Annotated in this window: 59 protein-coding genes, 1 tRNA gene, 1 pseudogene and 1 CRISPR repeat array (2 of these 62 running past the window's edge); of the genes and pseudogenes, 25 read left to right on the forward strand and 36 right to left on the reverse strand. The window is 38.6% G+C overall.

Annotation, left to right across the window (positions count from 1 at the left end):
- From HCN_RS08765 to HCN_RS08815, 11 genes and pseudogenes are all read right to left on the reverse strand, one after another.
- Positions 1 to 764, reverse strand: partial view of a MiaB/RimO family radical SAM methylthiotransferase gene (locus HCN_RS08765; RefSeq protein ID WP_014667275.1) — the 5' portion only. Its footprint begins 520 nt before the window's first position; only the first 764 of its 1,284 coding nucleotides appear in the window; it begins with the start codon at positions 762 to 764; the stop codon falls past the left edge of the window.
- Between the two features lie 47 nt (positions 765 to 811).
- A complete protein-coding gene (locus HCN_RS08770; protein WP_014667276.1) occupies positions 812 to 2,449 on the reverse strand; it encodes a mechanosensitive ion channel domain-containing protein in 1,638 nt (545 codons plus the stop codon).
- Positions 2,446 to 3,492 (reverse strand): 3-dehydroquinate synthase, encoded by a 1,047-nt coding sequence (aroB, locus tag HCN_RS08775; RefSeq protein ID WP_002955670.1) that lies wholly within the window; start codon positions 3,490 to 3,492, stop codon positions 2,446 to 2,448. Before aroB ends, HCN_RS08770 begins: the two co-directional genes overlap by 4 nt.
- Positions 3,492 to 4,928 (reverse strand): COG3400 family protein, encoded by a 1,437-nt coding sequence (locus tag HCN_RS08780; protein ID WP_014667277.1) that lies wholly within the window; start codon positions 4,926 to 4,928, stop codon positions 3,492 to 3,494. The genes aroB and HCN_RS08780 overlap by 1 nt, the downstream gene beginning before the upstream one ends.
- Before the next feature lie 83 nt (positions 4,929 to 5,011).
- Positions 5,012 to 5,704 carry an MqnA/MqnD/SBP family protein gene (locus HCN_RS08785; RefSeq protein WP_002955672.1) on the reverse strand — a complete coding sequence of 231 codons (693 nt, stop codon included), beginning with the start codon at positions 5,702 to 5,704 and terminating at the stop codon, positions 5,012 to 5,014.
- A 10-nt stretch (positions 5,705 to 5,714) separates the two neighbouring features.
- Complete coding sequence (locus HCN_RS08790) at positions 5,715 to 5,972, reverse strand: HP0495 family protein (RefSeq protein WP_002955673.1); 258 nt, start codon at positions 5,970 to 5,972, stop codon at positions 5,715 to 5,717.
- A gap of 17 nt (positions 5,973 to 5,989) precedes the next feature.
- Entirely contained in the window at positions 5,990 to 6,394 is a 405-nt protein-coding gene (locus HCN_RS08795) for an acyl-CoA thioesterase (protein WP_002955674.1), read from the reverse strand.
- A gap of 140 nt (positions 6,395 to 6,534) precedes the next feature.
- Entirely contained in the window at positions 6,535 to 7,635 is a 1,101-nt protein-coding gene (locus HCN_RS08800; RefSeq protein ID WP_014667606.1) for a site-specific DNA-methyltransferase, read from the reverse strand.
- A complete protein-coding gene (locus HCN_RS08805) occupies positions 7,635 to 8,459 on the reverse strand; it encodes a hypothetical protein (RefSeq protein WP_014667278.1) in 825 nt (274 codons plus the stop codon). The genes HCN_RS08800 and HCN_RS08805 overlap by 1 nt, the downstream gene beginning before the upstream one ends.
- Before the next feature lie 22 nt (positions 8,460 to 8,481).
- A pseudogene (locus tag HCN_RS11340) lies at positions 8,482 to 9,507 on the reverse strand (IS1595 family transposase).
- Between the two features lie 61 nt (positions 9,508 to 9,568).
- On the reverse strand, positions 9,569 to 10,075 hold the full coding sequence (locus HCN_RS08815) for a CRISPR-associated DxTHG motif protein (RefSeq protein WP_014667281.1): 507 nt from the start codon (positions 10,073 to 10,075) through the stop codon (positions 9,569 to 9,571).
- A gap of 134 nt (positions 10,076 to 10,209) precedes the next feature.
- Between HCN_RS08815 and HCN_RS08820 the strand changes: the two genes are divergently transcribed.
- From HCN_RS08820 to HCN_RS08855, 8 genes are all read left to right on the forward strand, one after another.
- Positions 10,210 to 10,533 (forward strand): hypothetical protein, encoded by a 324-nt coding sequence (locus HCN_RS08820; RefSeq protein WP_002955680.1) that lies wholly within the window; start codon positions 10,210 to 10,212, stop codon positions 10,531 to 10,533.
- A gap of 149 nt (positions 10,534 to 10,682) precedes the next feature.
- Positions 10,683 to 11,348, forward strand: coding sequence for a CRISPR system precrRNA processing endoribonuclease RAMP protein Cas6 (gene cas6 / locus HCN_RS08825; RefSeq protein WP_014667282.1), 666 nt, complete (start codon positions 10,683 to 10,685; stop codon positions 11,346 to 11,348).
- Complete coding sequence (locus HCN_RS08830; RefSeq protein WP_014667283.1) at positions 11,348 to 11,626, forward strand: hypothetical protein; 279 nt, start codon at positions 11,348 to 11,350, stop codon at positions 11,624 to 11,626. Before cas6 ends, HCN_RS08830 begins: the two co-directional genes overlap by 1 nt.
- Positions 11,627 to 11,638: 12 nt before the next feature.
- Positions 11,639 to 12,742, forward strand: coding sequence for a Cas10/Cmr2 second palm domain-containing protein (locus tag HCN_RS08835; RefSeq protein ID WP_014667284.1), 1,104 nt, complete (start codon positions 11,639 to 11,641; stop codon positions 12,740 to 12,742).
- A 15-nt stretch (positions 12,743 to 12,757) separates the two neighbouring features.
- Positions 12,758 to 13,540, forward strand: coding sequence for an RAMP superfamily CRISPR-associated protein (locus HCN_RS08840; protein WP_014667285.1), 783 nt, complete (start codon positions 12,758 to 12,760; stop codon positions 13,538 to 13,540).
- A complete protein-coding gene (locus tag HCN_RS08845) occupies positions 13,521 to 13,955 on the forward strand; it encodes a TIGR04423 family type III CRISPR-associated protein (protein WP_014667286.1) in 435 nt (144 codons plus the stop codon). The genes HCN_RS08840 and HCN_RS08845 overlap by 20 nt, the downstream gene beginning before the upstream one ends.
- Positions 13,948 to 15,729, forward strand: coding sequence for a TIGR03986 family type III CRISPR-associated RAMP protein (locus HCN_RS08850; protein WP_014667287.1), 1,782 nt, complete (start codon positions 13,948 to 13,950; stop codon positions 15,727 to 15,729). The genes HCN_RS08845 and HCN_RS08850 overlap by 8 nt, the downstream gene beginning before the upstream one ends.
- 263 nt (positions 15,730 to 15,992) lie before the next feature.
- The gene (locus HCN_RS08855; RefSeq protein WP_014667607.1) at positions 15,993 to 17,012 is read left to right on the forward strand and encodes a glycosyltransferase family 4 protein; all 1,020 of its coding nucleotides are present in this window, start codon (positions 15,993 to 15,995) and stop codon (positions 17,010 to 17,012) included.
- On the opposite strand, the gene HCN_RS08860 is transcribed toward HCN_RS08855, so the two are convergent.
- Complete coding sequence (locus tag HCN_RS08860; RefSeq protein WP_014667288.1) at positions 17,007 to 17,609, reverse strand: recombinase family protein; 603 nt, start codon at positions 17,607 to 17,609, stop codon at positions 17,007 to 17,009. The genes HCN_RS08855 and HCN_RS08860 overlap by 6 nt on opposite strands.
- Before the next feature lie 27 nt (positions 17,610 to 17,636).
- A complete protein-coding gene (locus HCN_RS08865) occupies positions 17,637 to 18,263 on the reverse strand; it encodes an MraY family glycosyltransferase (RefSeq protein ID WP_014667608.1) in 627 nt (208 codons plus the stop codon).
- Positions 18,264 to 18,766: 503 nt separating this feature from the next.
- Positions 18,767 to 19,264: a CRISPR direct-repeat array (repeat unit 36 nt; unit sequence GTTTTAGTGGGACCCGATTTGTGAGGGGATTGCAAC).
- 243 nt (positions 19,265 to 19,507) lie between these two features.
- On the opposite strand from HCN_RS08865, the gene HCN_RS08875 reads away from it, so the two are divergent.
- Entirely contained in the window at positions 19,508 to 20,917 is a 1,410-nt protein-coding gene (locus HCN_RS08875) for a sodium-dependent transporter (protein WP_014667289.1), read from the forward strand.
- Between the two features lie 8 nt (positions 20,918 to 20,925).
- Here the strand turns inward: HCN_RS08875 and carA are convergent, their stop codons facing one another.
- The 4 genes from carA to HCN_RS12430 form a co-directional block, all read right to left on the reverse strand.
- Entirely contained in the window at positions 20,926 to 22,071 is a 1,146-nt protein-coding gene (gene carA, locus HCN_RS08880; RefSeq protein ID WP_002955693.1) for a glutamine-hydrolyzing carbamoyl-phosphate synthase small subunit, read from the reverse strand.
- A complete protein-coding gene (locus tag HCN_RS08885) occupies positions 22,068 to 22,619 on the reverse strand; it encodes a DUF507 family protein (protein ID WP_002955694.1) in 552 nt (183 codons plus the stop codon). The genes carA and HCN_RS08885 overlap by 4 nt, the downstream gene beginning before the upstream one ends.
- A gap of 63 nt (positions 22,620 to 22,682) precedes the next feature.
- On the reverse strand, positions 22,683 to 24,695 hold the full coding sequence (locus tag HCN_RS08890) for a transglycosylase domain-containing protein (protein ID WP_041309552.1): 2,013 nt from the start codon (positions 24,693 to 24,695) through the stop codon (positions 22,683 to 22,685).
- Between the two features lie 33 nt (positions 24,696 to 24,728).
- Positions 24,729 to 26,111, reverse strand: coding sequence for a methyl-accepting chemotaxis protein (locus HCN_RS12430; RefSeq protein WP_002955696.1), 1,383 nt, complete (start codon positions 26,109 to 26,111; stop codon positions 24,729 to 24,731).
- Positions 26,112 to 26,387: 276 nt separating this feature from the next.
- On the opposite strand from HCN_RS12430, the gene fur reads away from it, so the two are divergent.
- Both fur and HCN_RS08905 read left to right on the forward strand, forming a co-directional pair.
- Positions 26,388 to 26,843 (forward strand): ferric iron uptake transcriptional regulator, encoded by a 456-nt coding sequence (gene fur / locus HCN_RS08900; RefSeq protein ID WP_002955698.1) that lies wholly within the window; start codon positions 26,388 to 26,390, stop codon positions 26,841 to 26,843.
- Positions 26,844 to 26,952: 109 nt separating this feature from the next.
- Positions 26,953 to 27,028: transfer RNA gene (locus tag HCN_RS08905), tRNA-Lys, on the forward strand.
- A gap of 15 nt (positions 27,029 to 27,043) precedes the next feature.
- Here HCN_RS08905 and HCN_RS08910 read toward each other — a convergent pair.
- The 6 genes from HCN_RS08910 to HCN_RS11500 are packed head-to-tail and all read right to left on the reverse strand — an operon-like array spanning position 27,044 to position 31,577.
- Positions 27,044 to 27,721, reverse strand: a complete 678-nt coding sequence (locus HCN_RS08910; protein WP_014667291.1) for a hypothetical protein — start codon at positions 27,719 to 27,721, stop codon at positions 27,044 to 27,046.
- Between the two features lie 6 nt (positions 27,722 to 27,727).
- Positions 27,728 to 29,023 carry a hypothetical protein gene (locus HCN_RS08915; RefSeq protein WP_002955742.1) on the reverse strand — a complete coding sequence of 432 codons (1,296 nt, stop codon included), beginning with the start codon at positions 29,021 to 29,023 and terminating at the stop codon, positions 27,728 to 27,730.
- An 18-nt stretch (positions 29,024 to 29,041) separates the two neighbouring features.
- Positions 29,042 to 30,280, reverse strand: a complete 1,239-nt coding sequence (gene ilvA / locus HCN_RS08920) for a threonine ammonia-lyase (protein ID WP_014667292.1) — start codon at positions 30,278 to 30,280, stop codon at positions 29,042 to 29,044.
- A gap of 10 nt (positions 30,281 to 30,290) precedes the next feature.
- A complete protein-coding gene (locus HCN_RS08925; RefSeq protein WP_014667293.1) occupies positions 30,291 to 31,211 on the reverse strand; it encodes a DMT family transporter in 921 nt (306 codons plus the stop codon).
- Positions 31,212 to 31,271: 60 nt separating this feature from the next.
- Complete coding sequence (locus HCN_RS11495) at positions 31,272 to 31,409, reverse strand: hypothetical protein (RefSeq protein ID WP_158309892.1); 138 nt, start codon at positions 31,407 to 31,409, stop codon at positions 31,272 to 31,274.
- Between the two features lie 6 nt (positions 31,410 to 31,415).
- Positions 31,416 to 31,577 (reverse strand): hypothetical protein, encoded by a 162-nt coding sequence (locus HCN_RS11500; RefSeq protein WP_158309893.1) that lies wholly within the window; start codon positions 31,575 to 31,577, stop codon positions 31,416 to 31,418.
- A gap of 42 nt (positions 31,578 to 31,619) precedes the next feature.
- On the opposite strand from HCN_RS11500, the gene flgH reads away from it, so the two are divergent.
- Positions 31,620 to 32,333, forward strand: a complete 714-nt coding sequence (flgH, locus tag HCN_RS08930) for a flagellar basal body L-ring protein FlgH (RefSeq protein WP_172580141.1) — start codon at positions 31,620 to 31,622, stop codon at positions 32,331 to 32,333.
- Positions 32,334 to 32,431: 98 nt separating this feature from the next.
- Positions 32,432 to 33,130 carry a pseudaminic acid cytidylyltransferase gene (pseF, locus tag HCN_RS08935; RefSeq protein ID WP_014667295.1) on the forward strand — a complete coding sequence of 233 codons (699 nt, stop codon included), beginning with the start codon at positions 32,432 to 32,434 and terminating at the stop codon, positions 33,128 to 33,130.
- A gap of 53 nt (positions 33,131 to 33,183) precedes the next feature.
- Here pseF and HCN_RS08940 read toward each other — a convergent pair whose 3' ends face one another.
- Positions 33,184 to 33,666, reverse strand: coding sequence for a DUF4136 domain-containing protein (locus HCN_RS08940; protein ID WP_014667296.1), 483 nt, complete (start codon positions 33,664 to 33,666; stop codon positions 33,184 to 33,186).
- A gap of 140 nt (positions 33,667 to 33,806) precedes the next feature.
- Between HCN_RS08940 and HCN_RS08945 the strand changes: the two genes are divergently transcribed.
- Positions 33,807 to 34,013 carry a hypothetical protein gene (locus tag HCN_RS08945; protein ID WP_002955749.1) on the forward strand — a complete coding sequence of 69 codons (207 nt, stop codon included), beginning with the start codon at positions 33,807 to 33,809 and terminating at the stop codon, positions 34,011 to 34,013.
- A gap of 20 nt (positions 34,014 to 34,033) precedes the next feature.
- On the opposite strand, the gene miaA is transcribed toward HCN_RS08945, so the two are convergent.
- The 8 genes from miaA to HCN_RS08985 form a co-directional block, all read right to left on the reverse strand.
- Positions 34,034 to 35,035, reverse strand: coding sequence for a tRNA (adenosine(37)-N6)-dimethylallyltransferase MiaA (miaA, locus tag HCN_RS08950; RefSeq protein ID WP_014667609.1), 1,002 nt, complete (start codon positions 35,033 to 35,035; stop codon positions 34,034 to 34,036).
- A gap of 27 nt (positions 35,036 to 35,062) precedes the next feature.
- The gene (locus HCN_RS08955; protein WP_014667297.1) at positions 35,063 to 36,220 is read right to left on the reverse strand and encodes a pyridoxal-phosphate-dependent aminotransferase family protein; all 1,158 of its coding nucleotides are present in this window, start codon (positions 36,218 to 36,220) and stop codon (positions 35,063 to 35,065) included.
- 48 nt (positions 36,221 to 36,268) lie between these two features.
- A complete protein-coding gene (pseI, locus tag HCN_RS08960) occupies positions 36,269 to 37,288 on the reverse strand; it encodes a pseudaminic acid synthase (RefSeq protein WP_002955752.1) in 1,020 nt (339 codons plus the stop codon).
- The gene (gene pseH / locus HCN_RS08965) at positions 37,285 to 38,847 is read right to left on the reverse strand and encodes a UDP-4-amino-4,6-dideoxy-N-acetyl-beta-L-altrosamine N-acetyltransferase (RefSeq protein ID WP_002955753.1); all 1,563 of its coding nucleotides are present in this window, start codon (positions 38,845 to 38,847) and stop codon (positions 37,285 to 37,287) included. The genes pseI and pseH overlap by 4 nt, the downstream gene beginning before the upstream one ends.
- Before the next feature lie 172 nt (positions 38,848 to 39,019).
- The gene (locus HCN_RS08970) at positions 39,020 to 39,424 is read right to left on the reverse strand and encodes a hypothetical protein (protein WP_002955755.1); all 405 of its coding nucleotides are present in this window, start codon (positions 39,422 to 39,424) and stop codon (positions 39,020 to 39,022) included.
- Between the two features lie 9 nt (positions 39,425 to 39,433).
- Positions 39,434 to 40,126, reverse strand: a complete 693-nt coding sequence (locus tag HCN_RS08975; RefSeq protein ID WP_014667298.1) for a Bax inhibitor-1/YccA family protein — start codon at positions 40,124 to 40,126, stop codon at positions 39,434 to 39,436.
- A 127-nt stretch (positions 40,127 to 40,253) separates the two neighbouring features.
- Complete coding sequence (ccoG, locus tag HCN_RS08980) at positions 40,254 to 41,630, reverse strand: cytochrome c oxidase accessory protein CcoG (protein ID WP_014667610.1); 1,377 nt, start codon at positions 41,628 to 41,630, stop codon at positions 40,254 to 40,256.
- Positions 41,631 to 41,787: 157 nt separating this feature from the next.
- Positions 41,788 to 42,789: an alpha-1,2-fucosyltransferase gene (locus HCN_RS08985; protein WP_014667299.1), complete on the reverse strand. Its 1,002-nt coding sequence runs from the start codon at positions 42,787 to 42,789 to the stop codon at positions 41,788 to 41,790.
- 129 nt (positions 42,790 to 42,918) lie between these two features.
- Between HCN_RS08985 and HCN_RS08990 the strand changes: the two genes are divergently transcribed.
- Complete coding sequence (locus HCN_RS08990; protein ID WP_014667300.1) at positions 42,919 to 44,529, forward strand: ABC-F family ATP-binding cassette domain-containing protein; 1,611 nt, start codon at positions 42,919 to 42,921, stop codon at positions 44,527 to 44,529.
- Positions 44,530 to 44,531: 2 nt separating this feature from the next.
- A complete protein-coding gene (locus tag HCN_RS08995) occupies positions 44,532 to 45,251 on the forward strand; it encodes a hypothetical protein (protein WP_014667301.1) in 720 nt (239 codons plus the stop codon).
- A gap of 95 nt (positions 45,252 to 45,346) precedes the next feature.
- On the opposite strand, the gene HCN_RS11680 is transcribed toward HCN_RS08995, so the two are convergent.
- The 3 genes from HCN_RS11680 to HCN_RS09005 form a co-directional block, all read right to left on the reverse strand.
- Positions 45,347 to 45,508 carry a hypothetical protein gene (locus tag HCN_RS11680; RefSeq protein WP_002955762.1) on the reverse strand — a complete coding sequence of 54 codons (162 nt, stop codon included), beginning with the start codon at positions 45,506 to 45,508 and terminating at the stop codon, positions 45,347 to 45,349.
- A 228-nt stretch (positions 45,509 to 45,736) separates the two neighbouring features.
- Entirely contained in the window at positions 45,737 to 46,654 is a 918-nt protein-coding gene (locus HCN_RS09000) for a DNA cytosine methyltransferase (RefSeq protein ID WP_002955763.1), read from the reverse strand.
- Positions 46,654 to 47,634, reverse strand: a complete 981-nt coding sequence (locus HCN_RS09005; RefSeq protein ID WP_014667302.1) for a hypothetical protein — start codon at positions 47,632 to 47,634, stop codon at positions 46,654 to 46,656. Before HCN_RS09005 ends, HCN_RS09000 begins: the two co-directional genes overlap by 1 nt.
- Before the next feature lie 293 nt (positions 47,635 to 47,927).
- Between HCN_RS09005 and HCN_RS09010 the strand changes: the two genes are divergently transcribed.
- The 9 genes from HCN_RS09010 to HCN_RS09045 all read left to right on the forward strand — a co-directional run bounded on the left by HCN_RS09010 (position 47,928) and on the right by HCN_RS09045 (position 56,947).
- The gene (locus HCN_RS09010) at positions 47,928 to 48,557 is read left to right on the forward strand and encodes a class II aldolase and adducin N-terminal domain-containing protein (RefSeq protein WP_002955765.1); all 630 of its coding nucleotides are present in this window, start codon (positions 47,928 to 47,930) and stop codon (positions 48,555 to 48,557) included.
- Between the two features lie 8 nt (positions 48,558 to 48,565).
- Positions 48,566 to 49,933 (forward strand): M20/M25/M40 family metallo-hydrolase, encoded by a 1,368-nt coding sequence (locus tag HCN_RS09015; RefSeq protein WP_014667303.1) that lies wholly within the window; start codon positions 48,566 to 48,568, stop codon positions 49,931 to 49,933.
- Between the two features lie 2 nt (positions 49,934 to 49,935).
- Positions 49,936 to 50,982, forward strand: coding sequence for an N-acetyl-gamma-glutamyl-phosphate reductase (argC, locus tag HCN_RS09020; RefSeq protein ID WP_002955767.1), 1,047 nt, complete (start codon positions 49,936 to 49,938; stop codon positions 50,980 to 50,982).
- 6 nt (positions 50,983 to 50,988) lie between these two features.
- On the forward strand, positions 50,989 to 51,897 hold the full coding sequence (locus HCN_RS09025; RefSeq protein WP_014667304.1) for a metallophosphoesterase: 909 nt from the start codon (positions 50,989 to 50,991) through the stop codon (positions 51,895 to 51,897).
- 20 nt (positions 51,898 to 51,917) lie between these two features.
- Positions 51,918 to 52,847 (forward strand): chemotaxis protein CheV, encoded by a 930-nt coding sequence (locus HCN_RS09030; protein WP_041309678.1) that lies wholly within the window; start codon positions 51,918 to 51,920, stop codon positions 52,845 to 52,847.
- Between the two features lie 43 nt (positions 52,848 to 52,890).
- Positions 52,891 to 55,263 carry a hybrid sensor histidine kinase/response regulator gene (locus HCN_RS09035; RefSeq protein ID WP_002955772.1) on the forward strand — a complete coding sequence of 791 codons (2,373 nt, stop codon included), beginning with the start codon at positions 52,891 to 52,893 and terminating at the stop codon, positions 55,261 to 55,263.
- 2 nt (positions 55,264 to 55,265) lie between these two features.
- Positions 55,266 to 55,763 (forward strand): chemotaxis protein CheW, encoded by a 498-nt coding sequence (locus tag HCN_RS09040; protein ID WP_002955773.1) that lies wholly within the window; start codon positions 55,266 to 55,268, stop codon positions 55,761 to 55,763.
- A gap of 25 nt (positions 55,764 to 55,788) precedes the next feature.
- On the forward strand, positions 55,789 to 55,950 hold the full coding sequence (locus tag HCN_RS11685; RefSeq protein WP_014667306.1) for a hypothetical protein: 162 nt from the start codon (positions 55,789 to 55,791) through the stop codon (positions 55,948 to 55,950).
- A 187-nt stretch (positions 55,951 to 56,137) separates the two neighbouring features.
- Positions 56,138 to 56,947: an FkbM family methyltransferase gene (locus tag HCN_RS09045; RefSeq protein WP_231998073.1), complete on the forward strand. Its 810-nt coding sequence runs from the start codon at positions 56,138 to 56,140 to the stop codon at positions 56,945 to 56,947.
- Here the strand turns inward: HCN_RS09045 and HCN_RS09050 are convergent.
- Positions 56,944 to 57,671, reverse strand: the 3' portion of a protein-coding gene (locus HCN_RS09050) for a glycosyltransferase (protein WP_231998074.1). 31 nt of this gene lie beyond the right edge of the window; 728 of the gene's 759 nt are visible here — the last part of the coding sequence; its start codon lies beyond the right edge, outside the window; the stop codon is at positions 56,944 to 56,946. The two genes, HCN_RS09045 and HCN_RS09050, sit on opposite strands and share 4 nt — an antisense overlap.

The raw sequence follows: 57,671 nt of genomic DNA on the forward strand, positions 1-57,671 counted from the left end.
TCGCTTGTATGTTGCAAAGCAATATGCAAATGCTTCTCCATTATAGGCAGCTCTAGCACTTCTTTAAACTCACTATCAATTTGACTAGGCTCAAGGCTACCTATACGCAAACGCCTTAACACCCCTAAATTATAAATCTCTCTTATAAGCCCTGCTAGATTAGAATCTAAATCCCTACCATAGCTCCCCACATTTGTGCCTGTTAGCACCACTTCGCTAATGCCAGATTCAGCTAAAGTAAGAATCTGCTTTAAAATCTTATCTTTTGGGTATGATCTCGCCTTGCCCCTAACACTAGGGATAATACAATAGCTACACGCAAAATCACAGCCCTCTTGAATCTTCAAAAATGCTCTTGACTTCCCTGCAAACTCACTTACAATCGTGCTATCAATATGCTCCGGGCTATCTTCTTTATGAAAAAACCGCTCCTTATTTTGAAGCAATTCATCAATATTTTCCTTAAAACTATGGGCAAACACCCCATAAGCAAGATTGAGTGAAAAGACTTCCTGCCCCCTTGTGCCAACGCCACAGCCTGTGAAATACACCTTTTTATTTAAATCTCGCATTTTATGCAAATAGCCACGCACACCAGCATCTGCCCCATTTGTTACCGTGCAGGAATTGACAATCACAATATCCGCTTCACTCTCACATTCCACGCATTCAAACTGCCCTAAGTTACTTTTCATCACCTGCGTATCAAAGAGATTTGTGCGGCAGCCAAAGGTTTTAAAATATACTTTTTTTAATGCACTCATAACGCTCCTTTAATGTCTCCCTAGAATCTACATTTGCCGCTTAGAATCTACACATTCTCTTTAGAATCCGCCACCGCCCCACCAAGCAGGGCAAGATTCTCCACATTTGCTTCATCAATCTTTTTATCCTTATTGCCAATGCCATCATTTGCCGAAGTAACAACCTTGCTTGTGGGGTAAGCAATATGTATATCATCTTCTTTAAGAATCTGCTCCATCATTTCGCCCGAAATGGTGCTACGCAACGCTAAAGTCGCATAGGCGTTTGTTTGATACCACATAGAGATTCTAAGCCCATTTGGCTCAATCATACAATAGCTTCTTACTTCCAAGTTTGGATTTCTCAAAGAATACTTATCACGCATACGATGCACCTGCTGTCGCACCATTTCTGTATAGCCTTTAGCGTATTTTTTGCCCGTGTCTGTGGCGATTTTAAGGGCTTTTTTGTAATTGCTATCAAAAGTAATGGTAAAGTCTATCCCGTCCCACACGGTTTTTAGCCCTCCGTGCGTGTAGTTAGCAAACATTGTTGTAAAAATATAATTATTTGGGATAAAGATAATGCGTCCAGCACGGCGATTTTCCATATAGCTTGTAAGCGTTACATCTTCAAAAATAGTAATTCTAAGCATTGAAATATCAAGCACATCACCCACATAAACACTACCATCTTTACACACACGCACCCTATCACCTACATGCACACTTCCACCTAGGACAATTACAAACCACCCCAGCACACTCATAAATAAATCTTTCATAGCAATAGCCAAACCAGCCGAGGCAAAGCCCACAATCGCCACGAGATAGCTGACATTCTCCATATAAGCAAAGAGCAAAATAAGCACAATAATAGTGATATTTAAAAAGTTTATAACCTTACTTGCGGTGTAGATTCTATCGGTATCAAGGATATATTTGCGTAAAGTGAGCTTTAATAAAAAGGCTAAAAGTATCGTAATCAGCACGGCTATGCCAATATATATCGTCTTTAAAAATTGTGCTTTGATTTGATGTTTAAGCTTTAAAATTGTGCTTTGGGATTCTTGATTATACAAATCCATAGAAGTAGCTAGAATCCTTTGTGCACCCTCTAGCTCCTCTAGCATTGTTTGAATCCGCACAATCTTATCTGCCACCGCAACAGATTTATCCACAAAAGAGAGCTGATTTAAGATTCTATATTTTTCCCTTACAAGCTCTAGCAAAGATTCTAAACTCTCTTGGTTTGCCACAAGGGCGTTTTTCTGCTCATCAATTTGTTTGATAAAAGAATAGCCCGATAGGATTAAAAAAGGATTTGTAATTTGTGGAATCTCTTCCATATTTTTGGCTTCTAGCAGTGAGCCATAAGGGTGTTTAGCATATTCTTTGAGTAAGTCCTGCTGCCTTTGCAATGTCTCAAGGCGATGCGTTAAAGAACGCGGAGGATTTGTATAATGAGATTCTAGCTCCTTTTGAAGTGCGGTAATCTCATTTGTAATCTCATTATAATTTTCCAAGCTCACATAATGCTTTAGCCACACATTCTCACTGCTTTCAAACTTCGTATCAATAGCTTCTAGCTCTTTTTGTAATTGCGTGATTCCAAAATCCTGCTCTTGCTTTGGCGTTTTCTCCGCTAGTAGCACCGCACAACAGCACAACAGCCACAGCACAAATAACACAAAGACTTTTTTCATTTTTCAAACTCACTTAGAATCCTAAGCACTTTTTGCTTTGGCACATCTTCACACAAAGCCACATCGCCAAGCCCCTTTGGCAAAATAAACATAATCTTAGAATCCGCACTCTTTTTATCCAAATAAAATTTTTCATAAAAGCCCAACACATTGCCAATTTCAAAAAATGTCGGTAAATCATACCTTTCAAGCAGATTTTTTATCGCCTCCACCTCATTATCTTGTAAGAATCCTAGCTCATAAGCAAGTGCATTTGCCATACACATACCAATGCTAACCGCCTCGCCGTGCAAATACCGCTTATAATCCGTAAGATTTTCAATCGCGTGTCCAAAAGTATGCCCATAATTTAACGCAGCCCTAATGCCCTTCTCTTTTTCGTCACTGCTGACTACCTTTGCCTTAATGCTTACCGCTTGAGTGATAGCATATACAAGGCTTTGCGTATCTTGCAGATTCAAAGTGTGATTTTGCAAATACGCAAAAAACTCCTTATCAAAGCACACCGCCATTTTTATAATCTCTGCCACTCCAGCCCCAAACTCTCTTAAAGATAAAGTCTGTAAAAAATGTGGATCAATATACACTGCCTTTGGCTGATGAAAAAGCCCTATAAGATTCTTGCCAAACTCATTATTAATGCCCGTTTTACCACCCACAGACGCATCTACTTGAGAAAGCAAAGTCGTAGGAATCTGTATAAAGTCAATCCCCCTTTGGTAAATCCCGCTTACAAAGCCCACCATATCCCCTATGACACCACCGCCTAGGGCAATCATCAGCGATTTTCTATCAAGCCTATGAGAAAAGGCACATTCAAGGATATATTCCACACTTTGCATATTTTTATACTGCTCCCCATCAGGCACAATACACACATACACTTCTTTAGATTCAAGGCTTTGTAATACTTGAGAGAGATATAATCCCGCTACTTTGGGATTTGAGACTATCAGCACCTTGTGGGCGTGGGCGATTGTGGGGAGCTTGCCTATATGGATAGGATAGGTGGAATGTGGCGTTTGTATCTGCAATGTTGTCATTATGAGCCTTGTTTTTGGGGAAGTGGGATAAAAATTTGAGGATTTTTATTATTCATAGAGGCGATTTTATGCACATCTGTTGAAGTAAAGGCAAAAGTCTTTGTTTTGGCAATATTGCGTTCAAAAGGCACGAAACACAAATAAGGTGTAAAGCTATCTTGGATATAAGATATGGGATTTTTAGAATCTGTTTGTATAGTATTGAGCTTGCGTTCATAGATTCTAGAGAGTTCCTCATAGCTTTGCATAATCTCATTATGATATGAGCCATCTGTGTCATAGTCATACACATCAACTTCTAAATTTAACTGCTTTGATATATCAAACACCACAGAAGCGACATTTTCAGTATTTGCCATATTTTCACTTAACACTACAAAGCTTTTTTTACACTCATCTATATGCTCCCAGCCTGTCTTTAACACAGGGATAGAAAGCTCAAACAACGCCCTGCGGTTTCTGCGTAAAGCAAAAATATCTTGATTGATAATAACTAACCCAAAGCGTTTTTGTGAATCTTTAGCGATTTTCTCCCTAAAATTCGCATTTGTGTAATCCACCCACACTTCAACATTTTTAGATTCTAAAGCCTTAATTTTATCAAGCAAATCAAAATTGCTTGGCTTTAAGATATGTATAAAAAGCTTGTTGTTTTTAAGCTTCTCATTGAGAAAAAGGGCATTTTGTACATCATTATAGATTCTATGCTCGTTTGATAGCGACATATCCACATACAAAAATATATCACGCCCAAAAGGTGCGGGAAACTGCCCTATATCGCTTTTAATCTGCATATACACATCATTTAGTATTTTTGGATCACCCACAATCAGCAAACTATCATTTGGCCGAATCACCACAGAATGTGAGCTTAAAAGCAGCTCTCCGCGTCTATACACGCCCACTATACGCCATTTTCTCTGCTGGATTGAGTCTATATGCCGATAGGCAAAAATACTGCCAGAAGGCACACCCACTTCCATAATCTCCCCCTGCCCCAAGCCAAAGCTACGCGGGATAAGCGGGACATTTGGCAGTCGCTCAATAAATTTATTGGCAATAATCTGCCTTTGATTAAGCACAATAAGATTCTTATCATCTTTCATCGCTTGTGTGTACTTCTCTAACGCAAGGGAAGTAACAATGCGTGTCTTTTTATTTAACTCTCTTAAAATCTCATAAGTAGCTAGAATCTCACTCTCATCATCAAGCACAAGAAAAATATTATAAATCTCTTCATTATAAACTTGTGAAATCCTAAACGCAGAAGTATAGTCAAAAGTATGAAATTCAAATGAGCTTGGGATTTTCTCCGGGATAAAGCACATATCTTTTGAGATGACAATATAATAATCATTGCTAAAATATTTATCCAAAATACTATCAAGGAAAATCTTTGCTATATCACCTTGTGCGATGACGAGAGTTTTTTTCACACATACCCTTTTGCTTTGGAATCTTAAAATCTTACTTTGATTAAAGCCTAGCATTATAACCAAGAAGTGATAACCAAAGCTTTTTAAAAACGGCTTGGCTTTTTTATGCCTTTCAAGCGGAGTTTAGCATAGAAACGACTAAGGGCGAGTTTTTCCTTTTTGCCTATTTTGTAATGGATATGCTCCAAATATGCCAAAATGTCCTTTTTAGCAATACCAGATTCTATCGCCCTTTGCTGCAAAATATAGTGTGGAATCTTTATGCGTTTATTGACAAAGCTTTGAGCCATTGTTGTGTAAAACTTCGCATTTTTATTGAAACACAGCCGCCCGAAACTAAAGCCTAGATGATGAGCGTCCCACCACTTCTGCCCCAAATCTATATAGCTATTTTCATTATGGCTTAGCTTATAGGCTAATGCCCTATCGCCAATGAGAATTTCCCCCCTCACATCAAGCACTTTGGCTAACGCATTTGATGAAGCAGATTGATAGTCATCTTTTTGTTTTGGATTATGTATAGCTATTACGCTCCACACCGCACCCCTAGCGATAATCCCAGCATTTGTAGCCTTATTTAAACGCATAGATTCATACCCAGCAATAGATGAGATAAACCCCGCATCAATTCTTTTATATAAAAAATCCTTATTCAATCTCGCAGGATAGGACTTCCTAAGCCCCAAAAAAGTCTTAAAATAACAAGGCGTAGGGTATTTTTTAATAAATACATCAAAAGGCAAAAGATTAAGATAAGCAATCTTACCAAACCTCACGCTTACCCCCTTATAGCACCATTTTGACTTCTTGGCTTTTTTGTAACGCACTAAAAATCTCATTGCGTTCATTTTCACTTTGCACCACAAGCTCCACATACAAGCTCACATAATGTCCTTGTGCGGAGTTCTTGCCAAACTTTATCTCATATTCACGCGGCATAATCTCAAAAATAAGCTCCCGTAGCTTTTTCTCATCTTTCCCTATAATGCGATACTCCCACTTACACGGATAGGTAATATTTGGCTTTTGTAAATCAAGATTCATTCTTACTCCCCTTAAGCTTAAACAAGCACTTCACGCATTTGCTGTGGAATCTTGGCAATCTTCCCATTTTTCACATCAACAAAAGCAAGTGTAATCTCACCCTTAAACACAAGCTCATCACATTGCCTATTCTCTAAGGCATTGTAGATTCTATAAATATCTTGTTGCATTATCACAGAGGCATTTTTCATCTCTTTTAGCTCACTTCTTACCTCTAGCAAATCCCCAAGCCTCGCACTAGAGCAAAAATCCGCTTTTAAGCTTTTTAACACAAAGCCACTATCGCCTAAAAATGGCTTTAACCCTTGAGAAAAAAATAGCTCACTCCTTGCCCGCTCGCAATATTTTATATAATTTGTATGATAGACAATCTGCCCACAATCCGTATCTTCAAAGTAGATTCTTACCTGATAGTTCTGCATTCCCTATCCTTTATCATCTTAGCTTTTTTCAATCCGCATTTTAAACGCCATTTTTAAATATCTATATTACAAACGCTATTTTTTATTGGCTCTGTTGCAATAACTTATTGATTTAAAACATTTTTTAAAAAATAGCAAAATTAAGCAAAAAGCTTTAATTCACTAATTATATTTTCTTTTGAAATTTCTATGCTTCTATCTCCACTATCTATTCCAATAACTGAACGATTATGATTTAAACCAGCTAATAAAAAAGAGCCACTGCCACAAAAACAATCCATAATAATAGAATTTTCATTAGATGATTGTTTTACAATCAATTCAAGCATATCTAAATTTTTTTCAGTTGGGTATTTTGGATATTGTGGGTCTTTAAAATCGCTCCAAATATCTTGTATCTTTTTTCCTTTATGGTCTTTAGCATATTTTTTTATGCGTGGATTACCTGTTTTAGACCATTCGATTAAACCTTGCTTATCTAATGCTTCTAATTCAATAGGTGAGCTTCGCCAATGTCTGCCTCTAGGCGGTAACATACCATGCCATTCTTTGCCAGTATCGCCGTCAATAGTTTCACCGGGTGCGTGACAAGGGACGGTTGTATATCTTTCTCCGGCTTCATCTATTTTTGGAAATAGCTTTTCTAATTCATCCCCGGATAACTTTATAACTATATCGTTAAATATTTGTTTGCCACTATTTTTAGCATAAACATAAATTACATCTTTAATGTTGCCAAATGCCTTGCGTTTAAAGTTTTTAGGATTTGATTTTACTCGTGTAATTTCATTGATGAAGTTTTTTTGACCAAAAATCTCATCTAAAATAAGTTTAAAATAGTGTCCCATTTTAATGTCAATGTGTAGATATAGTGTTCCACAATCACTTAAAAGCTTATGGATTATATATAATCGCTCTTGCATAAATTTCAAATACTCATCGAGCTTAAAACTATCGCTATACGCTAATTCATCGCTCTTTGAATTAGATATTGAAGCAGTTCTTGTTTTAGAAAATGAAAAATCTTGACCTGTATTAAATGGCGGGTCGATATAGACCAAGTCAATTTTACCACTATGAGTTTTTAACAAGGCGGACATAGCCAAAAAATTGTCCTGATGATACAAACTTGCTTTATTGCTTGAATATGCTAAATTAAGTTTGTTTTTTTGACAATTATCTATTTTGTTTTCAAGTTCGGCAACAGAAAGTTTGCCGTCAAATACTAAAGATGCTGCCATTATAAAGTCGCTATAAAATCAATAAGTAGCAAAGCCGACATTATTAGCTTATCTGAATTATTAAGAAAATTTGCCATTTTATTATTAGTAGCGTTTCCGTTAGCAGTGTTTTGAATATATAAAACGCCATCTAAGATTGCAATAGGAAAAATTTGATAGTTGCTAGGTGCAAAAGCGTTAATGGATATAATGTTATTAGCGTCATTGAATTGAGCGTTTTGATGACCTCCAAAGTCAGTTAAAAATTTTGCTTCGCCTATTGCTACGCTTTGTCCTTTTTTGGCTATAAAATCAATGCCTTTCCCTTTTTGATAGCCAAAATAATCTTGAGCCACTTCTGCCATAACTTTGTCGCTGCCTATAAAAACAAGCAAAGTATCTGTGGTTAAAAAGTGATTAATATCATTTGTTTTTTCATATCTAAAATACTGAGAATTTACCCAATTTTTAAAATGCTGTCCCATTTGTCTATTAGCTTCAATAGGTCTAGTAATTTCTCTTAAGACATTTTGATACCCCATATTTGCGATTGTGGTTTCAATTCTATTTACTGTATTAGGATTTCGTTCTATTGCAGTTCTATCTCGTCTAAGATAAGCTACATAAGAGTCTTTAATAGGAAAAACTTCTTGTTCTAAAAGCAAGTTAAGCAATTCACCTCTAGCAAAATTAGGCGTAGGCAATAGCATAGAAGCTAAATTATTCATTACTTCGGGTGATAAATTTTGTCTAACATTAGAGATTACAGGGTAAATCGTATATAATCTATCTAAGTAGTCATAGTTATTAGCTAGATTTATACTTTCTCTTGTCCAGCTTGTCATTTTGTTTTCCTTTTGTCTAAGATTAGTTCGCTTGTGGCAGCGGCACAGCAGGTCTATTAGCTATATTGACTGACTTGCTAAGACACTCAGTATTAATTATGCGGTCTAACAATATTTGTTCTTTTCCACTTCTACTCTCTTTGGCAAAATTTACAAAATTGTTATAGACAAGGTAGTTATTGAGATACTTTGTAGATACGCCCTTAAAGCTGTGGATTAGCATATTCTTTAATCTGCTGTGGTAGCTGTTGATTGTTTGGATATTAAATGCTCCTATCTTATAATGATTTCTAGGTATGCTGATATGACTTAAATTCATATCTTTTGCTAATTTTAGATATGCTCTAAAACTATCGGTAACTAATATACTATCTTTTTGTATCTTATTAATTAAAACTTTTTCAATATCTTGTAATTTAGGCTTTCCGAGATTAGATATTTTAGATATTGATAATCCGTTTAGATTAACTCCACAGCTTATACAAACCTGCTCTTTTGATAATCCACGTCTAGTTGCAGGTTCGCCTCTATGCTTAGCTAAACGTGGTAAGTTAAAATTCTTATGATGGCCTTTAAAAGAGAGAGGTAGAAAGGTTTCGTCAGCTTCTACTACACCATCTAGTCTAACTTTATCTTGCATTTTCTGCAAAGCATCCAATATCTTATGTCGCCATGTAAAAGCAGTTCTAGTTGATATTCCGCAGATTTCAGCAGTTTTTCACAGAGAGTATTTTTCAATCATATAATGGATATATTGCTTCCAAACTTCCATATCTTTTTTAACTGCGTAGAATATAGTTTGGTTTCTTGTGCCAAATGTTTCACCACACTCTTTGCATATAAAACGCTGAAATCCGCTAACTTTACCATTCTTGCTAAATTCTATGGAACTACAATGCGGACAATGAGTTATCTCTCGCTTTATGGCTTCACTTTTACTAGGTTCGTCTTGAAATTTAATTGATTTTATGAATGTTTTCTTGTCTTTTTCAGAGAGTGAGCCAAAGAGCTGTCTAATTATCTCAATTTCATTAGATACTTTTTGCATTGAAACCCCCTATATTTCGTTATTTAATTAGGATATATTCTAACAAAATTTAACTCAATCTTCAATAAGTTATTGCAACAGAGCCAACAAAAAATATATACTCATATTCCTTGTTTGGCTTTATCTCTTTAGCATAGAGAATCTGTATATCTGCTTTCATATCAACACGCGCAAGTGTCGCACCAAAGGCAGCCATAAGCGGTTGATGACGCATTCCGTGGGTGATGTCTAGCAAAATCTTTTGGTGAGAATCTTTGCTTGTTTGGATAATCTCTAGCACCTTTTTTAGCACCAAATCTATATCATCATTGCTTTTTAACTCGTGGGCGTGGGATTCTAGCTTGTGTAAATACTCCAATCTATCATCAAAAACAAGTTTTTGTCGCTCAAGGGCTTCTTTTGTGGTGATAAATTCAAACTTGGCATTTGGGAAGTTACTTAACAGCACATCTGTGGAGTTGCTATACTCTTTATCTATGATGTTAAAGTCTTGGCTTGTATATTTGGCAAAGCTCTTTTGCCTATCTTTATTTATCCCAACCATACCTAAAATCATAATAATAAGCATTGCAATTCCTTTTTGTATGTGCTTGACTTGTAAATTGTAGAATGAAATCTTAACAAATCTTTATCACAAAGTATAAACATTAAAAAATCCTATATTAAAATCTCTGCCTTATGTTTTAGTTTTATAAGGATTCTATGAATATTATAAGCACTTTTATCTCTCTTGGGACTTTTGGTATTGTGGCGTATAGGTTCGGGAGAGATAATCACAAAATCAGTATTATTATCCATAGGGATAATTTGGAGCAAGAAATTCCCATTAAGATTTTAAGAAAGCAGGTTACGCGTTCAGAAATTTTAGGAATCTTAGGCACACTTGATAGGGAGAGTAATTTTTCAATCGCTTATACGGGGGAGAAAGCATTTTTTGATAATATGGTCGCCGTGCAGAGTGGGTGGAGGGCAAGAAAGATTCATATCTATATACAAGAGGGAGATAAGTTTAACTACGCATTATGATATATACAAAACTCAGCATTATTTTTAAACATAAGCCACCATATTTTATCGGCTTACAGCTTCGCGGAGCTTTGGGCTATGCGTTAAAACATATCGTATGTATTAACTAAAAGAGAATCTGTCATAACTGCTATGCCTCATCGCAATGTGTGTATTATGACTTTTATGAAAATAAAAACACTTATCACGCCTACCGCTTTGACTATGAGCTTGGCAAAGCGTATTATGACTTTAACTTTTATCTCTTTAATGAAGCCACACAATCGCTCCCGCTTATTATCTCTGCCTTTCACTTTATGCTAACAGAGCAGGGGCTAGGCAAGGAACGCCGTATTGTCAAAGATTTTGATTTATTTGTGAATGACATTAACTGCTATAAGGACAAGAGCCTATCTCTGCCTACTTCTTACACAAAGCATATAGATATACAAGATTTTCATCAAAATGTGATATTACATTTTCGCACACCGCTTAGAATGAAGCAAAACAATGTCTTTGTAAAAAGTCAAAACTTAACCTTACACGATATAGGCAATTCCATATATCAAAGGCAAGTGCGGATTTTGGGGCGTGAATATGAGAAATTCCCCCATCAAATAAGTGGCGAGATAGCAGAGAGAGACTTATTTTTTAAAGAGCTTACCCGCCTAAGCAATCGCCAAAAAACTACAATGAATCTAGGAGGCATAATGGGGCAAATCACTTTACAAGGTCTAAATAAAGAGACTTATGAGATTCTTAAAATTGGCGAGATTCTAGGCGTTGGGAAGCAATGCGTCTTTGGACTAGGCAAAATCACATTGGAGGTCATATAATGGGACAATATTTGTATGGAGCGAGCTTGCAGGGGCTGCAAGAATTTATTTTTAAAACAAATAAGCTAAGAGAGATTGTAGGGGCAAGTGAGATTATCAAAACTTTTGATGAGATAGATTTAAAAGCGGAGTTTCATCTTAGCACAGAGCCAGATGTTATTCTCAAGGCTGCGGGGAATCTGCGAGTGATTTTTGATAATGAATCTGATGTAAAAAAGGTCGTCAAATATCTACCAAAAAAGATTCTTCAAAGTGCCTATGGTGTGAATCTCTCCTAAAGTGTCGTTGTGATGAATGAGTATAAAAGTGCAAGTGCGAAGCTAGAGAAAAATCTAAAAATTGCAAGAAATAAAATCGCCCTGCCTTTAGATACTCATCTTAGCATTTGTGCGATAAATCCACGCACGGGCTTAAGTGCGATTCCAAGTAAGCTAGCGACAAATAAAAAAGAAATGTTTGATACAAGCGTAAACCAAAAACTTCAAGCCTTTAATGAAGCTGTAAATAAAAACAAAGCCCTAGCCCAAGACATCAATGCTATAAAAAATAAAAAGAATAAAATTGCTGTGATACACATTGATGGCAATGGGCTAGGTGGCATTGTAAGGGGATTAGAAAAAGATGAGATGAAGACATTTTCACAAAAGCTTGATAGTGCGACAAAGGAAGCCTACAAGCAAACCTTGGAATCTATCATAGATTCTAATCCCACATATCAAAATGCCTTGCGTGATATTATCCTAGGGGGCGATGATGTAACGCTTATTTGCAATGCTAATATCGCCTTAGACTTGAGTGAAAAATTTTTAGAAAACTTTGAATCTAACACACAAAATATACATAAGCAAAGCTCCTTAACTGCGTGTGCGGGTATTGCCTATTGTAATGAAAAATTTCCCTTTTTCTATGCGGTGAAACTAGCGGAAGATTTATGTGCTTATGCCAAAAAAGATGCTAAAGAGATAAATCCTAAGCTCCCGCCCTCTTGCCTTATGTTTCATAATATTCAAGGCTCGTATGTGGAGGGCTTCTCACAATTCCTTGATGAAGAGCTTAGTATCAATAGTGTGCGTTGCGATTTTGGACCTTATTATCTTAGGGATATTGAAAATAAGCCTAGCATTAAGGCTTTCAAATCTCTTATACAAGATTTTAAAAAGGATAATTCGCCTAAGGGGCGGCTGCGTGATTGGCTTAGCTCACTACAATTTAATAAAGAATACGCTAAGGCAGAGAGCATAAGAATAGCAGAGATTTTTAAAGACAAATGGAAAGGTGAGAATCTTGCTACACTCCATAGAGAGCTAAGCTTAGCCAATCTCATTCTTGTGATAGACAATGTAGAAAAAACGCCCATTTATGATATTTTACAAATTCTATCCGTGCAAGACTAAAAAAAGAGGGATAAAATGAGCCACAATATCACATTTTTAGACTATTGGCATTTAGGCAGTGGGCAAAGTGGCGGGGCAAAATATGATAGCTCTGTTATTAAGGATAGGCAGGGCTTCCCTTATGTGCCGGGTAAAACGCTTAAGGGCTTATTGCGTGAGTATGCGGAGGGAGAGTTTGCAAAAGTATGCTTCGGGGAGCAGGGGGAAACTCGCGGAATGTGCTACTTTAGCAATGCTTATATAGAATCTAGCACAAGGGCGGAGCTTTTAAAGCATAATCATCAATTTTTGCTTGTAGATTCTATATCCGCTACAAAGATAAATGATAAAGGTGTAGCTGAAAGTGGAAGTTTGCGAGAGATTGAAGCAGTTATTCCGCTAAGTCTTTATGGCAGTATTGAAAATGTCCCTAATGAGTTTGTGTCATTGATGAGTGCTACTCTTAAAAAGATTAAAAGAATGGGGCTTAATCGCACAAGGGGCAAGATTCTGCTTGTAGATATGTATTACAACAAAGCAAAGGGTAAAACATTCCCACATATAAAGATTGACAACTTCACCGGTGGCGGGATAGATGGCGCACTTTTCCAAGAAAAGGTAGATACCCTAGAATCTTTCAAGCTCAAAATTTGGCTAGAAAAAGGCATAGACAAAACCGCCCTAGAAGCCTTTGAACACGCCTTATGCGACATAGCCAACGGACTTTTAGCACTAGGTGGGGCAAGCTCAAAAGGACACGGCTACTTCCAAGGGAGTATTACAAAAAATGGAGAGAACTATGACACAAGCAGATTTTAAAGCATTCTACGCAAATTTAACAGAATCTTTTGAAGGCTATATCCAGCTATCAGATTCTAAAGACTTTATCATTTTAGATAATGAGCCTCTGCCACAATGGGAAGCCCTGCATAATGGCAAAAACTTCATTCACCAAATGTGCCTATACAGCCCCACCACACAGCGAAGCATTAATGCTACACAAATCAATAATGGCTTTAATGTGCTAGATAAGAATCTAGCAGACTTTGAAAAGAGTGCTAAGAGTGAAGTGGAGTTTCTCGTCAACGCACAAGCCCATAAACGCAACATCAGCCAAATCAAAATCACGCAAATATGGCAGGAAGTCGCAGATGAGCTTTGCTGTGATTTTAATGTGCTAATGCCTACTTTCACGCTCTTTAGCGGATTCACAAAAGGAGAAAATAATGATTGATATAACAGCACCTTATCGCTTTGTGCGAACATATAATAAGATTTTTTATCCATCGTGGGGGCAGAAGCAGGGCAAGGACATAAGCTTTGATATGCCCTACATAGATTCACAAAGTGGGCAAATCAATATTACCATTACGGCTAAAAGCCCCATTTTCGTAGGCAATGGCACGGGCAAACAACAAGATGATACAGGTAAAAATAAGAGCGATAAGACAGACAAACCCCAAGAGTTTTTTAACCACAACGGCACTTATTATATCCCCGGCTCATCTATCAGGGGTATGATACGCACCATCGCTACGATTCTAAGCTTTTCAAAAATGAGCTTAGATGATAAGACACTCTCTTGCAGGGACATTAACAATCCAGCCTATAAGAAAAAAGCAATTAAGCAAAATCAAACTTTTATAGGTTGGCTTTATGTCAAATCAAAAAAATGGTATATAGACGAGATTGGCACACTTACCAAAGAACACAAAATATCTTACGAGAAATTGGAGCAGTTATTTGGCAAATCACTCATTGCAAATCTCAAAAATAAACAAGCCCACGCAAAATACGAGCTACTTCAACATAAAAATCTACATCTAAAAGAAGGCACGATAATCCTTACAGGCTTTTTTGGTAAGAAAAAAAATGAGTTTATATTCCCGCACACCATTACCCAAACCCACAATCTCACAAACGAGCAAGTCAAAACTTTCCAAGAAGCCTACTACATCGGCACACCAAATGAAAGCAAGGATTGGACAAAAAGGTGGAAGCAAGAAATCAAGCAAGGCAAAAAAGTGCCTATCTTTTTTCAAAAAACACAAAATAATCAAATCCGCCATTTTGGACTTTCTATGCTCTATAAGCTCCCTTATGATAACTCCACACAAGCCCTCTACACAAGAAGCCTAGCAGAATATAACAAAAGCTACCTTGACTGCGTGGATAGAATCTTTGGCTTTGTGAGAGATGATACACAAAGCCACGAAAATAAAGCCCTAAAAGGACGCATTAGCTTTTCACATTTTAAAGCCCAAGGCAGCCCAAAGTCCTTTGCTAAACAATCTCTCATTCTCTCCACACCTCGACTGACATTCTATCCCTACTACATAGACCAAACCCCAGACACACTCTTTAAAACCTATGATGACCAAGATTCAAAGCTAAGCGGCTTTAAATTCTATGTCCCAAGGCACAATATTATGGATCACAAGGGCAATGGCAATAGCAACATACTTTCACACATTATCCCCCTAGATAAAGGCACGACTTTCACAGGCACACTCCGATATTTTAATCTCAAAAAAGAAGAGTTAGGCTTGCTACTCCTTGCCCTTACATTCCTACAAGATAAGTATTATTATAAAATCGGCGGGGCAAAGCCCTATGGCTTTGGCGACTGCCATATCAAACTCCACACAAGCCTAAATACACAAGAGTATATAAACGCCTATATTGACTTTGTGAAAAGAGAATTTGGCGATGATCCTATCAATTCTCAAAGTGCTAAAGACCTTTTAGAAGTTTCTCAACAAATGCCGAGCGATGAATATTTAGACTATATGGAGCTACAAGAATTTACAAAATTAAAAAGTGAAAATCAAAGCAAATTTGGCAAACGCCATAGTCATAATGGAGGCAACAACCCCCATCGCAATCATCATCACAACTCTCCTAACCCCAAAGCTCCAAAACCTTACAATGAGTCAAGAGAGCATAAAAACAAAGATGACGCATTTAAAAACACTATAAGAATTTCACAAAAAGGGCAAAAACACTAAATCTTAAAAAACAAACCTTGCAATATGCTCCCCCACCATAGAATCTAGCCTTTTTCTAGCCCATCTTTAAAACTTTTTGACTAGGTTCTACTTTTTATTTCTCCTAACATAACCATACAACATTGTTACAGTCCCAGGGCAAAATTTTATAAAAAATACCCTAATTCCTAGCAGTAGAAATTCAGCAAAGCTTATGTATAATCCGCGACTTTGTTGTATAAAATTTATCTAAAGATAGAATGTGGGGAGATATGGAGACAGGTATGCTTCTTTGGGCTTTGAGTAGCTTTTTTATAAGCTTTGTGTTGTGCGTTGGGATTATCGTCAGTTCTAGGCGATTTGGCGTTTTTATAGATAGTGGCACTTCGCATAAACCTCAAAGATTCCACACTCAAGCCACGCCTCGTGCTGGTGGGATTGGAATCTTTAGTGCCTTTGCTTTGCTTATATTGTATGCATATTTTACCCAAATAAGCTTAGGCATAAACACACAAACGCTGATTATCCTGCTTGGCAGTGGCATTATCTTTGCAAGTGGGTTGATAGAAGACTTTAGTGGGAATCTTTCTCCAAAAATGCGTCTCATTATGCAGTGTGTGGCGGCATTTGGCGTGTGTGCGTGGATTGATGTGTATTTGAAAGATTTATCGCTTGGTTTCACTCTGCCCTACCTTATCGGTCTATTTTTTACCACATTTGCACTTGTAGGGGTGAGTAATGCGATTAATATTATTGATGGGTTTAATGGCTTAGCAAGTGGAGTGTGTTTGCTTATTTTAGCTGGGATTATGTATGTAGCCTATGATGTGAAAGATGTAGAGATTTTTTATTGTGCTTTGGTGCTGTTTTTTGGAATCTTGGGATTTTTTGTGTGTAACTTTCCTTTAGGTAAGATATTTTTAGGTGATGGCGGGGCGTATTTTTTAGGTTTTATCTTAGGTATGCTTTTAGTCTTACTCACACAAAGACATACTGAATCTGTAAGTGCCTTTTTTGGATTAAGCATTATGATATATCCTGTATGGGAAGTGGTGTTTTCTATATGGAGACGCAAAAGGCTAAGGCGTAATGCCACAAGCCCAGATGATTTGCACCTCCACACGCTCATTTTCAAAATCTCACGCCACAATGTCGGCACTTCAAGCGTGATACTAGCCCTCCACATACCTATAGTGATTTTTAGCATTTATTTTCACGCACATACGCTTGTGCTGATTTGCGGTATTATGGGCTTTGTAGGGCTGTATATGCTCTGCTATTTTGTCCTATCAAAACGCCTATAACAACCCTAATCGCTTCAAAAAACAAGCTAGAGTTTTGCGATTGACATTGAATCTCTTAGCAATACGCACCATTGGTATGCGGTTTTGATACATTTTGATAATGCTGTCTTTATTTTCATAAAGCTTCAAAGACTGCAGTGGTGCTATCCCTCTTGGTCTGCCAAGCTTCCCGCCTTCACTCTTAATCCTAGATAATGCTTCCTTTGTGCGTTGGCTAATAAGATGTCGCTCAATCTCCGCACTCAAGCTAAAAGCAAAGGCTAGCACTTTTGAATTGAGATTATCCCCTAGCTCGTAGTTTTCCTTGATAGAATAAATCGTAATGCCCCGCTCCATACATTGATGAAGCACACTCATAATCTGCAAAATGCTCCTGCCAAGTCGCGATATTTCAGCGATGATTAAACAATCCCCTTTCTGTGCTTTTTTAAGCAAGATTCCTAGCTGTCTATAATCAGGGCTAATAGCCCCACTCATCGTTTCTGCAATGACGCGATATGTGTGGATATTGCGTTGCTCACACCATTTTTGTATCTCAAAATATTGATTTTTCACACTCTGCTTGTGGCTTGACACCCTTAAATAAATATAGTGCATAGACTCTCCTTTTTTATTAAAGGAGCATTACATACCAAAACGGATTAATCTTGCATAAAAATAGCCATAAAGCAGGGCAAAAATCCCACAAAATGCCAAAAGCAGCCAAGTGTGCTGATAAAAACATACGCTCAACATCACAAAGGGCACATTGTAGGCAAGGAGAATAAGTGAAGTATTTTTATTAGAATGTGTAATGCGTTTAAAAACGAGCATATGCAAATGCACCTTATCTGGCTTTGTAGCGGACATTTTGCGTTTAAATCGCTTTCTCCATATAGAAAACACCACTTCCCATACAGGATATATCATAATGCTTAATCCAAAAAAGGCACTTACAGATTCAGTATGTCTTTGTGTGAGTAAGACTAAAAGCATACCTAAGATAAAACCTAAAAAATACGCCCCGCCATCACCTAAAAATATCTTACCTAAAGGAAAGTTACACACAAAAAATCCCAAGATTCCAAAAAACAGCACCAAAGCACAATAAAAAATCTCTACATCTTTCACATCATAGGCTACATACATAATCCCAGCTAAAATAAGCAAACACACTCCACTTGCTAAGCCATTAAACCCATCAATAATATTAATCGCATTACTCACCCCTACAAGTGCAAATGTGGTAAAAAATAGACCTAAAAAAATCATCACATCTATACAAGCCCATACAATACAAAGCCATTATGCTAATTTTGCCTAGCCACCTAGCTTAAGATCTCTTAAAACCTTTAGACTGCCCCTCTTAACACATCTCATCTTTTAAAGCTTACGATTTTAGAATCTTGCCATACTTTTAAAACCTTGTCATACTGAGACTTTTGCCGAAGTATCTATATTCTAAAATTCTTATAAAACCCTCATATACGAATCCACCAAACCCAAAAACTCTCATTTATAATTTTTATTAGATATTATAAAAATGTGTAAAAGAATAAAGCCTAAAATAAAATTCTCTATAAAATACCAAGATGATTTACTCTATTTTAACACCTTTTACCTATCATTAAGGCATTAAAAGCCCTTGTGGCATTCCCTAGTTAGGCGTTTTTTGACATTTTGGTATGACTTGTTTAGATAGAGTTGCGTGTTTTAGGATATTTCAAGCTTTGAAAACGCTCAAAGCACACACTAGAGCCGACTTGGAAAAGTCAGTTTTAGTGGGACCCGATTTGTGAGGGGATTGCAACATCCAGCTATATCTTCAGCACTACAAGATGGTTTTAGTGGGACCCGATTTGTGAGGGGATTGCAACATCCAGCTATATCTTCAGCACTACAAGATGGTTTTAGTGGGACCCGATTTGTGAGGGGATTGCAACATCCAGCTATATCTTCAGCACTACAAGATGGTTTTAGTGGGACCCGATTTGTGAGGGGATTGCAACAGAGAAGAAACAGCAAGCTAATTAATCAAAGTTTTAGTGGGACCCGATTTGTGAGGGGATTGCAACTGATTTTGGCAAGTAATGATTATTTGGTAGGTTTTAGTGGGACCCGATTTGTGAGGGGATTGCAACTAACCTTTGCTTCTGTCCTTGCTATACTTGGTTTTAGTGGGACCCGATTTGTGAGGGGATTGCAACTAACCTTTGCTTCTGTCCTTGCTATACTTGGTTTTAGTGGGACCCGATTTGTGAGGGGATTGCAACTACACGCTCACAGCCCATAAGCTAGATTCAGTTTTAGTGGGACCCGATTTAAGGGGATTTGTATCACTCTAATGCTTTTACTTGTTGTATCAAAGTTTGTCTATCTTATGTCATTACTAGGGCTTTGCCAAAGTATATAATCCACACAAACAAAAATCCTGTTATTTTTCTACAAAGTCTTGTAAGATTCTTAAATTTAGCTAGAATGCTGTGTTAAAAAATGACATATTTAAAAGGAAATAGATGAATAACTTCAGTAAGATTGGCTTTGTTTTGGCGACTTTGGGTAGCTCCATAGGCTTGGGACATATTTGGCGGTTTCCCTATATGGCGGGGGAAAATGGCGGTGGAGCGTTTGTTATCTTTTATCTTATCTTAGCCATTCTCATTGGTGCGTCTATGCTGATGGCGGAAATGCTCCTTGGCAATAAGGCCAGAAGCAATCCTTTGGATAATTTTACTATCCTTAATAATCTTAATAAACTTCCACCAAACACGCCCACACAAGAGCATAATACCACAGATTCTAAATCTAGCTCATCACTTATGTGGCTTGGCTTTTCTACCATTGCCGCACCGCTTATTCTTAGCTTTTATGCGGTTGTTATGGGCTGGATTATGTATTATCTCTTTTATGTGAGCTTTCATCTGCCAACTAACATTAATGAAGCTGATGTGATATTTAATGAGATTACCTCGCGTTCCCTTTTGTGGCAAAGTGTGTGCTTTTTTGGGGTTATTGCGATTACGGGTATTATCGTGGGCTTTGGGGTGAAACGCGGGATTGAAAGTCTCAATCTTATCCTTATGCCGCTTTTGTTTATTATTTTTGTTGGGCTTTTAGTCTATGCGATGAATCTACCGGAATTTAGCAAGGCGTGGGCGTTTATGTTTCACTTTGAGCCAAGCAATATCACCACAAAAACGATTATAGAATCTCTAGGGCAAGTCTTTTTCTCACTCTCACTTGGTGTGGGGACGATTGCTGTGTATGCGGCAAGTGCGAAGCAGAATGAAAATCTATTTCAAAGCTCTGTATGGGTGGTGGTAAGCGGGATTGTCGTCTCACTCGTTGCTGGGCTTATGATTTTTACCTTTATCTATCATTTTAAAGGTGTGCCAAGCGATGGTGTTGGGCTGTTGTTTAAGTCCCTGCCTTTAGCGTTTAATGCATTAGGTGGCAGTGGAGCTGTTATCAGTATGTTCTTTTTTATCGCGGTGCTGTTTGCTGGGATTACTTCAACGGTGTCTATGCTTGAACCCGGCGTGAGTATCCTGCGTGATAAATGTCATTTTTCACAAATCAAAGCAACTTTTATCCTAAGCCTAGCGATTTTAGTGCTTGGCTTTTTGGTCATTCTTTGGGCAAATGCGGAAATGGAGCTACCCTTAATCTTTGGGCAACCACTCTTTGGTGTGCTAGATTCTATCACTTCTTCATTTTTAATGCCTGTGGGTATGCTTATTATTTTAACCTTTGTGGGCTGGAAGATAAGAGCAAATCACTTACGGACTTGGACGCCTTATCTGCCACAATGGCTTTTTGTAGGGTGGCTGTGGATACTTCGCATTATCGCACCTGCGATTATTCTTATTGTCTTGGCTTCAAAGTATTTTGATATTGTGGGCTTTATTAATAGCTTACTCGCTTAGAATCTCTCTCAACTTTGTGGCTTCAGACAGAGAGTTGCAAAATCTTGGAATAAGATTCTTGCTTCCTTTGGACCCGGACTTGCCTCTGGGTGATGCTGAACGGAGAAAATAGGCTTATTCTTATACCGCACACCCTCAATGGTATTATCAAATAAATTCCTATGCGTGATTGTAGCGATTTCACTGATAGATTCTGGCACACAATAGTTGTGATTTTGAGCGGTGATTTCTACTGCTCCACTTTGAAGATTCTTAATAGGGTGATTGCCGCCGTGATGTCCAAACTTTAGCTTATGCGTAGGATAGCCGTGTGCAATAGATAAAAGCTGATGTCCAAGGCAGATACCAAAAATGGGGATATTTGCTTCTATGAGTAACTTTATCTGCTCCACTTCATTGCATAGCACAAGTGGATCGCCCGGACCATTAGATAAAAACACACCTTGAATCTCGTCCTTTTGAAAACGAGCTACAATCTCATCTGCCTTAAAAGTATGAGGCATTACCTCTACTTCCAAGCCCACAGATGTAAGCTCGTTTAAAATATTAGCTTTTGCACCAAAATCAATGGCGATGACCTTTGCCTTAGGCTCTTTTGGTTTGACATAAGCAAAACTCGCAAAATCAAATACAGAATCCGTGTGCGTATAGGGCGTTTTGGTAGAAACCTGCTCTATAAAATTAATTTGACTTATATTTGGAACGGATTCTAGGGCTTCACGCAACTCATCAATCTGACTCATTTGCGTGGAAGCTATCATATTCATCGCCCCTTGTTTTGTAAGAAGCTTGATAAGCCCACGCGTATCAACATTGCAAATCCCCATAATATTGCGTGATTTTAAAAAATCCGCTAAACTCCCTTGAGCACGGAAGTTTGAGACATAATCATTATATGAAGATACAATCATACCAACACACGATGCACTTTTAGATTCATTATCATATTCATTCACGCCTACAATGCCTATCTCTGGCATACTAAAGATAACAAACTGCCCCGCATAGCTTGGATCGGTGATGATCTCTTGATAGCCTGTCATTGAAGTGTTAAACACCACTTCGCCTACAAATGTGCCCTCTGCCCCAAAACTCTTTGCCTTGAGACTTAAGCCATTAGCAAAATATAAGCTCACATCTTTTAGCTCACTCATAAAAGCCCTTTCTTACGCAACTCTTCTTCATAGAGTTTGCTAAAGACAATCTCATATTCTTCCGTGCCATAGGTAAGCTTTCGCTTGTATTTTTTAAGCCTTTCAAATACGGCATCTTCAGCCTTATCATAGATTCTGGAATAGTCATTGATGGCTTTAAAAATGATATTTTTTATAATGGTTTCTGATACGCTAAATGCAATTAAGCCCTTAGATTCTAAAGTGGATAGAATCTTATGCGAGACATCACTGCACCTATCCTCCCACGAAAGATAGAAGTTTCTCTCTTTTGCCACTTGACGCTTACACATTCTAAAAAGCTCACGCTCGTCCATATGAAAATCTTCAATCTCATCACTTCGCTCTTCTAGAATCTCACGCACCTTTTCATCAATGGCGAGTTCTTTTTGGATATTCTCCTGCAAGCATTCAAGGGCTACTTGAGCGATATTGGCAATAGGTGCTAAAGGTTTAATATGGGGAGAATTGCCTAAGTCAATACTGATTTTATTTGCGATATAAGGAGCGTGCTGTAATTTTAATCTCATATAGAATCCTTTGTAATTTTTAAAGTATTGTAGCTAGTTTTAGGTAAAAAATGGATTTAATCCCTAAAACAAAAGCTCTTCTTCAATATCAACCGCCATTGGCTTTTTACTTGGTAATGGAGAGTTTTCAGTATAGTAAAAATCCCCATAATCAAGGGTTTTTAGCTTTACCCCTTCTGGCACTTTAAACTTCCTTGAAATGCCCGGATCAAATGTCAGCACTTTAGAGAAAAAGTAAGCAAAAGCTGGAGGAGAGACAATACCACCAGATTCTGTTGGACCAATAGGCGTATTATCATCGCGTCCATACCACACAATAGCTTGAACATCGGGGGTAAATCCACAAAACCACCCATCAATATTACGATTTGAAGTGCCGGTTTTCCCAGCAACTTCAATGCCTTTGATTCTCGCTCTAAAGCCTGTGCCACGATTAACTACATCACGCAAAATGTCAATAGTCAAAAATGCTTGCTGTGCGGTAGTGATATGGCGAGATTGCGTAGGAGAGCTATAAATACTCTCTCCGCTTTTATTAATCACAGATTCTATAAGCGTGGGCTTTAAAATCGTGCCATAGTTTGAAAACATTGAATACTGCTCCGCCACTTCAACCAAAGATAGCTCAAAGCTCCCAAGCACAATAGACATATTTTCAGGCAGATCGTCAAAACCATCGCGTTTTAAGGCTTGATAGAGTTTGCCAAAGCCAAGATTTTGATCCACAAGATTAATCGTAGCGAGATTGCTTGAAGTCCGCAAAGCATCTTTAAGCGTCATAAATCCATTAAACTTACTTGAATAATTGCTCGGTCGCCACTCTTCAGATTCTGTCTCTTTTGTCCCTTCAGCCGCTGCTTCAGCCGCACCTTTTGTAGCAAATTTACGCGGCACATCAGGGATAAAGGTCGCTGGAGAATCCCCCTTATCAAAAGCCGCTTGATAGATAAAAGGCTTTACAGAGCTACCAATTTGCCTTTTGGCTTGTGTGGCACGATTAAACTTTTGCTTAGCATAATTCACCCCGCCAACCATCGCCAAAATATCACCCGTGTGCGTGTCTGTAACCACCATTGCACCATTAAGCGTATCGTTTTCGTCCATTGTTTCATCATTGTAAATTTTAGGATATCGCTCTCTCAAGCGTTTATTGATCTCTTCATACCCATACGCAACTGCTTCTTGTGCGGCTAACTGATAATCCAAATCAACTTTAAGCTTAATATAATATCCGCCCGTTTTTAAATCCTCAATATGCCCCAACTCACGCAACACCTCATCAACAACATAAGGAGCGACATTTTGCGTGAGCGTTTCATTATACACATCTGGCACTTCATTTATGGCGTTGTCGTGTTCTTCTTTTGAAATCCAACCAATGTCATATAATCTATCAATAATATCATTCGCCCTTGACATAGAATAATCTTTATTTTTTGTGGGATCATAAAAGCTTGGGGCTTTTGGTAGCCCCACAAGCATACAAATCTCTTTTAAACTTAGTTCGTGCAAAGTCTTGTGAAAATACCCCAAAGCCGCCGTTTTAATGCCGTGATAGCCGTGCCCAAATGAAATGCGATTGAGATAAAGCTCCAAAATTTTCTCTTTACTCAAATGTCGCTCAATATGAATGGCAAGCATTGCTTCTGTGAGTTTTCTCTTAAGCGTTTTTTCCGGACTTAAAGCGATATTTTTAATAAGCTGCTGGGTGAGTGTGCTTCCCCCCTCAACATAACGCATACTTTTAATGTTTTTTAGCATAGCACGAGAAATCGCATCGGGATTAATGCCGATATGCTCAAAAAATAATGTATCCTCCACTGCAAGAAGAGATTCTATAACACGAGGGGGAATCTCATCAAATGTAGCATAGAATCTAAAATTTTCATCAGTGAAAATATTAGCAATCAACCTATCTTTGCGATCAACAATCTGTGAAGCAAGGGCAAAGCGGTATTCCTTAATCTTACTTACTTCAGTTTCCACCTCATAAAAAAGCTTGATAAGATACACACCTATACCCACTCCCAATACAATAGATACGACAAAAACCCCAACTCTAACTCTACGCCACATCAACTTCTACACTCTCTAGGAATCTTAAAAATCTTAAGCCTCTTGTGCTTGTGGCTCAACAGAAGATTCTGTGCCTGACAAAGCAGCACGATGGCGTTCAGCTTGTATCATTTCACTCTCCAAGCGTTTTATATCGCCTAGCACTTCTTCGCGTTTCTCATTATACATATCCACAATAGCTTTCATCACGCCATCGGAGCTTTGCTCCATCGCTAGAATCTTAGTATCAATAAGCTTTTTAGGGCAAGATTGTTTCTCATCAGCAAAGGTTTGTGCTAATGTAATCGCCTCTGTATGCACCCCCATATGGAAAGCATCAAGAGCCTTGTAACCTTGCGTATTGGCAAATACAGCCTTGCCTTCGCCTTCAAAATACCATTTACCCAAGCGGCAATTGTGGTGATCCACACAATTAAAGCTATCTGCCAAGCCAAAGATATAAGAGTAAAGATTATTTTTAAATACAATGTGATCAAGCTTCGCTAAAACGCAGAATATTCTGTTACTTAGATTAAATGTGCTGTGTTTTGTGATAAGACTATCAAGTTTTAGGTTATTCACAATGCCGTGAAGTTTCATTATCCCTTCTCTTACATTGCTTGTAGCTTCATTTGTCTCTTCTGTGCTTGTTTGAATATCATTTGCCTCTTGTTGCATTGATTTAACCACAACGGCAATTTCTTTTGTTGCTTTTTGTGTCTTTTCGGCAAGTTTTCTTACTTCATCAGCAACAACCGCAAAGCCTCTTCCGTACTCCCCAGCACGAGCCGCTTCAATAGCGGCATTGAGTGCTAAAAGGTTTGTTTGCTCGGCAATGTCATCAATAAGCGAGATAACACTTGTAATCTCATTACTTCTTTGTGTGAGAGAATCTACAAGCCCAGAAGCCACTTGCATTTTTTCATACAATATCTCAATTTGATCTAGTGCTTGTGTGCTCATACCCAAGCCATCTTCAGCAGATTCAACTGCCTTGATAGAATATTCAGCCACACCATTTGATTCTGTAAGGACATTTTGCAATGAAGTTTGTGTTTCGGTTACACCTGTTTTTAAGCTTTTTGTATAGACTTCAAAAAGATTAGTGCCTGTGGTATTGTTTGTAAGATGATCAAGTGGAACGATAGAATAATACACCACATCTTCTACGCGTGTGCTTACTACGCTATAATCGTGGCGGACACAGCTAACACTACTCACACTTTCATTGAGTTGTGGAATGAGACACTCCATACGCTCCAATTTCTTAGCGACATCATTTTGATAGATGATCTCACCCCCCTTAAGTCCAATAATAGCCTCCACTTGAGAAAATCCAACGAGTGTCTCATAAACCTCAAGCTTCTTTGTAAGATGTGCAATATGTGCATCTTTCTCCATTATTTGTCGCTGTAATGCCTTGCTAGAACCAAACATTCAATGCTCCTTTGCTTGTTTTTTAATAAAATCGGCAAGTATTGTGCCATTTTTCACATAAATTTAATATCAAATTCTTATAAGTATGGATTCAAAATCCCATTCGCTTATCATTTTGTTAAAAAATGCACATTTTGAAACAAAACATACACCCAATCAAATTTAATGAGAAGATTTCTCATTTGCATTTTTACGCATTTTATTGCTATAATGCCAAGCAAAGTAAGAATCTCATCAAACAATATCTTGAGACAAAACCAATCAAGGAGTAATGATATGAATGCCAATCACCGCGTAGAGACATTAGATTCTATCCTTGAGCGACTGCGAAGCTCTATTAAAAAAAATGGCTTGAAAAACTCTAAGCAACGCGAAGAAATCATCTCTGTTTTATATAAAAGCGGCACACACCTAAGCCCAGAAGAAATTACAAACATTATCAAAACAACGGATAAAAATGCAAGTATCTCATCTGTGTATAGAATCTTAAGCTTTCTTGAAAAGGAAAATTTTATTACCGCACTTGAAGCAGATAAAAGTGGCAGACGCTATGAAATAGCCGCAAAGGAGCATCACGACCATATCATTTGCCTTACTTGTGGGGATATTGTGGAGTTTGTTGATGATGAGATTGAACGCTTGCAGCTTGACATTGCCAAACAATTTGGTGCAAAGCTCATTAGCCACGATATGCGACTTTTTGTTAAATGCTCAAAATGTCAGGGGCTGTGAGCCTAGATTCAAACCAAATTCAAAGCTCTGTTTCAAAACTTTAATCAAAAACTAAAATTCATTTTTGTATAATCCCCACTTCCAAAAATTTGGAAGCACTTTTTTATAAGGACGCGTAGCTCAGCTGGTAGAGCAACTGACTCTTAATCAGTGGGTCCAGAGTTCGATCCTCTGCGCGTCCACCATCCTTTCACATTGCTTTAGCACTCCTTAACAATTCCACTTTTTGGCATAACACAAAGACTTTTGGTATATTTGCCCTTTTGTAGTGTGATTTTAAATGGCTGTTGCAAAGGCGTTGGAATCTTGCCGCAATATGGCACACCTAGCCTGTCAAAGTAGATTCTCCCTCCGCCATTTTCCCTGCAAAACCTATCAGATTCTAAAAACATCTGCTCTATTCCAAAATACTCACCCAAACGCACCTCTGCTTGTGCATTATTCTTACATTCCTGTGCGGTATTTGTATTATTATACGCACTCAAGCATTTTCTATCCATATTTTTTAAAATCATATCTCCCGCCATTGGACGACTATCAAAGTTTGTGTTTGTAGCGTGTCGTGGTGTATCCGCATATATGCTATAACTGAAAGTTGTGTAGATTCTGCCTAGATGAAATTGTATCTGCCACATCGCATTGTGATATTGCTGCATTAATGCTAAGGCGTTGCTAGAAGGATAGAATCTTAGCAAATCTCTAGCAGATTCAAGCTGTATCAAAACAACATCATCACTCAAAGCGGCAAGTTGCGTGGCTCTAATATGCGTAGCAAGGCTTTTATATGCACTCTCAAGGCTATGATTTGCCTTGATAGAAGGGAATGAAAAGAGCACAAGCATAAGCGAGAGAGCGATAAGAAATTCAAAAAGCTTCATTGTAGCCTATGGTGTTTTGGGATTTTTAGCTTTATCTATCTGCTTATTTTTATGAGCTTGTGTTGTGCTTAAAGGTTTGCCAGAAGAAGTTGGCACAACCACAAAGCTTGCCACCTTTTTACCCAAATATACAATATCAATCTCATCTACATAGCTTTCATTCAAATCAGTAATAGGCAGCAAATAGGGGTTTTTTTCGCTTTTTATACCATAAAATCGCAATGCCAACTCTAGCCTAGAATCACTCACTTTGATAGATTCTATTCCACGAGATTGAAGCACATTTGCCACATCTTTGCTTATGTAATATGAACTTGCAAAGTGATTTTGCACACCAAAAAGATACAGCACCTTGTTGCCATACAACACCAAACTTTGCATACATAATAATGCAAAAATCACCACAAATCGCCGCACATACACTGCCCTAAAATTTGGCAAACGCACTCTCATATCAGCAAAAAAGTGTCGTATCGCCACAGGCAATGCCACCACACTCATAGGAAATAAGCTCTCCAAATCCACATCTTGCCGCAATGAGAGCAACATCACAAAAAACATAGAAGTCGCGCCAATATCTACAAGGATATTGTTTTGCTTTTTTAACGCATTGACAATCGTGTAAAAATAATACACCAAAAGCAAGGGTGAAAAATACAATGCCATTTTGCCAAGATTCTGCAGAAAATAATTGCGTGGCGAGCCTGAAACATCAAACCCAAATATATACATATTTAATGCAAAAAATACAAGCGTGATAAACATACCAAGCGTATTTTTATTCCTTAATGTATAAAAAAACAAAGCAAAAAATAAAACCGCAAAACTGCCATCTAAAAATACCGCTACAAACATCATCACATAAGGCATTCTCTTAAAACGCATTTGATAATAACAGCACAAAAGCGATACAAAGATGATAAACCCACTCTTTAACACAAGCAAAGCACTCAACATTACCCCGGGCAATAAAGCATACACCAGCACTACAATCAAGCTATCGCGTGGCTTTTTAAGATAAAGTCTTGAGATTCTATACATTAAAAACATATTACCTATATGTAAAAGTATCAAAGGCAAACGCAAAACATAGTCATTCCACCCAAAAGTATCAAGGAAAAACCGCACCACCACAAAAAGTAAATCCTGTGAGTAAAACACCCCTGCAGCTTCCCTATGATGGATACTCAAATCCCCACAAGCAAACAGCAACATTCCAACATTAATTCCTAGAATCAAGCAAAACAGCACATTTGTGCGGAGATTTGAAGTCCTGTATATATCCCACATATCTTTTAGCATAGTCTATCTAAATGCCTTTTAGTTAATCTCATTAAAAAAATATCCATAGTTTTTAAGGCTTTGGCGGATTTGCTCCTTATGCTCTTGCCCCTTTGTTTCTAACGCCATTGTTACCAACGCATCGCCATATTTGAGTATTACTGAAGTCCTATCGTATTCAATCTGCACGATATTTGCCCCAACCTTGCTTAAAATATCCGTTAGCCCCTGCAAACTCCCGGGCTTATCAACCAGCACGACTTCAAGCTTCATCTTGCGATTTGATTTGAGTAAGCCCTTTTCAATAATCACATTGAGCATTGTAATATCAATATTCCCTCCACTTAGCAGCAAAGCAATTTTGTCACTTTGACTAAAACTAAATTTCTTATGTAACACACTCGCTACACTAGCTGCCCCAGCCCCCTCCACGACAAGCTTTTGCTTTTCAAGCAAAAATAAAATCGCATTAGCAATCTCTTCATCATCTACACTTACTATCTCATCTACGCATTGCTGTAATAACGCAAAATTATCCGCATTCACATCACGCACAGCTATCCCATCGGCAATACTCCGCACAGATTCTACTTTTTCAATTTTCCCACTGACAAATGACCTTTTCATCGCGTCCGCTCCACTTGCCACTACGCCAATAACTCGCACGCTAGGCTTTAGTGTCTTTATCACACTGCCAATACCCCCAAGAAGCCCACCTCCGCCAATAGGCACAACCACTACATCTATGTCATTTTTTTCTTCTATTATCTCAAGCCCTATACTTCCTTGCCCAGCAATGACAAGCTCATCGGCAAAAGGGTGGATAAACACCAAATCCCGCTCTTTTGCTATCTGCAATGCCCTTTCAAACGCCTCATCATAGTTATCCCCACAAAGCACCACTTCCGCCCCCAACGCCTTAGTCGCACTCACTTTCAATAATGGTGTAGCCTCAGGCATTACAATCACAGATTGAATCCCAAAATGCCTAGCACTATATGCCACACCTTGAGCGTGATTCCCAGCACTTGCGGCAATCACACCTTGAATCTGCCCTGCCTTATAAGATTCTGCCTTGCTAGATTCCACTAATGAAGCGATTTTATTAAACGCCCCGCGAATCTTAAACGCTCCTGTAAGCTGAAGATTCTCTTTTTTGAGATAAATCTCACCGACAGAGAGCTGTGAAAGCACAGGTGCATAACTTAGCGGAGTATGAGCTATCACGCCCTGTAATCTCTGCCTTGCTTCTAAAACCTTATCATAAATGTGTCGCATTGCTATCCCCTTATTTTTTAGTATTTTTAGCGTGTAGTAACTTTTTCATATCCGCAAGCAATGGAGGCAGCCCAACACCAATGCCAGAGAGTATAATAAGCATTATGCCAAAGCTTGTAGCAAGATTTGGTAAATTATCCCCTAGCAACACACCAAGAATCACGCTAAAAACCAAACGCATATAATCAATAGGTGCGACAATACCAGCAGGAGCGGACATATACGCCTTTGTGAGATAATGCTGCCCTAGTGTCCCAAACAGCCCAAGTAGAATAATATGTAGCCAATCTATCCCTTGTGGCATAGCCCAAGATTCAGCAAAAAGTGGGATTTGAGCCACACTTACAATAAGTGTAATGACACTCATCGCCACGCCTGTGGCAAATACCGGCACCCACGAGCTAAAATAATCCTTTAATGCCCTAAGATTCAAAAATGCCACCGCCATAAATAACGCACTTGAAATACCAAAAATAACATTTTCTAGCCCCATTGCATTAAAATTTGGATTGCAAATCAGCAAGATTCCACAAAAGCCTATAATCGTAGAAAGCACCACGCCTAAATGAAACCTTTCTTTCAAAAACAAGAAAGATAGCACTACCACATATAAGGGCATACTTTGACTAAACGCTGTGGCATTGCCAAGCGAAATAGTCGCAATATTATAAAAAAGTGCCACAAAGCTCAAACCCCCAGCGATTGAGCGGGAGAGCAAAAACACATAGCCGCCCTTTTTATGGCTAGGCTTTTTCATAGGTTTGCTAAAACACAGCGGCAGCAAAAACAACACCATTAAAAATGAGCGGAAAAATGCCACTTCCATAGATGGTAGTGTGAGAGATAGAATCTTAGCCTCCGCACCCATTAACGCAAAAAGCAAAGATGAAAACAGCATAGCCAAAATACCCTGTGTGAGATTTGCACTCATATAATCGCTCTCCTTTAAATGTGGCATTATAGCAGTTTAGATTCTTAAAAGCCTAGAATCTCAAATAGATTCTACCACCTTATCATACTCAACACAGCAAGTATCTCTATTTTTTAGAATCTTTGAGTGCTTCTTATTTTTTTCTTTAAGGGGGAGGGGGTTTGAATTTGCGTAAAATGGGTTTGACTTCGTCTGCATGCGAAATCACCCCTCCCCCTTAAAAATCCCCCACCCGATGACGCTTTCAAGGTTATGCTTCGCACTTACATTGATTTTATGTGTGGCAAAGTCGTGCTTTGCCACTACTTGAGTTTCTACAAATGCAGATTCTATTTTTAGGAATACCCTTTGCTTAAAATACCGCAAAGACACTACAAAGGATTGTAAATGCTTACACGAAGTTTAGGAATGTCGCTCCTTGGAATCTTAATACTTTCCATCGCCCTTTTTTCAAATAAAGCCTTAGCCTTTGAGCCTAGCATTGACTTTAACGCCCCAGATTGGGTAGAAGAGCGAGAATCTGCGGATAATGATGTCCCAGAATTGCCCCGTGCTGGAAGCCTTTTTGGCAGTGGGGATAGACCGCTATTTTCTGATAGACGTGCGATGAAGCCAGATGATCTTATTACGATTGTGATTAATGAAAATGCTAACGCCAACTTCACTACAAACAAAAACTACAATGGCGCAAGTGGCGGGAATGTAACACCCCCAGCCATTGAATACACAGGCAATAACGAAGAGCAAAAGCAAATAGTCCAAGAGCTTAACGACCAAGCCGCCTACAATCTCACAAAGGCAAATAACACTTCAAACTTCCAAGGTGGAGGCACACAAACGCGTAATGAAGCCCTAAATGCCACACTCACAGCAAGAATCATCAAAGTTTTAGATAATAATACCTACTTTATCCACGGCAGACGCGAAGTGCTAGTTGATGGCGAAAAGCAGATTCTAGAATTAAGCGGTGTGGTGCGATCATTTGACATAAGCAAAGATAATGTCGTGCAAAGCAAACACATCGCTAATGCCAAAATCGCCTACACATCAGCAGGACCCATTAGCGATACCAATCGCAAAAAGCCCATTAGCGATGGCATAGAATCGCTCTATCCATTTTGAGTAAGGCATTCTAAGCGGAGCGAAGCCCTGTTAGAATCTAAGCTTTAAAATCTTATCCCTTTTTCACAAGGGCAATAAAAAAAGCAAAGGTAACCAAAGTGAGAAAAATCGCCCTTGTCCCCGCACGAGGCGGGAGTAAAAGAATCCCAAATAAAAATATCAAAGATTTTTGTGGCAAACCTATCATCGCCTACCCCATAGCCACTGCATTAGAATCTAAGCTTTTTGATGAAGTCATTGTCAGCACAGATTCTCACATTATCGCCCAAACCGCCCTTGATTATGGAGCAAAAGTCCCCTTTATGCGTCCAACGCATTTAAGCGATGACTTCACACCAACTGCTGATGTGGCAAATCACGCCATAGATATGCTAAATCTTAGCCAAGATGACCTGCTTTGTGTCATCTACCCTACCGCTCCATTGCTAAGTGCTAAGAGTCTGAATCTAGGCTATCTTGCCTTACAAGATTCTGCCTATCTTTTTAGCTTCTCTGCTGTGGCGTATGACTACACGCCATATCGTAGCTTTTGCTTTAAAAATGGCGAGATTGCTATGCTTTTTCCCGCTCATTATGCTAAACGCTCCCAAGACTTAGAGCAAGTCTATCACGATGCGGGGCAGTTCTACTTTGGCAGAGTGGGGGCGTGGCAGGAAGCCCTGCCTATCTTTGCCCCGCATTCTTATGCTATTATCCTAAAAAACTACCAAGTCCAAGACATTGACACGCCAGATGATTGGCAAATGGCGGAGATAAAGTATAAGTTGCAGGAAAGTTTAAATGATAAAAGAGTTTAGAATCTAATCAATTTACTTAATAAAACATCAAAAACCAAATAAAATTATAAACTTTAAAAATCTTTAAGACATCGTTCTATGGCTTGACGCACATCATCAGCTTCAGTATCCCCCTGCCCCTCTGCACTACAAGTAAAAACTAAATCGTGTGTTTTTGAATCTAACATTTGAATAGTAACGCTCAAAGTATATCCTCCTAGCCCTCCCAATACATTTCGCTTATCACCCTGCCCATACTGAACAAGAAGTGTCGGTTTGTCATTAGGACTACTTAAAATAACAAAGCCTTTTTTCATTAAGATTCCAGAAATCACATCTGCAGGTTTTATACTTTTTGAACTAGAAGCACCAAAACCTCCACCTGTGCCATACCCCATATAAACAGCTCCACTTCCTGAAGTCAATGTTTGTGTTTGTCCCACAATGGCATACCTATACATACTTGTATCTTGCAATTTATTTACCTGTGTTGGCTTTAAAATCGCACAGCCATTTATAATAAAAACCAAGAGTCCAGTAATAAATACTTTTTTCATTTTTTCCCCTTGTTTTGAAAATTAAAAATGCAACTATACGATATATTTTCTTAATTTTTATATATAAACGATTTATTGTCATAGTTAGCTTTAAAGAGAGTTTTAACTTAAATGCCAAAAATATTAAAAGGCAAAGCATAATGAAATACACTCAAAGAGACAAAGCTAGAATCTTGCGTATCACGACACGCACATTGCAGCGGTGGAGAACGACAAAGCCAGAATTATATGCGATTATAGAAGCAGGATTTAAAATGCGTGAGAATCTCGCTCAACAGGAGCTATATCACAAGGAGATTTTAGAGCTTATTAAGTCCATAGACCCAAACTCCACGCATTCAGCCTAAAGCTTACACTTTCAGCAAAGCTAAAGCCTTTTATAAATCTCTTGTTGTAAATCTTGTTTTGGTAAAAGTGTGATTGTGGGGAATTGTGTGCGGTTAAAGGTAGCTTGGCGTTTGGCTAATTGACAAGTATGAAAAAACAGCTCTTGTTTTAGAGATTCAAGGCTTGTAAGTTTGCCTTGTAAAAATGCTAAACATTCCTTTGGACCGATAGCGTTTAAAGGCGGTATGCCCTCCCCATAAGATTCTACAATCTCTTTTATCTCTTCCACAATGCCTTGCTCTATCATCTTTTGACTTCGCTTTAAAATATCAGCCCTCAATTCATCTCTTGGCTTATCTAGGGCAAAAATCTCTAAAGGCAGGGGAAAAGGCGTAGGCTTATGCGTGGCAAAATACTCGCTAGGCTTTAATTGCGTGGCTTTGTAGAGGCTTAGGGCTTTGTGGATTCTGTATGTATCTTGCGGGGCGATTTTTTGAGCGTAATCCATATCAATGGAACATAAAAAGGCATAGCACTCCTGCAAACTTCCTAGAGATTCTATCCACTTTTCATAGCATTGCAAGTCTGGCATAGGGCTTAAGCCTTCTATAATGCTTTTTAGAAAAAAGCTACTGCCCCCAACGATAAGCAAGGGCGTATCGGGCTTAAGATGAAGCACACATTCGCATAAAAGTGTAAAAAAAAGCATAGCATTGCTTTTTTCACTTGGGCTTAAAATATCTAACGCGTGGTAACGCACCTGCGTTTTTTCCAAAGGCGTGGGCTTGGCGGAAGCTATATCAAAGCCTTTATAAATCCCTAAAGAATCAAGGCTAAAAATCTCACAGCCCTTTTGCAAGGCTATCTCGTGAGCAAGGGCAGTTTTACCACTCCCACTTGAGCCAAGGATAGCGATGATTTTAGGCTTAGAATCTAAGGCTTTATTTGTAAGAGCCTGCAAAGCCTTACTAAAGCGTGAATGCAAAGATTCTGTATTTTGCATAGAATCTTTGGTGATAGAATCGTGCGTATTTTGTGGCACTTTTTAAATCTCTTATTTTTGTAAGGGCTAGGCTTTTAACGCATAATAAGATTTTAAAAATACCTTATTTGCTTCACCTGTAAAGTCCCGTAATCCAAGTCTCTGCAAGGCAAGTTCAAAGGCATTGACTACCCACAAACTTTGGGATAGCGGGATAAGCCCCATTTGATTAATCCGCACAATGCTTGTCTTTAGCCTATCCTGCCCCCCTGCGACATTAAGATTAAACTCTGTCTTTAGCACTTTGCGTAAATTCGCCGCATTTGTCTCATCATAAATGGTATTCATCGCTAGGGCTGGGGATTTGGGGTAGATTTTTAGCCCGATAGATTCTAGGGCTTTTTGCGTTGATAGGCTTCTAGCCTTTGTATCTTTATAGATTTGCTCCATTCCTTTACTTTGTCCGCCATTTTGCGATTCATTTTGGGACACAAGCTCAAAATACTTCGCAAGTCCGGTGATAATTGTCGTTGGAGCAGTCCAAGCGGTGGTGTTTTTGACTTGATTTTTTAGCTCGGTTTTGAGATTAAAATAAAAGCCCACATCGCGTTCTTCAATCTTTTGTATCGCTTGAGATGATAGCCCAATAATGCTTAAGCCCGGTGGCAGCATAAACGCCTTTTGTGAGCCGCCAATAAGGGCGTCAATATGACTTGTATCAATGGCTTCAACGCCCATTGCCGTAATGGCATCAACCACCACAATAATATTTGGATTATACTCCTTAATCGCCTTAGTTATGGCTTCTGCTGGGTGTCGCAACCCCCCTGCAGATTCACACATCTGCATACAAAAGCAGTCAATATCCTTATCATTTTGCAAAATCTCAAGCACAGATTCCACACTCGCTGGGGTATCCCACTCATTTATAATCTCTGTATATGGAATCTTATGAGCCTTGGCGATTTTGCCAAAGCGTTCGCCAAACTTCCCGCTATTGACACTTAGCATTTTTTTAGCACTAAAAGTCAGCACACAAGCTTCCATAGCCCCACTGCCGCTACTTGCAAGCATTAAAACTTCTTTCATTCCTAAAAGCTCTAAAAGCCCCTCCCTAGCTTTAGCAAAAATGCTTTCAAACTCTGGGGTTCTGTGGTGGAGTGTAGGCTCACTCATCGCCTGACGCAAAGATTCTGGCACGGGGGTAGGACCGGGCGTAAAAAGTAATGGAGTAGATGGCAACATAGGCTTCCTTTTAACTTTGGATTTGAAATGGTGATTATACCCTTAAAGTTATAATTTATGCTTTATGAGTGGTGTGGCAGCTTTGTAATCACGCTCTGCCTTTGTGTTTAGAATCTGTGAAAAATACCGCGGGTGCATTCCGCCATTGGGACGCAAGATCGCAATATTTTCCTTTGTGAAACGCTCCCCCTTAGCAATATCTTTTGTAACCCAAATGCTTCTAGCAAAGATTCTGCGTTTTTTAAGCCTGTTTTTATCAATGCTCGGTTGCTTTTTGCCAAGGGCTAGGGCAGTGTTGCGGACTTGCCTTGCCATCGCACCAAACTCATCTTTATCCATACTAAAGGCACTATCCACGCCTCCTAAGGACTTATCAAGGATAAAATGCTTCTCAATCATACACGCCCCAAGGCTCGTAGCGATAATGGGGCAGAGACTGCCAAGCGTATGATCTGAAAGTCCAACTTTAATATTGTATTTTTTATATCTTTGCTTTAAGCCTAGCATTGCTTTGATATTTGCAGATTCCAAAGGTGCTGGATACTCACTCACACAATGCAAAAGCGTAATATCCTTGCTCCCATATTTATGGCAAAGTGCAAGGGCAGATTCAATCTCTTTGTGCGTGGCAATGCCGGTGGAAAAAATAATAGGCTTTTTAGTCTTAGCAATCGCAGCAATCAGCTCATAGTGCATAATCTCAAAGCTTGCAACCTTATACATAGGGCATTGCAAAGATTCTAAAAGCTTCACGCCCTCCACAGAAAAAGGTGAGCTAAATACGATTAGTCCTAAACTTCGTGCAAGTGAAAAAAGCTCTTTATGCCATTCCCACGGCGTTTGGGCTTTTTTATACAAATCATACAGATAGGTATTATCCCACAATGTCCCGCCGCTAATGGCAAAGGGCGGATTCTTAGAATCTAGCGTTAGGCAGGAGGGCGTGTAGGTTTGTAGCTTCACACCATCAGCTCCACTTTTAGCAATGGCATAAATAGAATCTTTAGCAATTTGCAAGTCTTGCTGATGATTAGCACTTAGCTCGGCGATGATAAGTGGGGGCTTCATACACGCTCCTTATACATTAAGATGACATTGTGATATATGCTTTGTGAATCTTTTATCTCGCGTATAAAATCGTGCAAAATCCCCTCTTTTGTATAGCCCATTTTTTCATAAAATGCTATGGCTTGGGTATTGTGCTGTAATACTTCAAGGTGCAAGGTGTGTAAACCTAGCTCATTAAAAGCATAAGATTCTAAAAACTTTAGAATCTTAGCCCCCTTGCGTGAAATGCTAGAATCTACATTTTTATAGATTCCAATAAAGGCGTGGCGATGGGTGAGATTTATCCTTGTGAGTGAGCCTACGCCGATATACTCATCATTTTCCTGCAAGAGCCAATATCGCTTTGTATTATCATTTGCAAGGTTTGCTAGAAACGCGGTGTGAGATTCTGGGCTAATAAAAGTGGCATACATCCATTTAGCGATGTCTGGGTGATTTCGCATTTGCAAGATGGCTTGAGATTGCGTAGGATTAAGCTTTGGAAAAGGCAGGGCTTGAATCTTAGCTGTTTCATTTTGAGCTGTGCTGTGGGGGGTGGCTAGGTTTTGAATTAAGCTTAAAAGGGCAGATTCTAGCTTTGAGCCAAGATTTAGATTTTGAAGATTTTGCTTTAGAATCTTAGGGGGATTCTCCTGCCAAGAGAAAAGCGTTTCAAGGGCAGATGGCAAATCTTTTGCGTGATAAATCACGCCTTTTTTCTGCCATTGCTCTATATGAAAGGCTTGATTTTGTGCAGTTTGTAAAATGACACTAGGGATTTTAAGCCTTAATAATTCAAGCATACTGCCACCCCCTGCACTTAAGGCATAATCGCAAGTTAGGGCTAAGTGTAAAAACTCGCTAGGTGTGAGATTGTGATACATACTAATGAAATTTTCAAGGGGCTTTGGAATGGCGATTTTATGGGGATAGCCACCGCCTAGCACGAGATGAAAATGACACTGCCCCACAGGCACACTCATAAGTAAATCAGCGAGTAAATCAATAAATCTTTGGGAGAGATTACTCAAATCTACACCGCCAAAATTCACGAAGATTTGCTTATTTTGATTGTGGGCTGTGGGCTTGGAATCTTGTGCAGATTCTAATGGTTTAGATTCTATATGTTGGGGCAAAATCATATATTCTTCCCCACACCACAAGTGAGAATACCCCTTAAAATACGACTTAGAATCTGGCGTGGGATTGAGAATATAGCAATCCTTTGGATAGACATCACGCAGGGTATCATCAAGGCAGATGAGTGCCTTGCTGTGCTGAATTAAACGATGATAGAACCACTCTTGTGCCTCATAGCTATCCACAATGGCAAGTTCAAGCATTTCAGGCTGGGTGGATAGCCACTCATAGTTTTTACACTCAAGCTCAATATGTGAAAGTGTGGAATCTAGCAGAGTATTTAGAGATGGCGGGGTGTAATCGCCGCGATTATGCAAAGTAATGGCGTGGATATAAGGGAGCTTTGTCAATTTTACAAATATGGCGATGAGTTTTAAAGAGCGGTAGAAATGCCCTAGCCCATAGCCCTCCCCACTCTCGCAAAAAATATCAATACGCATTTTATACCTTTTAGTTTTTACAATGGATTTTACGGAGTGGGTAGCAAAGTTAATTCCATAATTCATTCCAAAATTATATAGGGCTAGAATCTAGCTAGATTCTAAGGCGTGGAGCTGACTTTAAGATTTTGGTATTGATGAATTTGTGTGGCTTGTGGGGATTGAGCGTATTTTATAGGGCAGAGTTGCAGTAGGCTTGGAAATATTGTTTTTCAATGTCATAAAGCTCATAGCGAATCTGCTTAAAAGTGTGAGTGTCGCCTAGATGTGGAGCAAGTTTGGCATATTCCTCCAAAACACGAGCGGATTCTTGAGTGCGTTTAAAATTAGCCATAACAAGGGCGTTGAGATTTTCTCTTAACAGCTCATCTTTGCTACTTTGTTTTGCTACATCGCCTTGAATATCTCTATAATCAAGTAAGTTTAGTGAAGCAGAAGATTTAAGTTTATGTCGCAGTGTTTTGCATAAGGAAGAGAGTGTTTTATCATTATGAAAGTAGCGGAGCGTATCCTCTATGACGCGGATACCCTCCCTTAAGCGATTGAGATTAGCATCTATAACTCTGCCAATCTCCATTTATTCCCCTTAATCTCTGTTTGATAAACCGATAAGGGCAAGTAGATTCATAAAAATATTATAGAAATCAAGATACAAGCTAATTGCCGCATCTACGGGACTTGTGTAAAGCCCACGGATAATATTTTGTGTATCATACGCCACATACATACTAAAGAGAATAACCGCCGCACTTGAAATCAACACTTGAAACATAGAGCTTCCAAGAAACAGATTCACAAGCGAGCAAACAAATACAACAATCAAAGTGATAAAAAGCATTTTGCCCATACTTGCCAAGTCTTTGCGTGTCCTAATACCAAAGATACTCATCACGCCAAAGACAATTGTCGTCATTGCAAATGCCATAGCCACAGCTCCAGCTCCTGCCTTTGCCGCTACCATAGCCACAAGCGGAGTAGCCACCAAACCTGTGAGTGTTGTAAAGATAAAGAGCATTGCGATATTAAGTCCGGGCTTTGAGCGAGAAAACATAAGCCCAAAGAGTGCTGCAATCTCAGCCACAAACAGAAGCATACGATTTTCAAAAACAAGCTGAAGATTGTAAAAGCCAATCATCGCACCAATAAAGGCAAAAAACAAACTTGCCCCAAAGAAAATATAAGTCGTTTTGACAAATTTCACAAGAGCAGTATCCTGTGCCGCTGCATATTCCGCAGTTGCATTGACATTGTTTGTATAATTTCTATCATAAAGTCCCATTTTTATCTCCTTTTTTTAAGATAGAGTGGAATGATACCACATTTTGCTAACAAGGCAAAATTCTCCATTATTACAAAATTGCCACAAGCCCATATTTGCTTAAGAATGGGCTTTGAGAAGCAAGATTCTAATCTTTAAAGAGCTTAGAATCTGGATAGACAAACTTTGTAGGACGCTCAACTTGAATACTTTCTTTTGCGTCTGTGGCATACGCACGGATAGTAATATCATAATTCCCCTGCCCTAGATTCTCTCTTGTGCGGATTGTAACTATCTGCTTGACTTTCTTTCCAGCCTTGACATTAAAGGGAGCTTTTGGCGAGATAATCTCTAAGGACTTAGCAATATCTCCGCCCTTGTTATCAAGGATTTCAAAATACATTTGGTGATCAGCAGAATCCGTGTTGTGGAAAAGCATTGTGTAGTGATTATCCACAATGTGATTCTTTTTAATCTCATACAGCTCGGTGGTGCGGTTAATATCAAGGAGCATACTCTCCTTTTTGCTACCTACAAAAAGTAATAGCACAAACACAAGGGCTAAAATCACCATATAGCCGATAGTTTTAAACCTAAACACACGCACTTTGCCATTATTATCTAGCGAGGCAGAGGACTTCCACATCACAAGTGAAGGGCGATTAAGCTTACTCATCACAGATTCACACGCATCGGCACATTCAAGGCAGTTAATACACTCTAGCTGCATACCTTTTCTAATATCAATATGCGTTGGACACACACGCACACACGCATTACAATTGGTGCATTCATTGTTTGGATCTTGCTTTTTAGGTGCGAGTTCAAACTTCATTCCCTTTGTGTCATACACCGCCCCACCGCGTTTATAGTCATACACCGCCGTAATCGTGTCATCATCAAAAAGCACACTTTGAATCCGGCAATACGGACACATATAAATACAAAAATTTTCCTGTATAAAAGCAATATCAAGAATGAAAAATAGCCCAAAGCCTAGCCAAAAACCAAGTAAGATTCTATGACTTAGTGGATCGCTCATATAGGCGAAAAAATCACTCGGAGGTGTAAAAAAGAACATCAAATTCGCTGCTGCCACAAGGCAAAGCACGGAGATAATGAGAAATGCCAACACCGCCTTTATCTTTGCCCCAAAAGTGCTTAAGTCCATTTTTTCTTGCTTATTTGAGATTCTTTTTCGCAAACCTAGAATCTTTGTCTGCAACAAATCCCTATATAAAATGCGGAAAATCGTCTGCGGACACGCCCAGCCACACCATATACGCCCCGCAAGTGTCGTCATAAAAAAGATTCCCACAAACATAAGAATAAGCAAAAACGGCATTAAATACAGCTCCTGCATATCAAACACAACGCCCATCAAATGAAGCTGTTTGTGATCAAATGAGAGTAAAAAAAGCTGATTACCATTGATTTGTATAAAAGGAAACACCAAAAGTGCCAAAGTTGCTATCGCATAGACAATGTAACGCTTTTTGCGGTAAGAGTGAGTGTTGTTTTGCATACTATCCTCCTTATGAAACACACCTTATTTGTTGAAGTTTGCATTGTATAACTTTTTTGACTTAAATTAAATTAAAAGCAACATTTTTTTGTAAATTCTCTTAAGAAATTGAAGAAACAAGCTTTTACATTAAAATCTTTAGACTTAATAATATTGTTTAGTTAGCCAACTCCACACTTCCCCATATATGATCAACAAGAAACCAATTCTTTAGGGCTAAAAATTGTTTTGGTAAAAATCGCGATGAATCATTTAAATATTCCTTTGGCATAATGACTATTTTATCTGGATTCTCTATAAGATATGCCGCCCACCAGCTAAATGTTGAATTAGCAATAATAGCGTGCTGACAAGATCGCATAAGCTCCATTTCTTCAACAGCATTTCCCTCTGTATTGCCCTCTATGAAATCTATCGTGCAGCCACTAAAATCCACATACCGCATTAAATATTCTTTACACCAACACATATCATTACTGAAAACAAAAATGTGTGGGTTTGTGATTTTTGATTTGAGAATCTCTAAGGCTTTTTGATAGTATGTTACACCAAGCACAACATAAAGCCCTTCGCTTTGCAGGTAATCCCCTCTTCTTATATGTAAAAATACACTTTTATCCGTGTTTTGGATTTGTTTTTTAAGCATAGCATTGTCGTAGCGAAGTGGAATTTTTAATCTAAAATCATCTTTAAGCAGAGCATACACATCATTACTATACACAAAGGACATATTTATACCATACGGAAAAGCGTAGGGTTTAAACGAACTCTCTCTATAATGCTTCATTATGCGATCATTAACTACCCCCTCCTCACCCCAAACAATATGTGCATAAAACTCATAAAAAGGTCTATAACTCGCCCTCCTCCTAATTAGCCTAATTGCCTTGTAGCGTAGTCTATTGTAAATGAATTTAAAAGGAAACAACACATCGTGTCTAGTGAGGTATTTTGCAATTTGAGTAGAATCTTGGCATAAAGGAATACTGAGATTAAAATGCTCAATCTCTAAAAGGCGAATATTTTCACCCCCCCCCCCAGCAACGGAATCATACTCTATTGCACCAAGCAAAACATCATATCCCTTTTGTTGCATAGCCTTAGCAAAAGCATAGTGAAACATTTGATTTCCTAAACCGCCTTCAACCATCACAAGCATTCAAGCCTCCTTAGTTTTTTTGTTGTCATTGATCCGCTGAATCAGGGCAAAAGTATAACTTGCATTATAAAACAATCTGCTATTTTATGCTAGAATCCACGCCATTATTCACAATCACAAGGACACACAATGCTACAAACAATCAATCTTTCAATGCGTTATGCGACAAAAAAGCTCTTTGAAAATGTCAATATCAAGCTAGATTCTGGCAAACGTTATGGGCTTATCGGGGCAAATGGTGCGGGGAAATCCACATTTTTAAAAATCCTAAGTGGGCAGTATGAGGCAAGCAGCGGCGAAGTGGTGATAGAAAAGGGCTTAAAAATGGGCGTTTTGGGGCAGGATCAATACGCTTTTGAAGATCTTAGTCTAAAAGATGCGGTGCTACTAGGCAATAAGCGATTATATGAAGCCATAAAACGCAAGGAATATCTCTATGAAAATGGCGATTTAAGCGATGACACAATCAATGCCGAGCTAGGTGAGCTAGAGATGATTTGTGCTGAAGAAGATCCAATGTATGAATGCGAAGTGGTGATTGAAAAGATTTTAGAAGATCTAGGCTTTGAATCTAGCACACATAATGAATTGATGAAAACCCTAACCGGTGGCGATAAGTTTAAGATTCTACTCGCACAAGTGCTATTCCCCAAGCCTGATATTTTGCTCCTAGATGAGCCTACAAACAACCTTGACTTACACTCTATATCGTGGCTTGAAGAGAATCTCAAACGCCACGAAGGAACGCTTGTCGTCATCAGCCACGATAGACATTTTTTAAACAGCGTTTGCACGCATATTTTGGATATGGATTTTGGCTCTGTGCGGGAGTTTAGCGGGAATTATGATGATTGGTATATCGCCTCTACTTTGATAGCTAAACAGCAGGAAATGGAGCGAAACAAAAAGCTTAAAGAAAAAGAGGAGCTAGAATCCTTTATCGCGCGTTTTTCTGCTAATGCGAGCAAAGCCCGCCAAGCCACAAGCCGCCAAAAGCAGCTAGAAAAGCTAAATATTGAATCCTTAGCGGTTAGCTCTAGGCGAGATCCTAGCATAGTCTTTAAACCCAATCGCACCATTGGCAACGAAGCCCTAGAATGTGAAAATATCTCAAAAAGCTATGAGGATCTCTGCGTGCTAAACAATGTGAGTTTGAAAATCTTGCCCGGGGATAAAATCGCTATCATCGGTGCAAATGGCGTGGGCAAAAGCACTTTGTGTAAGATTCTAGTTGAAGAGCTAAAAGCGGATTCTGGCGTTGTCAAGTGGGGGGCGACTACGCAAAGAGGCTACTTCCCACAAAATGTGAGCGAAGAGATAAGTGGGGAAGAGAGCTTGTATGAGTGGCTAAGGGGCTTTGATAAGAAAAAAGAGAGTGGCGAGATACGCAACGCACTAGGGCGAATGCTCTTTAGCGGAGAGGAACAAGAAAAGTCCATAAACGCCCTAAGCGGTGGGGAAAAGCACAGAATGGTGCTAAGCAAACTTATGCTAGAAGGGGGGAATTTCTTAGTCCTTGATGAGCCTACAAACCACCTTGATTTAGAATCCATTATCGCGCTTGGCGAGGCGTTGTATAAATTTAGCGGAAATGTGATTTGTGTAAGCCACGATAGGGAGCTGATTGATGCTTATGCCAATAGAATCATTGAGCTAAAAGCGGATTCTAGCGGCGGTGGAGCAGAAATCATAGACTTCCGCGGGAGTTATGAGGAGTATTTAGAATCTAAAGGGGAATGATAATGAGTGGATACAAAAGCACAATGAAAGGGCTTTATGACAGGATTTTAGGAATATACAATCGCAATAAATACGAAAACTACCGAGAGCAAGAAAAGGTGATTGAAAATATTTTTAGTGAAAATGGAGTTTTTGCTAAATTGGGGCGAGAAAACTTACAGCAAATTGTGCTACTAAAGGTTTCTGTGTTAGATAGCTTTTATAGCACAAATCTTGCGAAATTTGGAATCTATGAAGTCGCAAAACACATTACCGAGCTAGAGCAAAAAGATCAAATCCACCAAAAAATACGCAACGCCAACCCACAAAATTACAATGAATTAAAGGATATTGTTAAACAAATTGCAGAATGTAAAAGAAAAGATGATAAGAAAAAAGTCTTTTACTCCTTTGCGACAAAATATTGCTTCCACCACAATCAAAACGCCTTTAGAATCTATGATAGCTTTGTGCGTGAAGTGTTGGTATTTTTTAACAATGGCAAAAGTGATACAAGCAATAAGTTTGCGGATATACCTAGTGAGCTAGTAGGCACAAATTTTTATGGAAAAAAGCTCACAAACAAAGAGCTTAAGGACTATGATACATACGATACATTTCTCCAAGCTATTGATGAGTTTGCCAAACACTATGGACTTGAAAATAAAGACGCACAAGATCGCAGAAAATTAGATCATTTTTTGTGGATTCTAGGGAAAGAAAAGAGCGAAGCGGAGCAATAATTGATTAGAAAAATAGCTTTTATAAAAGTGGATTCTACCCTTAAAGCCTTTTGAGCTTTAGGGCTAGTAGATCAAGGTAGGCAGATTCCTAGAATCTACTTTTTGTTGTGCTGATTTGGGTTAAGCTGCTTACCCCTGTTGCCTTGATTTTGGTCGTATTGGCGATTTGTGCCACTTGTGCCTTTGTTGGGATTTTGCATATTAGCACTATTGTCCTTTGGTGTAACTTTGCCTTGATTAGAATTAGCCTGTGCCATTTTGACTCCTTTAAAAAAATAAAATAGCATTATGCGAAAAAAAGATTTAGCTTAAATTTAAGACAAAGAACACTTTTACAAAATCCCTTAGTTAGAATCTTGCCACCAAAGATGTTGAGAAAACTCCTTAGATTCTATGCAAAACTCAAGTGTTTGTAGCTCTCACACCACCACACCGCAGAGTAACATAATATAGTGTATCAATGCTGGGGCATAAGTCAAGAAGAGTTAGCCGTTCAATATTTTCCTAAACTCCTTAGCAATATAATAACTCATCAAAGGTGGCACGGCGTTGCCAATTTGTGCGTAAGCTGCTCCATTGCTTCCATAGAAAATAAAATCATCTTCAAAACTCTGAATCCTAGCACACTCCCTTACACTTAGTCGCCTATGTAAATTAGGGTGAGGGTGGATAACTGCCCCACCACCTCTACTGCCCCTGCCTGTAATAGTTGGGGCTGGCTTATCCCACGCTAAGATTCTATTACCTACATAGCCATTAATATTTATTTTATGTTTGCTTCCTGTGTGATTAGCAATATTCTCATCATACTCTAAAGGTAAATCAAAAATCGCCTCTCTTAGTGTCTTTGGCTTTTTATGAAGTGGCTTTGGAAAATCTATCTCTTGCTTTATATCAACTCTTCGCCCGATGATAATAACTCTTTTGCGATTTTGAGCTACACCATAATCACTTGCATTTAAGATAGTATGCTTTACAACATAGCCGCATCTCTCAAAAGTAGGCAGTATTTCATTATAAAAATGCTCTTTAAAAGCCTTTCCGCTTTGAATCCCTGCGACATTTTCTACTAAAAAATATTTTGGCTTTTTATCCCTTAGCACCCTTGCGTATTCCAAATAAAGCTTATTGTAATGTGAGTTTAGATTGCGATTTTTACCATTTGCGATAGTAAAGCCAAGACAAGGAAAACCACCGATTAAAATATCAGCATTTGGAATCTCTTCTACCTCAAGCGTATAAATATCTTTACATACAATGTGATTGCCTATATTTTTTTGATAGCTCTCACAGGCTTCTTTATCAATATCATTAGCAAACACAATCTCAAAACCAGCCTTAATAAAACCTAAATCAAGCCCACCACAACCAGAAAAAAGACTAATCACTTTGATTTTACTCACTATATGCCTTTGTATTGTGCTTCAAAGCTTGAAAATAAAGATTCTAGCCCCTGCAAAGCCTTATTTCTAGAATCTCTATCGCCATTAAAATATTTCACATAGCTTTCGTGTAATAGATAATCAAACTCGCTAACTAGCTCCATCACGCTTGAGCTAAGATAGGAAAAATCAAGGCTTAAAGACATAGAGCATTGTTGCAATAAAATATCTCTATCAATGCGTAATGAATTGCCCTCATAGCGATTGACAATGCTTAAAAACTTGTTTTTATTCTCACTTAAATTATAAAACAATCTCACAAGTTCCTTACCACTTAGAAAATAAAGCTGCATTTTTGTGTCATCTTTAATAGCTAAAAGCAAATCATCGGCATAAATAAACTCCGCCATTTTATTAAACTTCTCTCTAAAACTTTCATAACTTGAAAGCGTTTCAATAAGTGTAAGCAACTTTAAAAATTGCGGTTTGCTTCCCACGCCAGCACCATCACTTGAAGTTCGCTCACTTAGATAATTATCTACTTTTAAGGAATCAAAAAGCACCTTTTTCTCAAAGCTACCCATATTGATTTCTTTATTTGTTGCAATCAATGTTTTTACAGAAAAAGAGTAGCCATTTGCAAAAATCACATCAGCCTTTTCTCTGCGATTTGAAGCGATTTTATCTTTAACATTGATAAAATAATCACTCACTTCATAGCTTAGATTCTTTCTTTGTTTTGTATCTGCAACCTGTGCGTTAAATAAAATAGCCAATAAATCCTCAAATATCCTAGCACTAGTTTTGCGTTTTGCGACTTCATTTGAGCTTATAAAATGATAGAGATAACTATAGATATAAAGTGTATTAAATGTATGCTTATTTTCTTGTAAATACTCAAAAAAGTTATAAATATCTATAATGGATTCTATCTCTTTTAAAACACCACATTGACGCAAATAATTGCTTATAATCTCAATAGTTTTTAACTCTTTTAACATTAAATTCTCCCAAATTTTGTAGCCAAGATAATTGCCGTATTGTAACAAGCTACTTTAAATAGAATACATCAGCCCAAAGTCCCTAGAAACGCTTGAAAAAACGCTCCTTAGTCAAAAAGAAAAGACAATCCAACTCAATGAAATCCTACAAAATCTCTAAAAACACCCCGCATATTTTTCACACGCTAGAATCCACACTAAGATTCTAAAAACTTCACAAGATTCTACAAAACACAAGGGCTAATTTTGGCTTTATTCTCTGTGCGTTACCACAAAATGCTATACTCCCGCTTATGAATATCCATACCACTCAAGTAAGCCAGGAGCTTATACAAAACATCGCTAATGTCTCTCTTTCACTCTTTAGGAAGAACTTTTTTGGAATCTTTCACGGGGCGATTTCTGCGCGTGTGAGTAAAAACCGCTTTATTATCAACAAACAAAATGCTATTTTTGACAATATCAACGCAGATTCTATGATTATGCTCTATCAAAAGCAGGACTATCGCTGGAATGAGGCAAGTCTGCACGCCCCCATTCACGCAGCAATTTATGAGAGCTTTTCTGAAGCAAAGTTTATCGCCTATGCTATGCCGCCTTATCTTGTGTCTTATACGCTTAAATACGACAAGCTAGAGCCAAAGGATTATTTTGGATATAAATTTTTAGCCCCGAGTGTTGAGATTTTTGACCCTAAGGATTATGAGAGCTGGGCGGAACGCGCTGATACGGATATTCCACGATATTTTAAGGAGCATTCCCATAGCTTTATGCTGATTAAAGGCTATGGCGTGTATGTGTATGCTAGGGATTTACACACATTAGCCAAGATTATTGCCTTAATTGAAAATTCGTGTAAGATTCTGCATTACAACGCCGATTTGGGCGAGATTTTTGAAACGAGTGCGAAATATGATGTCTAAGGAATACAATGAGTGATTTTTCTACCCGTGCTTTAGAGATGTTTTATAAACTCTGTGAGATTCCACATTGTAGCTATCACACGCAGGATATGTACGCTTTTCTTTGCTCTACATTAAAATCTCAAGGCTACACATTAGCTGTGGATTCTGCTTTTAATATTTACGCTAAAAAGGGCAAACCTAGAATCTGTTTGCAAGGGCATTATGATATGGTGTGCGTTGGGGATTCTGCCAAGCACATAGGCGTTACACCCATACAAAAAGATGGTTTTTTATACGCTAAAGATTCTAGTCTAGGGGCGGATAATGGCATAGCTTTGGCGTGTATGTTAGCCCTGCGAGAATCTAATATTGAGCTACTTTTCACAAACGATGAAGAAGTAGGAATGATAGGGGCAAATAATCTTAGCCTAAAAATAGAATCTCCTTTGCTTTTAAACCTTGATAGCGAGGATATACACGAGATTGTGCTAGGCTGTGCTGGGGGCGTGGATATAGAATGTGCTATTGATTTAAAAAATAACTTAAAGCCCTTAGATTCTCTTTTGCCCTCCCACCCTTATATCTATAAAATCACAAGCAAAGGCTTTTTGGGTGGGCATTCGGGGATTGAGATTCATAAAAATAAAGAGAATGCTTTAAGTGAGTTTGGATTCTTTTTATCAACGATTGAAGCCTATATCATCACACTTAATGGTGGGGAGAAACGCAACTCCATACCCGTGGGGCTAGAGGCGATTATTATATGTGATAAAAAGATAGATTCTATCTTTTATACGCCAAATGGAGCGTCTTTTGACATTAAACCTTTGGAATCTTTAGAATCTAGCGATTATACAAACGCTTATCATAAAAATGCGATTGCCCCTTTGCTGTGTGGGATTCATAGCGGTGTGTATGCGGGGGATAAGCAGGGGGTGCTTTCATCTTTAAATCTTTCGCTTATCACGCAAAAGCAGGAGAGATTAGAGCTTATCCTAATGGCTAGAGCAAACACGCAGGACTTACTCAAACGCACTTGTGAGCGTTTGGAAATAATGCTACCCTACCTTAATCCACATTGCTCTATGAAAACAAGCGGATATTACGCCCCTTGGGAGAAAAGCATAGAGCCAACACATAAGGCTTTAACGCTTTTAAACACGCTGTATGCCAATCATAATATCACGCCCAATCTTACACAAATCCACGCTGGGCTGGAATGTGGGATTCTAAAAAGGCAGATTCTAGCTCACTCAAATGTGAAAAAAATTGAGATTCTATCCATTGGTCCAACTATTCACGCTCCACATAGCTGTAATGAAAGGCTTGATTTAAAAGATTTTGAGATTTTTTGCGATATTTTACAAGATTTTGTAACACTCTATAAGGAATAGTTATGCGACAAATCAAAGCGGGAATCATCGGCATTAGCGGCTATACGGGCTTGGAACTTGCTAAAATTTTGCTCCATCACCCTGTATTTAAACTTAGCTACATAGCCAACACGCAAGGGGATAGCACATTAGAAAAAGTCCATACTATGCTAGATTCACTCCCCTTAGGCAATCTCCCTATCCATAAAGCAAATGCACAAGAGGCTCTAATGTGTGATGTGTTATTTCTCGCCCTGCCCCATAAAAGTGCTATGGCGATGACACGGGAGATTTTGACATTAAGCAAGGCTAAAAATAAGCCTATTAAAATCATAGACTTATCGGCTGATTATCGCTTGAGTGCGGAAAACTATGAGGCAAACTACTGCACCCATACTGATAAAGAAAATCTCGCGAACGCCATTTATGGGCTAGTAGAATACAACCGTCAAAGCATACAAAACGCCACGCTTGTGGCAAATCCGGGCTGTTATCCCACTGCTACGCTTTTAGGGCTACTGCCTTTTGTAGATTGCTTACAAGATTCAAATCCTGTATTTATTGACGCTAAAAGTGGCGTGAGTGGGGCGGGAAAGACTTTGAGTGAAAATACACATTTTTCACATATTAATGAAAATCTTTTTGCCTATTCCCCCCTTGCCCATCGCCATCAAATAGAAATTGCTGAAAAGTGCGTTACACTTGGGAAAAAAGAGCTAGATATTCACTTTGTGCCACATTTAAGCCCTATCACTCGCGGTATGCTAGTGAGTATTTTTGCGACTTTAAAAACCCCTTTAAGCACAAAAGAGGCAAGGGGGATTTTAGATTCTATATATGGGAGCGAATCCTTTGTGCGTGTGAGAGAAACGCCTGTGAAAATGAGTAGTGTTATAGGGAGTAATTTTTGCGATATTTTTGTGGCGTGTAAAAATAATGGAATCTTTATTAACACCGCTATTGATAATCTCTTGCGAGGGGCTAGCTCACAAGCGATAGTAAATGCTAACATTATGTGCGGATTAGATGAGGCTTTAGGAATCCCACAAATCCCCTATGGGCTGTTTTAATAAGCGATGAAAAAAACTCAGTCGCTTTGGGAGAATGCCCCGCAAATATATAAAGATGCGATTTTTATCGCAGATTCACATTTTATGCCCCTGCATTTGCAACCTTTGCCAGAGCAGGGTGAAATTGTCTCAAAAGCCTTGCTTGATTATTTTAAGAGACTTTTAGAAAATCCCGCTCAAATGCCAAGCCAAATTTTCCTTATGGGCGATATTGCACATTTGCTTTTAGGTGGGGTAAAATCTAGTGTTGATACGCATAAAGAGCTTTTAGATTCTATTTGCAATGTTTCACAAGTTAGCCAAGTATGGTGGTTTGAGGGTAATCACGACTTTGGACTAAATGCTTTACAAAAAAGGGCAGAGTTTTCAAAGATTCGCTTTATCCCTCGCTCAAAACAACCCCTTGCCTTTAGCTACATTGATGAAAGCATAGATAAAAACACGCCACATTTAAAATCTAAGCCAAAATCTCAAAATGTCTTACTCGCCCACGGGGATTTGTTTTTAAACACAAAATATGAATATTACATTAGATGTATGCAGACAAAAGTAATGCGTTGGATTTTAGCTTTTCTAGATTCTGTAACTTTTGGTAACCTCTACACTTTTATTGCAAAAAAGGTAAATCACAAGGCGATTAGACAAGGTAGGGTGGAGATTGAAAGCTTTGCTAAAAGGCGGATTTGTGCCTACAATGCCTATTTGCAAAATACAATCAAAAATGGACAATCTCTTAAAGATGAGCAAATGGATATGATTATAGAAGGGCATTTTCACATCGGCAAAGCATATAAAGGGGAAAGTTTGTATATTTCCTTGCCTTCATTTTATCTTACTAGAAGTATTTTTAGTATAGAATCCGCAACTTCTAATGAAGCAAAATCCACTATACAATCCACAAAGGAGAGCGATTGAAGACAGATAAAGTCGATATTATGCGAATTGCAAACAACGAAATGGAGCTTGTAGATTTTAGACTCTTTGAAGATAAGAATGGGGAGACTTATGAAGGGGTGTATGGCATTAATGTTACCAAAGTAAGCGGAATTGTCGCTTACCCTGAAGAAATCTTTGAAACTCCGGGTAGCCCTGATTATATGCTTGGTATGTTTGATTTGCGTGGAGATATTCTGCCCCTTATTGATTTGACAAAATGGATGAATATCAAGCCAAAAGAAGATGCAGTGCGTGATAAGAAGGTTATTGTTACGGAATTTAACAATAAGCAGCTTGGCTTTGTGGTGCATGCTACAAGGCGACTAAGGCGTGTGAGCTGGGCGGATATAGAATCTGCTATGTTTAGCCTTAGCAATGATGATCAGCGTGGGAAAATTACTGGAACTACGCGTATTGAAGATGGGCAGACATTACTGATTTTGGACTTAGAGGGGATCATTGATGATCTTGATTTCCAAATGCCAAATAGTGGTGATAGAGTGGATATTGAGCAATTTAAGCCTAAGGATAAATTTGAAGGTAGTGTGCTTATTCTTGATGATAGCTCTATTGCACGCAAACTTCTTTGCAATACGCTCAGTGAGATTGGCTTTGATGTGGTTGATGCTATTGATGGAGAGGCGGGCTTAGAGCGTTTAGAGCAGCTCTATGAGCGTTGGGGGGAAGATATAGCAAAACATCTTAAGCTTATTATTTCAGATGTTGAAATGCCTAAAATGGACGGCTTTCACTTTGCCGCACAGGTTAAAAATGATGCAAGATTCAATAAGATTCCACTCATTTTTAACTCATCAATCAGCGATAAGTTTAGTGCAAGTAAAGGAAAGGAGATAGGGGCGGAAGCTTATCTTGTCAAATTTGATGCAAAACTATTTTATGATGAAATCACTAGAATTTTATCAAAATAAATAGTAGAATACTTTTTTAAAATTTCGTGCGAGAGGATTCACAATGGACGATATGCAAGAGATAATGGAAGACTTCTTAGTAGAAGCTTTTGAGATGATAGAGCAGCTAGACCAAGATTTGGTGGAGCTTGAGAACAACCCCGAAGACCTTGATTTATTAAATAGAATATTTAGAGTAGCCCATACAATCAAAGGCTCAAGCTCATTTTTGAACTTTGACATTCTCACGCGTCTTACACACAATATGGAAGATGTGCTTAACAAAGCAAGGCGTGGTGAGTTAAAGATTACCCCTGATGTTATGGATGTCGTATTGCATTCCATAGACTTGATGAAAGCGCTTCTTGTTGCTATACGCAATAGTGGGACTGATGCCAATAGTGGCATTGAGATTGATGATACTGTCTCTCGCTTACAAGCCATCTCAAGTGGTGGAACAGGTGGAGAGAGCACAGAATCTCCAGCTCCACAAGCTGCACCTGCACAATCTGCAGCCCCAAGCACTCCGGCTGATAGCAACAATCCTCTTGCTGATGAACCAGAGCTTGACTACTCAAATATGAGTGCAGAAGAAGTTGAAGCCGAGATTGAAAGACTACTTAAAAAGCGTCAAGAAGCTGACAAGCAAGCTCGTGCAGCACAAAAAGCAGGTGGTGTTGCTCCAAGTGTGCAAGCTCCAAAAGCCCCAGATTCAGCTCCAGTAGCTCAAGCTACGCCAAAACCTGCCCCCAAACCTACTCCAAAGAAAGCAGGGGGCGATGAAAAAGCTCCAGCAGCGAGTGTAGAGCAAACAGTGCGTGTTGATGTAAAAAGACTAGATCATCTTATGAATCTCATTGGGGAACTTGTGCTTGGTAAAAACCGCTTAATCAAAATCTATGGCGATGTTGAGGAACGCTATGATGGGGAAAAATTTTTAGAAGAACTTAATCAAGTCGTGGCTTCTATCTCTTCAGTTACTACAGATGTGCAACTTGCAGTTATGAAAACGCGTATGCAACCTGTTGGCAAGGTGTTTAATAAATTCCCTCGTATGGTGCGTGATCTCTCTCGTGAGCTTGGCAAAAATATTGATCTTATCATCACCGGTGAAGAAACAGAGCTTGATAAATCAATCGTTGAAGAAATCGGCGATCCGCTTATCCACATTATCCGCAACTCTTGCGACCACGGGATTGAAAAACCAGAAGACCGCCTAGCCCTAGGTAAGCCAGAAACTGGAACAGTAACGCTCAAAGCCTATAATGAGGGCAATCACATCGTTATTGAAATTGCCGATGATGGCAAGGGTCTAGATACACAAATGCTCAAACAAAAAGGTATCGAAAAAGGAGTTATTAGCGAGAGAGAAGCGGATACAATGAGTGATAAAGAAGCCTTTGGCATCATCTTTAAGCCCGGATTTTCAACCGCTGCCACTATCAGCAATGTCTCTGGGCGTGGCGTGGGAATGGATGTTGTCAAAACAAATATAGAGAAGCTTAATGGTATCATTGATATAGAATCTGAAAAAGGTGTAGGCACAACACAAAAGCTTAAAATCCCGCTCACTCTTGCGATTATCCAAGCTTTACTTGTTGCGGTGCAAGAAGAGTATTATGCTATTCCGCTTTCTTCTGTTATTGAAACGGTGCGTGTAAGCCAAGATGAAATTTATACCGTTGATGGCAAAAGTGTATTAAGACTCCGTGATGAAGTGCTTTCAATCGTGCGATTAGCCGATATTTTCAAAGTAGATTCAGTTTTGGAAAATACAAATGAAGTGTATGTTGTCGTCATTGGTTTGGCGGAGCAAAAAATGGGTGTGATTGTAGATTATCTCGTTGGGCAAGAGGAAGTTGTTATCAAATCGCTTGGCTATTATCTTAAAGGCACAGAAGGTATTGCAGGGGCAACTGTGCGAGGTGATGGTAAGATAACAATGATTGTTGATGTAGCGGCGATGATGGAAATGGCAAAAGAAGTGAAAGTCAATATCACAAAACTTGCCGAAGAAAATGCTGTGGCAAAAATCAAAAATTCACCAAGTGATTATGTTGTCCTTGCTATTGATGATAGCAATACTGATAGGGCGATTATGAAAAAGTGCCTTAAAACACTTGGTGTTACGGTGCTTGAAGCGGCAAATGGCGTGGAAGGGCTTGATATTGTTAAGAATGGAGATAAGCAGCTTGATGCCGTGCTTGTGGATATTGAAATGCCAAAAATGGACGGCTACACTTTTGCATCTGAAGTGCGAAAATATAATAAATTTAAGAATCTGCCCCTTATTGCCGTTACAAGTAGAAACAGCAAGACGGATAGAATGCGTGGTGTAGAATCTGGTATGACAGAATATATCACCAAGCCATACACGCCAGAATACCTAGTTAATGTTGTGAAACGCAATATAAATCTCACAATTGAGGGAGAGTAAGAATGAGTGAAAATAAATTAAAAGAAGTCCTTGAGAAACAACAAAATAAAGGTGTGGGTGAGGCAGCTGCAGTGGAAGAAACACTCCATATTATAGGCTTTATGATTGGTAATGAAGAATTTGCGGTGCCTATTCTTAATGTGAAAGAGATTATTAAGCCCATTGAATATACACGCGTCCCTGCTGTGCCTGATTATGTGCTTGGGGTGTTTAACCTTCGCGGGACGGTGCTACCGCTTATCAATATGCGTCTTAAGTTTGGACTTCCAGCCATCAAGCAAGATGGTGATACGAGATTTTTAGTGATTAGTCAAAAAGATGAGATGATAGGCTTTATGATTGATAAACTCACAGGGGCTGTGCGAATACCAGAATCTGATATTGATCCAATCCCCGAATCTTTTAATGAAAATCAAAATCTTTTACAAGGTATTGGCAAGAGAGAAGATCGCTTGATTACAATCTTACGCGTGGAAAATCTCCTCAAACGCACTTTTTAGATTATAAGGTTATAAAAGGATATGTATGAAAATTTATGACTACAAGGGTGGTTTCGTCCGCTCAAGAATCTTGGGTTTGCCCATTATCAAAAAAGACTATGTTCTAACTCTTCTCGTTGCGGGACTACCCATCGCACAAAGAAAGACATATCTTACACAAATAACGGGGGGGGGGGATAATATATGATTTTGCCTATCGTATTTTTGGCTTCCCCTTATTTAAAACCTCACAATATAAAAAGATAAATCGTAATATTCCCTCTCTCAATCACAATTATCTCCTTAGTCAAACATTTTTCGCACTCTCAGATTCTGAAATTTTTGAAAAGGCACAAAAACTTTGTGAAAATATGGATTTGCAAAGTAAAAATATTGTGTATCAAATTATTTCCCGCACAAAAGCAGCCACCCTTTCACCCACACAGAAAGTTTTTCACCTAACCCAGCACGAAAAAACAGCCCTACAACATATTGAAAATGATTTTTTTGCCAATATATGTGAGCTTACGCCTGAAGTTTTTTATTATCAAGGCTATTTCTTACCAACTAAGCATTTTGAAATATCTGTCTTTTACTACAAACACGGATTAGATTCATTCTCGTCGCAAACTTTAGCAAAAATTAAGAATCTTGATGTGATTGATGTAGGCGGATTTATCGGCGATAGCGCACTTATTTTTCAATCTTTCACAAACAAAAACATTTATAGCTTTGAAGCTACAAGCCATAATTACAACCTTATGCTACAAACGCTCAAGCTCAATAATACAAATCACATAGTGCCGGTGAAAAAGGGCTTAGGGAGTGAAAAAACAACAATGACTATAAGTATTCTAGACTCTGCCTCAAGCCTTATCCGCGATAACACCCCCTATGGAAGCACACAAAGTGAAGAAATAGAGCTTATTACCCTTGATAGCTATGTCAAGGAGCATAATCTTAAAATCGGTCTTATCAAGGTTGATATTGAAGGCTTTGAAATGGAATTTCTTAAAGGGGCAAAAGAAACCATTTGCTCTCAAAAACCAGCTATGATTCTTAGTATTTACCATCAAGCAAGTGATTTTTTTGATATTAAACCAATGCTAGAATCGTGGAATCTAGGTTATACATTCCGCATTTATAAACCTATTGACTACAACATTTCCCTTGAAACAACGCTAATGTGTGAGGTTTTAGACTAAGTCTGCTCCACAGATTCCAAACACTCATCAACGCGGTATTTTGGGCGAGACTTTATCTCCTGATACATCTTGCCAATATATTCCCCAATAATGCCTAATCCCAAAAGCTGCATACCACTTAAGAAGCATAATATTGTAGCTAGCGAAGTCCAGCCCGGCAGTGCAGAATCTGTAAAGATTTTTACCCACAGCACATACATACCAAAAGCAACTGAAAGTCCAAAAAGCCCAATGCCCATAGCACTCACAAACCGCAAAGGTGCTATTGAAAAACTTGTAATGCCATTCCACGCAAAAGAGAGCATTTTCTTAAGACTATATTTAGAATCTCCAGCATATCGGGGCTTCACATCAAAATACACAATTTCAGGCTTCTGCCCCATATCCAGCACAATAGCGCGCAAAAATAAATGTGTCTCCTTATAAGCAGATAAATTTTTTAATGCCTTATGACTAAGCAAACGATAATCAGCGTGATTTTTGATGATTTTCACGCCAAAAATATTCATCATTTTATAAAAGAAAATCGCACTATACTTTTTAAATATAGAATCTGTTTTTCTATCATACCGCACCCCTAGAACTATATCTGCCCCATTTTGAAACTTCACCACAAATTCATCTAGCTTTTCTTCATCTTGCTGCAAATCACAATCAATGCTTACTGCACAATCGCATTTATTGCATACAAAATGTAATCCCGCCAAAAGTGCATTTTGATGCC

This window comes from Helicobacter cinaedi PAGU611, from assembly GCF_000284635.1.
Classification (GTDB): domain Bacteria; phylum Campylobacterota; class Campylobacteria; order Campylobacterales; family Helicobacteraceae; genus Helicobacter_C; species Helicobacter_C cinaedi.

Excerpts from the sequence above, each read along its gene's own strand:
- HCN_RS08770 (WP_014667276.1), bottom strand. The coding sequence starts at position 2,449 with ATGAAAAAAGTCTTTGTGTTATTTGTGCTGTGGCTGTTGTGCTGTTGT.
- aroB (WP_002955670.1), bottom strand. The coding sequence starts at position 3,492 with ATGACAACATTGCAGATACAAACGCCACATTCCACCTATCCTATCCAT.
- HCN_RS08790 (WP_002955673.1), bottom strand. The coding sequence starts at position 5,972 with ATGAATCTTGATTTACAAAAGCCAAATATTACCTATCCGTGTAAGTGG.
- HCN_RS08795 (WP_002955674.1), bottom strand. The coding sequence starts at position 6,394 with ATGCAGAACTATCAGGTAAGAATCTACTTTGAAGATACGGATTGTGGG.
- HCN_RS08800 (WP_014667606.1), bottom strand. The coding sequence starts at position 7,635 with ATGGCAGCATCTTTAGTATTTGACGGCAAACTTTCTGTTGCCGAACTT.
- HCN_RS08805 (WP_014667278.1), bottom strand. The coding sequence starts at position 8,459 with ATGACAAGCTGGACAAGAGAAAGTATAAATCTAGCTAATAACTATGAC.
- HCN_RS08815 (WP_014667281.1), bottom strand. The coding sequence starts at position 10,075 with ATGCTTATTATTATGATTTTAGGTATGGTTGGGATAAATAAAGATAGG.
- HCN_RS08820 (WP_002955680.1), top strand. The coding sequence starts at position 10,210 with ATGAATATTATAAGCACTTTTATCTCTCTTGGGACTTTTGGTATTGTG.
- HCN_RS08830 (WP_014667283.1), top strand. The coding sequence starts at position 11,348 with ATGGGACAATATTTGTATGGAGCGAGCTTGCAGGGGCTGCAAGAATTT.
- HCN_RS08835 (WP_014667284.1), top strand. The coding sequence starts at position 11,639 with ATGAATGAGTATAAAAGTGCAAGTGCGAAGCTAGAGAAAAATCTAAAA.
- HCN_RS08840 (WP_014667285.1), top strand. The coding sequence starts at position 12,758 with ATGAGCCACAATATCACATTTTTAGACTATTGGCATTTAGGCAGTGGG.
- HCN_RS08845 (WP_014667286.1), top strand. The coding sequence starts at position 13,521 with ATGACACAAGCAGATTTTAAAGCATTCTACGCAAATTTAACAGAATCT.
- HCN_RS08850 (WP_014667287.1), top strand. The coding sequence starts at position 13,948 with ATGATTGATATAACAGCACCTTATCGCTTTGTGCGAACATATAATAAG.
- HCN_RS08855 (WP_014667607.1), top strand. The coding sequence starts at position 15,993 with ATGCTTCTTTGGGCTTTGAGTAGCTTTTTTATAAGCTTTGTGTTGTGC.
- HCN_RS08860 (WP_014667288.1), bottom strand. The coding sequence starts at position 17,609 with ATGCACTATATTTATTTAAGGGTGTCAAGCCACAAGCAGAGTGTGAAA.
- HCN_RS08865 (WP_014667608.1), bottom strand. The coding sequence starts at position 18,263 with ATGATTTTTTTAGGTCTATTTTTTACCACATTTGCACTTGTAGGGGTG.
- HCN_RS08875 (WP_014667289.1), top strand. The coding sequence starts at position 19,508 with ATGAATAACTTCAGTAAGATTGGCTTTGTTTTGGCGACTTTGGGTAGC.
- carA (WP_002955693.1), bottom strand. The coding sequence starts at position 22,071 with ATGAGTGAGCTAAAAGATGTGAGCTTATATTTTGCTAATGGCTTAAGT.
- HCN_RS08885 (WP_002955694.1), bottom strand. The coding sequence starts at position 22,619 with ATGAGATTAAAATTACAGCACGCTCCTTATATCGCAAATAAAATCAGT.
- HCN_RS08890 (WP_041309552.1), bottom strand. The coding sequence starts at position 24,695 with ATGTGGCGTAGAGTTAGAGTTGGGGTTTTTGTCGTATCTATTGTATTG.
- HCN_RS12430 (WP_002955696.1), bottom strand. The coding sequence starts at position 26,111 with ATGTTTGGTTCTAGCAAGGCATTACAGCGACAAATAATGGAGAAAGAT.
- fur (WP_002955698.1), top strand. The coding sequence starts at position 26,388 with ATGAATGCCAATCACCGCGTAGAGACATTAGATTCTATCCTTGAGCGA.
- HCN_RS08910 (WP_014667291.1), bottom strand. The coding sequence starts at position 27,721 with ATGAAGCTTTTTGAATTTCTTATCGCTCTCTCGCTTATGCTTGTGCTC.
- HCN_RS08915 (WP_002955742.1), bottom strand. The coding sequence starts at position 29,023 with ATGCTAAAAGATATGTGGGATATATACAGGACTTCAAATCTCCGCACA.
- ilvA (WP_014667292.1), bottom strand. The coding sequence starts at position 30,280 with ATGCGACACATTTATGATAAGGTTTTAGAAGCAAGGCAGAGATTACAG.
- HCN_RS08925 (WP_014667293.1), bottom strand. The coding sequence starts at position 31,211 with ATGAGTGCAAATCTCACACAGGGTATTTTGGCTATGCTGTTTTCATCT.
- HCN_RS11495 (WP_158309892.1), bottom strand. The coding sequence starts at position 31,409 with ATGCAGACGAAGTCAAACCCATTTTACGCAAATTCAAACCCCCTCCCC.
- flgH (WP_172580141.1), top strand. The coding sequence starts at position 31,620 with ATGTCGCTCCTTGGAATCTTAATACTTTCCATCGCCCTTTTTTCAAAT.
- HCN_RS08940 (WP_014667296.1), bottom strand. The coding sequence starts at position 33,666 with ATGAAAAAAGTATTTATTACTGGACTCTTGGTTTTTATTATAAATGGC.
- HCN_RS08945 (WP_002955749.1), top strand. The coding sequence starts at position 33,807 with ATGAAATACACTCAAAGAGACAAAGCTAGAATCTTGCGTATCACGACA.
- HCN_RS08955 (WP_014667297.1), bottom strand. The coding sequence starts at position 36,220 with ATGTTGCCATCTACTCCATTACTTTTTACGCCCGGTCCTACCCCCGTG.
- pseI (WP_002955752.1), bottom strand. The coding sequence starts at position 37,288 with ATGAAGCCCCCACTTATCATCGCCGAGCTAAGTGCTAATCATCAGCAA.
- pseH (WP_002955753.1), bottom strand. The coding sequence starts at position 38,847 with ATGCGTATTGATATTTTTTGCGAGAGTGGGGAGGGCTATGGGCTAGGG.
- HCN_RS08970 (WP_002955755.1), bottom strand. The coding sequence starts at position 39,424 with ATGGAGATTGGCAGAGTTATAGATGCTAATCTCAATCGCTTAAGGGAG.
- HCN_RS08975 (WP_014667298.1), bottom strand. The coding sequence starts at position 40,126 with ATGGGACTTTATGATAGAAATTATACAAACAATGTCAATGCAACTGCG.
- ccoG (WP_014667610.1), bottom strand. The coding sequence starts at position 41,630 with ATGCAAAACAACACTCACTCTTACCGCAAAAAGCGTTACATTGTCTAT.
- HCN_RS08985 (WP_014667299.1), bottom strand. The coding sequence starts at position 42,789 with ATGCTTGTGATGGTTGAAGGCGGTTTAGGAAATCAAATGTTTCACTAT.
- HCN_RS08990 (WP_014667300.1), top strand. The coding sequence starts at position 42,919 with ATGCTACAAACAATCAATCTTTCAATGCGTTATGCGACAAAAAAGCTC.
- HCN_RS08995 (WP_014667301.1), top strand. The coding sequence starts at position 44,532 with ATGAGTGGATACAAAAGCACAATGAAAGGGCTTTATGACAGGATTTTA.
- HCN_RS11680 (WP_002955762.1), bottom strand. The coding sequence starts at position 45,508 with ATGGCACAGGCTAATTCTAATCAAGGCAAAGTTACACCAAAGGACAAT.
- HCN_RS09005 (WP_014667302.1), bottom strand. The coding sequence starts at position 47,634 with ATGTTAAAAGAGTTAAAAACTATTGAGATTATAAGCAATTATTTGCGT.
- HCN_RS09010 (WP_002955765.1), top strand. The coding sequence starts at position 47,928 with ATGAATATCCATACCACTCAAGTAAGCCAGGAGCTTATACAAAACATC.
- HCN_RS09015 (WP_014667303.1), top strand. The coding sequence starts at position 48,566 with ATGAGTGATTTTTCTACCCGTGCTTTAGAGATGTTTTATAAACTCTGT.
- argC (WP_002955767.1), top strand. The coding sequence starts at position 49,936 with ATGCGACAAATCAAAGCGGGAATCATCGGCATTAGCGGCTATACGGGC.
- HCN_RS09025 (WP_014667304.1), top strand. The coding sequence starts at position 50,989 with ATGAAAAAAACTCAGTCGCTTTGGGAGAATGCCCCGCAAATATATAAA.
- HCN_RS09030 (WP_041309678.1), top strand. The coding sequence starts at position 51,918 with ATGCGAATTGCAAACAACGAAATGGAGCTTGTAGATTTTAGACTCTTT.
- HCN_RS09035 (WP_002955772.1), top strand. The coding sequence starts at position 52,891 with ATGGACGATATGCAAGAGATAATGGAAGACTTCTTAGTAGAAGCTTTT.
- HCN_RS09040 (WP_002955773.1), top strand. The coding sequence starts at position 55,266 with ATGAGTGAAAATAAATTAAAAGAAGTCCTTGAGAAACAACAAAATAAA.
- HCN_RS11685 (WP_014667306.1), top strand. The coding sequence starts at position 55,789 with ATGAAAATTTATGACTACAAGGGTGGTTTCGTCCGCTCAAGAATCTTG.